Origin of the sequence: Crenobacter caeni (genome assembly GCF_010435965.1) — a bacterium.
Lineage (GTDB): Bacteria > Pseudomonadota > Gammaproteobacteria > Burkholderiales > Chromobacteriaceae > Craterilacuibacter > Craterilacuibacter caeni.
This window is the reverse complement of record NZ_JAAGAA010000010.1, coordinates 1-56453: the sequence shown is the minus strand read 5'-3', so window position 1 is coordinate 56453 and position 56453 is coordinate 1. Positions and strand designations below refer to the sequence as shown.

Sequence of the window (56453 nt, the reverse complement as noted above, 5' to 3'; positions counted from 1 at the left end):
CGATGCAGAAGTAGGGTCCTTCGAACAATTCCTGCAGCAGGATGACCTGCGCGCCGGCCGCGGCGGCCTCGCGCACCAGCGCCTCGGCGTTGGCCAGGTTGGTTTCCAGGTCGGGTGTGCACGCCATCTGGGTGGCGGCGACGGTCACGTTGCGCATGAAAGTCTCCTCTTGAAGTGGTCGGCATTGTAAGGCGTCTGGCGGGCTTTGAAAGCGCATGGGCGCATGCATGCAAATGCTATTTTATTTGACCTCGATCAATTCTATTTGCATCAAATATTGGATAATTTTCGCAATCACAGAGAGTGGGTCAATAGAAAAAATATATTGCGAAATTCTATCAACCTCATAGGAAACCACTATGAACTACCGCCGCGCTTCCCGCCTGTTATTGCCCGCAGGCCTCTTCGCCGCCCTGGCTTCTTCCTCCGCGATCGCCGCCCCTGCGACCGACGTGTCCATCCTGGCGACTGCGCGCGCGATCTTCGCGCCGCTGCCTGCGTCGGCACCCAACCCGGACAACCCGGTGACGCCGGACAAGGTGGTGCTTGGCAAGCAGCTGTTCTTCGACGCCCGTCTCTCCAAGGGGGGAACGGTCAGCTGTAACAGCTGCCACAACCTGGCGACCTACGGCGTCGACAACCTGTCGTTCTCGATGGGGCACAAGGGGCAGTTTGGCGGCCGCAACTCGCCGTCGGTGCTCAACGCTGCACTGCTCAAGCCGCATTTCTGGGACGGCCGCGCCAAGGACGCCGAGGAGCAGGCGAAGGGCCCGATCATGAACCCTGTCGAGATGGCGATCCCGCACGAGGCGTACGCAGTCGAGCGCATCGCGTCTATCCCCGAGTACCGCACGCAGTTCGCCCGGGTCTTCCCCGGCGACAAGCAGCCGGTCAGCTACGACAATATCGCCAAGGCGATCGCCGCCTTCGAGCGCACCTTGCTGACGCCGGCGCCGTTTGACGCGTGGCTCAAGGGCGACGCCAAGGCGCTGAGCGCGCAGCAGGTCCGCGGCGCCAAGACCTTCATCGACAAGGGCTGCGTCGCCTGCCACGCCGGCGCGACGCTGGGCGGCGACAACCTGTTCAAGTTCGGCCTGGTGCAGGGGCCGTACAGCAAGTTCACCGGCGTGCCGAACAAGGATGCGGGCGTTTACGATATCAGCAAGAAGGAGGCGGACCGCGACGTGTTCCGCACCCCGTCGCTGCGCAACGTCGCTCGCACTTACCCGTACTTCCACGACGGCAGCGTGTGGCAGCTGGACCAGGCGATCCGCGTGATGAGCCAGACCCAGCTTGGCCTGAAGCTCACCGACAACGAGGTGGCCGACGTCCAGGCCTTCCTCGAATCGCTGACCGGCACCATCCCGGCGTCTGCGCTGCAGTTGCCGGTGCTGCCGGCGTCGACCGCAGCGACCAGCAAGCCCGACAACAGCTAAGGGAAAGCGCACATGAAAACGGACGCCATCAAGGCGTCCGTTTTTTTTGCTCAGGCGGCGAGCTTCTTCGCGACCTCGGCGAGCCGCTTGCCCTGTGCGATCGCCAGCCGGCGCTCGGCCTCGCTGATCGGGTGCTCGTTCTTCAGCCCGGAGACGTGGCTCGCGCCGTACGGGGTGCCGCCGCCTAGGGTCGCGGCGAGGTCGGGTTCGCTGTACGGTAGGCCGACGATCAGCATGCCGTGGTGCAAAAGCGGCGTCATCATCGAGATCAGCGTGGTCTCCTGGCCGCCGTGCATCGACGCGGTGCTGGTGAACACGCAGGCGGGCTTGCCGGCGAGGGTGCCGGCGAGCCACTCGGCGCTGGTGCCGTCGATGAAGTACTTCATCGGCGCGGCCATATTGCCGAAGCGGGTCGGGCTGCCCAGCGCGAGGCCGGCGCATTCGGCAAGATCGGCGCGCTCGACGTAGGGCGCGCCCTCGTCGGGGATGGCCGGCGCAGTCGCCTCGCACACGGTCGACACCTTGGGCACGGTCCTGAGGCGGGCGCGGCAGCCCTCGATCGAGTCGACGCCGCGTGCGATCAGGCGCGCCAGTTCGCGCGTCGCGCCGTGCTGGCTGTAATAAAGGACCAGGATCTCCTGCATGCTTGCTCCGTAGGCGTTACCATTTATGGCAACATCTTACCATCGAGCCGCCATGCCCCTGTCCCTCCTGCCGCGTCTCGCAGGCTTCGCCCGCTTCGTCCTCGCGCGCATGATCCGCCTTCGGCTGATCCAGGTCGCCGGCAGCCTCACCTACACCACCTTGCTGTCGCTGGTGCCGCTGCTCACCATCGCGCTGACGGTGTTCGCCGCGTTCCCGGCCTTTTCCGAGTACAGCAACCGCTTCAAGGTGCTGCTGCTGACCACGCTGGTGCCGGAGTTCGCCGGCAAGGTGATCACCGTCTACATGCGCGAATTCACCGAGAACGCCGCCGGGCTCACGCTGTTCGGCGTGCTGTTCCTCGCGCTGACCTCGGTGATGCTGATGGCGACCATCGAGCGCACCTTCAACGCGATCTGGAGCGTGAACAAGCCGCGCCCCTTGCTGCACCAGGCGCTGGTGTACTGGCTGGTGCTGTCGCTGGGGCCAGTGGTGCTCGGCGGCGGCCTGCTCGCGTGGCGCTGGCTGTTCAAGGTCACCGCCTTCGAGCGGATCTCGCCGCTGTTGGACACTGCGGTGCAAAGCGCGGGATCGGTGTTGCTGACCACGCTGGTGCTCGCGTTTTTCCTGCGCATCGTCCCCAACCGTTTCGTTCCGCTGCGCGACGCGCTGGTCGGCGGCGCGCTGACCGCCGTGCTGCTCGAGGCGGTGCGCGCGTTGTTCGGCGTGTATATCGGGCAGATGGGGTCGTACCAGACCATCTACGGCGCCTTCGCCAGCATCCCGATCTTCCTGCTGTGGGTGTTCCTGCTGTGGATGGTGGTGCTGGGCGGCGCAAGCTTCACCGCCTCGCTCGCGTACTGGGAGGGTGATGCCTGGCGCCGCCGCAACGAACCCAGACGGCGTTTCCTCGACGCGATCGAGGTGCTGCTGTTGCTCGACGCGGCGCAGGAGACGGGCGGCGCCCTGAGCGCCCGCGCGCTGCGCGCCGAGGTGGCGGTCGGCTTCGACGAGCTGGGCTGGGTGCTCGACCGCCTGTCGGCAAACGGGCTGGTCGAGCGTACGCAATCGGGCGACTGGGTGCTGGCGCGCCGCCTGTCGACGGTGACGCTGGCCGAATTGTTCGAGCGCTTCGTCTACCGGGGCGGACAGGCCGACGACGCGGTCGCGCGCGAAGTCGAAGACGTGTTCGCGCCGTTCTCTACGACGCTTTCCAGCATCACGCTGGCCGACTTCGCGCGCCGCGTGCGGCAGAAATAAGCCGTATCGTCGTAGTAGGCGGCGTCCCGGTTGGCGTCGTCCCAGCCGGGGATGCCCAATAGCGGCAGCGGCGCAAGCTCGCGCGGCCGGGTCAGCCACGCGTCGTCGCAGAGCGCGGCGGCGAGCGCGGCGTCCAGCCGTGCGGTGCGCTGCGCGTCGGTCAGCGCGAAGTAGCCGGCGTCGACCGTCACCGGCAGCGCCTTCGCGCACCATAGCCGGTGAGGGGTCAGCCCTTGCTCGAACACCGCGTGGCCCAGTACGCGCACCTCGATCTCCTTCCCCCACGCCCCGCGCGCGTCGACGAACAGCGCGCGCCAGTCCATTTCGACCAGCGCGTCCAGCAGATCGGGGCGGTGGGTGACGACCAGCACGCCGCACTCGTCGAGCAGCGTCGCCGCGTCGCGCAGTGGGCCGCGCTGCACTTCGCCGCGCCCGATCGCCCGCACATGGCGCGCGTTGAGTTCGGCCTTGGCCCGCGGCCACGCAAGCCATGAGAGCGCGCCGAACCAGTCGTGCCAGTTGCGGCTGCGCGTCGGCACTTCGCCGGTGGCGCCGATATGGCTTTCGTAATAGGCGACGGGCTCAAGGTCGCTGACGAAGCGCAGCCCGTCGGGCAGGCGGATGCCCGCCGCGCACGCACGCGCGAGCAGCGCGTCGTAGCCTGCCTGGTCCGGCCACTCGGGTAGGCCGTCCAGCAAGGGCGCGAGCGGGCGCAGCGTATCGTAGAAGGGCTGCGCGGGCAGCACGCAGAAGGGGAAGAGGTCGGGGCTTGGTGCGCTCATGCCTGCATTGTCGCCGCAAACCCCGTTTGGGTCATCCGCCGCTCCATCGCGTGCCGGATGCCGGTTTTGACCCGCCGTCCGTTTAGTTAAGCGCCCATCGAGCCCGCTGCGTGCCGCCCTTGCGAGCCCCGCTCAGGGAATGATGGTCATGAACAGGTAGACGGCAAACAGGACCAGGTGGACCATCCCCTGCAAAATGGTGGTCCGCCCGGTGCCCAGCGACAGGGTGGCGACGATCAGCGACAGCATCAGCAGCACCATGGACTTGGCGTCTATGCCCATCGCCAGCGGCCAGCCGTTGGTGATGGAGACGATGGCGACCGCCGGGATGGTCAGCCCGATGCTGGCGAGCGCCGAGCCCAGCGCCAGGTTGAGGCTGGTCTGCAAACGGTTGGCGCGTGCGGCGCGGACGGCGGCCAGCCCTTCGGGCAACAGCACGATGGCGGCGATGATGACGCCGACCAGCGCCTGCGGCGCCCCCAACTGCGCGACGCCTGTTTCGATCAGCGGAGAGATGGCCTTGGCCAGCAGGACGACGGCCGCCAGGCCGATCACCAGCAGCGATGCGCTGATGACGGCCACGCGCCGCGACGGCATTTGTGCATGGGCGGACGCCGCGTCCGTGTCATCGGCCTGCTCGCTCAGGAAGTAGCCGCGGTGGCGCACGGTCTGGACGAACACGAAGGTCGCGTACAGCACCAGCGACACCACGGCGATAAAGCCAAGCTGGCCTGGGCTGTAGAACGGGCCGGGTTCCGATGTCGTGTAGTTGGGCAGGATCAGCGTGAGCACGACAATCGCGGCGAGCGTGGACAGGGCCGCGTTGACGCCCAGCAGGCCGAAGCGCTGTTCCCCGAAGCGTTTGCCGCCGGTCAGCAGGCACAGGCCGACGATGCCGTTGAGGATGATCATCACGGTTGCAAAAACCGTATCGCGCGCGAGCGCTGACGTCGCTTCGCCGCCGCCGAGCATCAGGGTCACGATCAGGGCTACTTCGATCGCCGTGATCGCCCCGGCCAGCACCAGCGTGCCGAATGGCTCACCGATCCGGTGTGCGACCACTTCGGCGTGATGCACTGCCGCCAACACGCCGGCGAGCAGGCCGGCGGCCAGCAGCAGCGCGTAGACGCCGGCCTGCACGAACAGGCTGCCGGCCAGCAACAGCCAGCCGGCCAAAGGCGTGAGCAAGGTCCACAGGGGAAGCAGCGGCGGGTTTTTGTGCATCAGGTCCTTCCAGCGTCAGCTTGGGTACAGGTAAAGGCGCAGGCGGGCGGCACTGCCTGGCAGGCCGACCCATGCCCGATTGACCGCCACAAGTGTACCGAACCTGGTTTTCGCCGTGCGTAGCCGGTGGCGGGCAATTCCCTACATCGGGCTTTTCACGCCGGTTTTGACCAGCAGCCAGTTCATCGGGTATGCGGTGACAAAGCCGCACGCCATCGCCAGCTGCATCATCAGCCAGAACGCAGGCTCGGTCGGGTGCAGCGGGCCGAACACGCCGAAGATCGCGAAGCCCATCCAGCCGTACATGCCAACCTGCCACGCGGACAGCGAGAAGAAGTCGACCTTCAGCGCGCGCCATACCAGGGCGGCGCCGGTTTCCGGCACCATGCCGAGCAGCCCGCCGTACTGGAAGCCGACGCCGATCACGAGCGCGAGCAGGTAGGCCAGCGTCCATTCGCCGAATACCGGGCTTGCCAGCACCAGAAAGGGTGCGGCGGCGAACAGCCACGGCGTGACGAGGTCGGCCAGCGTGCAGCCGGCGCCGCAGTGCAGGGTGCCGGCGACGATGCTCTGCCAGAACGGGCGCTTGGGCATGCCGTGGTGCATGCCTGCCATGCCATGGTCTGCCATATTGGCCATGTCGTGATGCATGCCCGCCATGTCGTGGCCGGTCATGTTGGACATGTCGTGGTGCATGGCACCCATGTCGTGTCCTACCATCTTGCCCATGCCGTGGTGCATGTCGCCCATCCCGCCCGGGGCCTGCGCCGGCGCATCGGCAGAAATGCGCGGCTTGCCCCCGTTGCCGATCGCGCGGTACGCCCAGATCGCCAGCGGGCCGGCCCACAGCGCGTTGACCGGCCACACCCACAGCATGATCTTCATCATCGGCGGCGGGCGGTGGCGCTGGTCGAGCGCGATATACAGGCAGCAGATCACACCGATGGCGATGGTCAGCCAAGCGAGCGGGGCAAGGGATTCGACAGTCATGGGACTCTCCGCCATTCCAATCCCGTCGTTATAGCCGGCGCCGGTGTCGATTGCCCCCCGCTCACGCCCGTGCCAGCCGCCTTGCCTGGGGCAGCAACGCGGAGAGCGCCAGCGCGAGGGCGCTGGGCAGCAGCCAGCCCAGGCCTTGTGCGAACAGCGGCAAGCGGCTGCAGGCGGCCAGCAGCGCGCCGTCCAGGAGCCCCGCCGCGTTGAGCGCGTCGGCCAGTCCCAGCAGCGTCGCAACCGGCAGCGTCAGCGCGCTGGCGAAGGCGGGGGCGGGCAAGCGCCCTTTAAGTGCATGCAGCACGACCAGGGCGATGGCCGGCGGGTAGATCAGGAACAGCACCGGCACGGTGACGCGGATCAGCTGGTCGAGGCCGAAGTTGGCGACGACCACCGTCGCCAGCGAGCACACCACCAGCGCGCGCGGGTAGGCGAGCGTCGGGAAGGTGCGCGCGAAGTAGGCGGCGCTCGCGCTGGTGACGCCGACCAGCGTGGTCAGGCAGGCGAGCAGGATGATGCCCGCCATCAGCACGCTGCCGGCCGGGCCGAACAGCGCGTCCACGTAGCGGGCGAGGATCTGCCCGCCGTTGGCGGCGCCCTCGGCGGCCGCGCCGGCCGTCGCGCCCAGGTAGAACAGGCACAGGTAGAGCAGGGCGAGCAGCACGGCCGAGATCAGGCCGGCCCTGGCGGTGACGCGCGCGACGTCGCGGCTGCGGGTGACGCCCTTGAGCGCGAGCATCTGCGCGACCAGCGCGCCGAACGCCATCGCGCCTAACACGTCCATCGTCTGGTAGCCGCTGACCAGCCCGTCGGCGGCGGCGGTGAGTGCATCGGCGGTGCCGGTCGCCCCGACCGGCGAGACCGGCGCGACCAGCACGCCGGCGGCGACCGCGGCGAGCAACAGCAACAGCGCCGGCGTCATCACGCGGCCGATATGGTTGATCAGCGACCCCGGGCGCAGCATGAACCACAGCCCGCATGCCCCGAACGCGCAGGCGAACACGAGGCGGGTCGCGTCGTGCGTGGGCAGGCCCAGCGGCAGCGCGCCCAGTTCGTACGCGACGTTGACCACCCGCGGCATCGCGAAGGTCGGCCCGATCACCAGATAGAGCGCACACCAGAACAGGGTGGCGGCCCACGCCGGCAAGCCGCGCGACAGTGCCTCGCCGTTGCCGGCGGCGGCGACCACCAGCAGGGTCAGAAACGGCAGGCCGACGCCGGTGACGATGAAGCCGAGCGCGGCGGCCAGCCAGTGGCTGCCGGCCTGGTAGCCGGCCATCGGCGGGAAGATCACGTTGCCCGCGCCCAGAAACAGCGCGAAAACCATCATGCCGAGTACGGCGGTGTCCTTGTTGCCCAACATACAGTCTCCAGTAACTGTGATGCCGGCCTGCCTGGGTGGGGAGCGATGCGTTGCCGACCGGACCCCTGGGTCCAGGGGTCGGCGGTGTGAGGCCTTTATCCCTGGACGCCGTGCGCCAGGATAATAATGAGGCCGGAAAGGGACGCGCGCGCCACGGCGCGGCACGCGAGCGGCGTGTCGGCGGTGTGGGGCGGGAACTGGGTGTTCATGGCGCGTCCTTGCGGGTTGACCTGTCCATCAAACCGCAAGGAGGCCGGCCTGCGCAACGGGGCAGCGCCGCGATTAGCACGAAGTTTGCGCCAGATCAGCAGAGGACGCGGGCAGCTGCTTTTGCATGAACACGCTCAGGGGATCGTCGCGGTAGCTGCCGAACGGGCCTCGCCGCTGGTAGCCGCAAGCCGCGTACAGGCGCAGGGCTTCCGGCTGGAATGGGCCCGTTTCCAGCGTGAGCCAGCGCGTACCGCGCTCGGCCGTGCGCGTTTCGAGCAGGCGCAACAGGCGCCGGGCGACGCCCTGTCCGCGGTTTTGCGGGCGGACGTACATCCGCTTCAGTTCCCCGTAGTCCGGCGTGAGGATCACGGCGCCGCAGCCGATGGCGCTCCCCGCGCCGTCGCGCGCGACGGCGAACAGGACATTGGGCGACTTGAGCGCGGCCAGGTCCAGCGCGTGCCGGCTCTCCTGCGGATAGAGCGTGTCCTGATAGGCGTCCAGCGCCGCGATCAGGGCGATGACCTCGGCCTGGTCCGGCGATTCCAGCGTGATGTGCATGGCGCCCCTTCCTGTTGTCGCATGGCGGCTTGGTGTTGGGTGGGGCCAGCAGGAAAGGTGCCTGCAATGGGGCGTCGCCGCGGCCGGAAGGCCGACAAAAAACCCGCAGAGCCTTGTGCTGTGCGGGTTTCGTGGGCTTGTCCGAACTGTCGCGGACGTGTTGTTGGTGCCCCCGGGTGGAATCGAAGAGGGAATCTGCGATCTCTTCAAAATCAATCGGTTAGCTTCATGTCCACTTTGGCCGGTGTAACAGTTCAGGTGGTAGGGTTGGAATCTTCTGCGAGCAGTGTACAGCAAGTTGGGGCAGTGCTGCGCTGTGCCGATAGGCTTGCAGAATCGCACGCAGCGAGCCTCTGAGAGCTTCGGGTACCCAACCCCAGCCTGAATGCAGAAGAACGCAGCAGATAGCGATCATGTGGTATTTTCAGGCTGCTTAACGATATACAAAAAAATATAATAAGTAACAGACAAGGGAAGGGGGCAAAGCAGGGCGTCCCTGAAATGTGGCGAAAATTTACGAAGCCGTATTCATGCAGCGCATATCAGCCACTTCCCCCCGTACCCGCCTTACTGCCCCCAGCTGACTGATCCACAAAGAGCTAAGCGGGGCTTGCTCCTTGGCAGATCTCATGCACCGACACCCTCCGCGAACAGCAGAGAGAAGCCAATTTGATCCCAGTGGATACGATGCCCGCACACCCGGTAATCGTTGAACTGTTCAGGTGTAGCTGTAGCAAGGCAGGGGAGTAAAGCCGAGGGATAGCGGATAGCCGGGGCGTTTCCCTTGCTGATAGTCACGAAGTCATTTTCACGAACAACTGAGACAGTCTGAGCCATTGTCGCTTCCCCCATTGTATGTGTTTGCTACTCACTAATGAATTTAGCATATACAAACTTTGTTACAAGTGTGTGATGACACCTTTGTTACTGGGCATGAGTGGGAAAGAGTGCGGTGTCGGAAAGGATTACCTTTTGCACATCCCCTGCAATGTGCCATTTCTAAGTGTAGGAAAGTACGTTTACAAATTATGAACAGTGTCGGATAATTGCACCCAACTTATCGCCATAAACGACCAACGAATCGAGGGGGACAGCACCATGCCAGTAGTTGCCTACCTGCGGGTTTCCACTGACGACCAGACCATCGACAACCAACGTATGCAGATCGAGGCCAAGGGATACAAGGTCAGCAAGGCGTTTGCAGACGAAGCGGTCAGCGGTTCTACCAGTGCCAGCGAGCGCCCTCAGTTCAAGGCGATGCTGGAATATCTGCGGGAAGGTGACACGCTCGTAGTTGCTGCTATCGACCGACTTGGGCGGAACACCATTGACGTACTCTCGACCGTGGAGGCCCTGAAGAATAAGGGCGTCTCAGTTGTCAGCCTGCGTGAATCCTTCGACCTGACTACTTCAATCGGGCAGATGATGCTCACCATGCTCGCGGGTCTAGCCCAGATGGAAAAAGCCATCATTGCAGAGCGTAGGGAGGCCGGTGTGAAACGCGCACGGGCTGAAGGTAAGCACATGGGTAGGCCACGAAAGGTCAGCCCAGACGTGATCCTGAGCGCCCTAACGGTCAATGAAGGAAACGTCAGTAAAACGGCTAGGGAATTGGACGTTGCACGGGCTACGGTCATCAGGACTCGCGATATTGCAGCAGGAAAGAAGGTAGCGAAATGAGCAGCAAAGTGAAGAAGGGCGGCAAGCACAACATCAAGTCGGTGCGTATTGACGAGATTGACGCGCATATCAGCAACCAGATCCGAAATCCGGATGCGCTGAAGTGGAACGAGAAACATACCCGTCCTGCTGACGAGGAGCGCCACATCGAGGAACTGCTGAAGGAGCTGAAGACCAGCGACAAGGCAACCCGATTCAAGAAGCCGTTGCAGGTTGTCATCAATGACCAGAACCCGCAAAAGCCCTACGTCCTGACCGATGGGTTTCACCGCTATGAAGCGTACAAACGGCACACCAAGCGGTCGGACTACAAGGTGCCCGTTGTGGTCATCGAGGGCGGACTCGAAAAGGCGAGGCTGATAGCGCACCAGAATAACACCGAGCCGAAGCTAGGCATGACCAAGAGCGAGACCGTGCAGAGTGCCTGGGAGCGGATTGCGGAAGGTGCTGTTGATGGTCTGTCGCTGCGGGAGGCTGCACTGGAGTTGAGGATCAGCAAAAGCCAAGTCAGCAAGATGCGGGATGTCCTGAAACAGATCCGCGAAGGTGATCTATTGGGAGAACCCCAGCCAGACTACGGCAAAGATGGCGACCATCTGTTGTGGCGTAAGGAGGTCAAGAAGCTGCTACGCGGTGGGGAAGACTTCGAGTTGCCCGAGGAGAAGCACCCTGTTGCAGATGCACTGCTCAAAAAGTGGCGGGAGCAGATCATCGAGCATGCCCAGAATGGAGAGCCGGAATGGTTCCTCAAGCAGGCCGATCGGGCGCTGCATATGGCACTGGAAGAAATCCTTGAGGATGACGATATGCGGCTACGGACAGTCGTTGATGCGGTCATCGAAGAGTCAGACTTCTAAACAGGGCTACACGATTATGCGCATGCGCTAAGTCACGATTAGTTGCCACTATTTGAATCGGTTGGAATGCCTGAGAGTCAATGTAATCAATGGTTTCATGGTTTTCCTGCCGGTCTGCATGGCGTCCATTAATGGTATGTATGGACAGGGAATCCGTGGCTGGGTAATTGCATCGCATCGGATTGGTCGGTTCCATCAGTTTGCACACCTAGTCGAGAGCGGCTCATATTGGCCCGAAGCTGACAGTCGGCTCTTTGGAAAGTGGACGATTAATGTGTTGGGTAATCGGCCTCCGGAGCCGCGAAACGGCGGAGGGAACCTGCAAGTGCAGCTTGCAGTCAGTCCGTGTTGACCGAGAGGTTAGACACTCACCGCTTATGGGTCGAGTGACAAGAGATCACGTTCTAGGTCAGAGAATGTGCGCCAACCAAAGGTGACTACTGCGTCATATGCCAGATTGCGAAGCTTGTAGTCGCCAAATACGGGATTGACTTCGGTGGCAAGCTTATTGAAACAGTTTTCGACGGGCAGCGTAAAGGTGCCGTCCTCCCAATGAAGGGCCTGATTTCGAGCTTGCCAGATGACTTCGGCGAGCGATTGCGATCCGATATTGCGGCCAGCGGGGCAACCATGCTTTTGACGGCCATACTGCAGCGCGATCCCTTGTTTAGCGTACTGCAAGAGGCTTCCAGCAAGAGCACTCAACGAGATTTCTTTCGCGGCCAGCAAGTTTGTAAGCTGCTGTAGCTCTTGGTCTTTGTGGTAGCGATCCTTGTCGACACCGAAGTACGTATCCCAGTGAATTGCAGTCGCAAGCATTGGGTCGTCGTCCCATTCATCAGAAAACTTAGCAACAGCTTCCGCTTGTGCATAACCCGCGTGCGTTGCCTCGGTTAGGCGGGCCACACTCTCGCGTAGGTTTGCAACGTGGTCATGCTCGCTGTGTAGGTCGGCTATGACCGTCTCCACTGCGTGGTGGATTTGTGGAAGATAATCTCGAAGCCTCATTGCCTGCTTTCCTTCATAGTGGGCAGTCGTTGCGATGCTGAGGAGTGAATGCCTAACGTTTGAGCCCAGGGCCGTTGCGCATGTAGCAAATTGTTATGCCTAGTTCACTCGTACGCTTGCGTGAACACCAAGCTCCGAAAGCAACTCCCTTTGTCTTTCGGCCGAAACGATAGGGGCGTTGCAAGTGTTGTGAATCTCGCTGATAGAGTCAGACTTCTTCTCCATAGCTTTCTGGAGATTCTCAAGACATCCTTTCAGAAGCTGCGCTGGGTCCGCTACACGTTGCTTTGAAAACTCGACCAAGTACCACGCTTGGTCAGTGATTTCGAAGAATTCGCCGACCAATACACAACCGGACTGTTCTTTGTCGATGTGCATGTGGAGCTTTCGTCCCTGCTCCGTTTTGATCTGGATGTCCTGAAGCAGTTCTTGCCAAAGGTTAATGATGATTTCCACCACGGCCTCCTATTAGGCATAACGTAAAATAGACGGCATTACTGCCGCATAAAACTGGCCGAGTGCCATATATCCTGGATAGCACGTCAGCCATGAAGCCTTGCCGGTGCAGGCGAGCAGAAGATTCCAGGCAATATCTACGAGAATAGATGACCGTCATACGTGGCAAAGCCAAATGACGTAGGTATTATGCCAGCCGCACTCTTGGCTGTCATCCTGTGAGCTTCTCTTGCCTACGGTTGCTTTGGCGCAATGTCCCCGACGTCCGCTTCTGGCCGATTGCTGCCTATTGGCCTCACTTAGATCGCCAAGTGAAGTCGAGTTGTAGGTCGGGATATTCCAGCTTTGCCATCCACGTAGCCAGCGATTGCAGTGAGAGGCCATTGCCGTAAGTCGATCCTACATCCCCCGCGCTATGTCCCGTAAACGCATCATGGACATCCTTAGGTATGCCTGAGTTGCGAGCAGCGTCTTTGAACGTGTGCCGGAAGGAATGGAACACCTTGGTTGAAGGCATGTTCAACGGAGACTTGCGAGCGAAGCGCCCATACCACTTCGACCACATCACCGTGTACGTGCCATGTTTACTTGCATCAAGCAAATGGAATAGTCGCTGGTGTCCTTGCTCGCGTTGGTCAGCAACATAGTCCAAGAAGCCCAGTCGCAGCAGTTCCGGGTGTAGGGGAATGAGACGGCGAGACGAGTTGGTTTTGACGCTCTGACCCTCTTCGGCATCCGAAATGGCGATGTAATGAATCTGATCGCGTTCGCGGACATCATTGCAAAGTAGTTGACCCAATTCTTCCAAGCGGGCACCCGTGAACAGCCCTAGCAGTGGCAACCAGAAGGCAGCTTCACCGCGTCCAGCTTTCGGCCTTTCTCCCTTGCGGAAGATGGTGGTGCTGAAGATGGCGTTCAGGTCTTCGAGCGAATACGGTTGTCTGCTTGGGGCGCTGTTGGCGGCCTTTGCAAGGCGTACACCAGTGGCCGGGTTGCGTGCAATGATGTCGTTATCCAGTGCCCAGCCGAGCAGGCTCCTGATCGCGGTCAGATGTTTTTCAACCGTGGCCGGGGAGTATTCCTTGGCAACCAGCCAGTCTTTGAAGGCAACCACGTGGCGCTTCTCGGTTTGCTCGATGGAGATGCCCGGGTTCAAGTCAGCGAAGCGGTCAACGTACAACTTCCATTCCGCCAAGGTTTTGCTGCGCGGTGCCCGCTCGTTAGCCCAGCGTTCAAGCAGGTCAGGCCACGAAGTCCCATTCTTGGAAGATGCTGCTGGATTGACGTTAAGCGCGGTATGTTCCGGGCGGGGAGGGATGGGTACCACATCGCCAGCATGTGCAGCTTTAGCCTGCTGGATGGTGTGGCTCATCGCTTTTGATACGTTCAGCAAAACCTCACGGTACGCAGGCGTTTCCCGATCAGGAAGGGCGATGTGTAGTACGCCTGCCCATTCTTCCAATACAGCCGCCACTGCCCGAAAGTTGCCACGGGTGAACTGCTTGCGCGATGCGCTATCAACGGCAGCTAGCAGTGCCTCGAACTCGTCGTACTCTGCATCGCTGATCCCTTGGACTTTTCGCGATTCCATGAACGAAAGCACGGCATGGCTGAACGTCTGTTGTATTTGCTCGTAATGAGCGAGGGTCAGCTCCGAAGCCGGTATGGCTGGAGTGGTGACGGACTGCTGAATGGATGCCCACTCACGGTCAATCTCTACGGCTTTTTCGCGGGCAAGACGTTCCGCCTCCTTGGGATCTTTCGTTCCAAGCGAGAAGCACACTTCTTTACGCCCGATGGCTGCTTGGAGTGCGAGGGGGACTTTCCTGCGGAAGTAGTAAACGCCAGAGCGGCGGGTCAGGTAGTTGGTCTTTGGCACTGCAATCATCCCGCGAGTGTAACACCCACGTGTAACACCAGCGAGATGTAAGGGGTTGATTTGTATGGAAATTCATGCAAATCAACCACTTGGCAGTGGAGTGGTGCCCCCGGGTGGAATCGAACCACCAACTGCCCCTTAGGAGGGGGCCGTTATATCCATTTAACTACGGAGACGGGCAAAGCGGTCAGGCCTGACGGTCGACGGCCTGGTGCGCGAGGTCGACCAGCGCACGCTTGGCGTCGGAGTCCGGCAGCGCGGCGATCGCGGTGATCGCCGCGTCGGCGGCCTTTTCGGCCTCGCTGCGTGCGTAATCGAGCGCGCCGCAGGATTGTACCGCAGCGAGCACTTCCGGGAAAAGCGCGCGGTCGGCGTTTTCGATCGCCCTGCGTACCAGCGCGGCGGCGTCTGTCCCGCCCTGGCGCATGGTGTAGATCAGCGGCAGGGTGGGCTTGCCTTCGGCCAGGTCGTCGCCGAGGCTCTTGCCGATGGTCTCGGCGTCGCCCGAGTAGTCGAGCACGTCGTCGATGATCTGGAAGGCGGTACCCAGGTGCATGCCGAAGGCGGCCAGCGCGTCGGCGTGTGCGGCCGGGGCGCCGGAAATCAGCGCGCCGACGCGGGCAGCGGCTTCGAACAGCTTGGCGGTCTTGTAGCGGATCACCGTCAGGTACGCGTCTTCCGAGACGTCGGTCTCGCCGATGTTCAAGAGCTGCAGCACCTCGCCCTCGGCGATGATGTTGGTGGCCTCGGCCATCACCTCGAGCACCTGCATGCTGCCGCTTTGCACCATCATCTGGAACGCGCGGGTGTACAGGAAGTCGCCGACCAGGACGCTCGCGGCGTTGCCGAACAGCGCGTTGGCGGTCTGCCGGCCGCGGCGCATGCCGGACTCGTCGACGACGTCGTCGTGCAAGAGCGTTGAGGTGTGGATGAACTCGATCATCGCCGCCAGCCGGTACAGGTGTTCGCTCTGGCAGCCGCAGGCGCGGCCGGCGAGCAGCACCAGCGCCGGGCGCATGCGTTTGCCGCCGGCGCCGATGATGTATTCGGCCATCTGGCGGATCAGGGCGACGTCGGAGTGCAGGCTTTCGCGGATGACTTGGTCGACCGCCTGCATGTCTTCGGCGATCAGGGTACGGTAGAGATGCTGGGTCACGGTACTGGCTTCGGGGTGACGGTTGGCCGGTCGGTTCAGGCCGATGATGTTAACAGAAAGGCCCTACCCCCGCCATGCTCCCCGCATTAGCTGGGCGCGGGGCGGAAAAATTGACAGGATTCAGTCACTTGCGTATAGTCTCGTGCTCTCTCCGCACTGCTTCGGTGCGGGAGCCAGAATCAGGAGCTTATCGAATGTATGCGGTCGTAAAAACCGGTGGCAAGCAGTACAAGGTTGCTGTCGGCGAAAAACTCAAAGTAGAACAGATACCTGCAGACATCGACAGCCAAATCGTACTTGAAGAAGTGCTGATGGTCGCTGACGGTGAACAGGTTGTTGTCGGTACCCCGCGCGTGGCTGGTGCCACCGTACAGGCCACCGTCGTTGCCCATGGTCGTGGCGAGAAGGTCCGCATCTTCAAGATGCGTCGCCGTAAGCACTACCAGAAGCATCAGGGTCACCGTCAGAACTACACCGAAATCCGCATCGACGCGATTTCGAAGTAAGGAGCATAAGTCATGGCACACAAGAAAGCTGGCGGTAGTTCCCGCAACGGTCGTGACTCCGAAGCCAAACGCCTGGGCGTGAAGGTTTACGGTAGCGAGCTGATCCCGGCAGGTTCGATCATCGTTCGTCAGCGTGGCACCCGCTTCCACGCCGGCGAAAACGTCGGCCAGGGCAAGGACCACACCCTGTTCGCCAAGGTTGACGGCTACGTGCAGTTCACCACCAAGGGTGCACTGAAGCGCAAGACCGTTTGCGTTGTTCCGTACACCGGTGTAGACGCCGAGTAATCCCGGCCTCTGTCCGAGAAGCCCTATCCTGCGATAGGGCTTTTCTTTTTTGTTCAAGGCGCAAGGCGCGAGTCGCTGCCCATGCGGCGCTTCACCCCTGACGCCTTAAGCGCGAGGAGTACACATGAAATTCATCGACGAAGCCCGCATCGAAGTCATCGCGGGCAAGGGCGGCAACGGCGCCGCCAGCTTCCGCCGCGAGAAATACGTGCCGTTCGGCGGCCCGGACGGCGGCGACGGCGGCAAGGGCGGCAGCGTCTACGCCGTGGCCGACGAGAACGTCAACACGCTGGTCGAGTACCGCTTCGTCAAGAAGTACCTCGCGCAGCACGGCGAGCGCGGCCGAGGTGCCGACTGCTACGGCAAGGGCGGCGACGACATCGAGCTGCGCATGCCGGTCGGCACGGTGATCACCGACGCCGACACCGGCGAGCTGGTCGCCGACCTGACCCACCACGGCCAGCGCGTGATGATCGCGCGCGGCGGCAAGGGCGGCCTCGGCAACATCCATTTCAAGAGCTCGACCAACCGCGCGCCGCGCCAGTGCACGCCGGGCGAAGAGGGCGAGGCGCGCATGCTCAAGCTCGAATTGAAGGTGCTCGCCGACGTCGGCCTGCTGGGCATGCCCAACGCCGGCAAGTCGACCTTCATCCGCTCGGTGTCGGCCGCCAAGCCGAAGGTGGCGGACTACCCGTTCACCACGCTGCACCCGAACCTGGGGGTGGTGCGCATGCCGGACACCAAGAGCTTCGTGATCGCCGACATCCCGGGGCTGATCGAGGGCGCGGCCGACGGTGCCGGCCTCGGCCACCGCTTCCTCAAGCACCTGCAGCGCACCGGTCTCTTGCTGCACATCGTCGACGTCGCACCGTTCGACCCGGACGTCGACCCGGTGCGCGAGGCGCGCGCCATCCTCGAGGAGCTCAGGAAGTACGACGAGGAACTGTACGCGAAGCCGCGCTGGCTGGTGCTCAACAAGCTGGACATGCTGCCGGAAGACGAGCGCGAGCTGACGGTGTCGGCCTTCCTCGAGGCGTACGGCTGGAAGGCGGGCGAACCGGACGACCGTTTCGGTTTCGACGCCGATACGCCGCGCGTGTTCGCGATCTCGGCGCTGACCGGCGAGGGCACCCGCGAGCTGACCCGCGCGATCATGGACTACCTGAACGTGCGCCGCGAGCGCGAGCGCGCCGAGCGCGAGGCCGAGGAGCGTGCTGCCGCCGAGGCCAAGGCGGCCGCCAAGGCGGCGCGCGCCGGCATCCTCAAGCCGTCGGCCGAATAAGCCGGTTTCAGGTAGGACAAAGCCCCCGCAGGTTTACACCTGTGGGGGCTTTTGTATGGGCGCGTGCCGTTTACCAGCCGCGGTAGTACTCGCGGCGGATCTCGCGGCGCGCCTCGCGCTTTTCCTTCTGCACGTCGAAGTAGGCGCGGGTCTTGGCCTGGCGCACTTCGCGGATGCCTTCGCGGATGGCCTGGCGCTTCTCCCACGGCGTGTCGGCTTCGTAGTAGTCGCGGGCCGCCTCGCGCTTCTCGGCGATCACCTCGCGCGCACCGTCGCGCTTGGCGCGTTCCACCTCGTAATAGCCTTCGCGCATCTCGTGGCGCACCCCGCCCCAGTTGGCAGCCAGCGCACCGCCGGCACAGGTGGCGAACAGCAGGGTGATCAGCAGTTTCTTCATGTTGGCGTTCCGCGTTTGTTTTCGATGAACGCATATTGGTAGTAATCGATCTTCAAGTGAACGGGTTGTGAACAACTTCACAGCTAAGCCCCTCATCCTCCTATGGAAAATAGTTGGCAGCTATCGAACCATAGGCGCATAATGCGAATCATTGTTATTTGCCTATTGGGATGAATCATGCAGCAGACGCATCTGGGGAATCTGGCACCGGGACAAAAGGCGGTGGTGCGTGCGTTGACGCAGGCCGCAGCGCCGTTCAGGCGCAAGTTGCTGGCGATGGGGCTCACCCCCGGCTGCGCGCTCGAGGTGGTGCGCGTCGCGCCGCTGGGCGACCCGCTCGAACTGTCGCTGCGCGGTTTCTCCTTGTGCCTGCGCCGCGCAGAAGCGGCCGCTATCGAAGTCGAGGTGCGCGCATGAACAGCGTCTGCCTGATCGGCAACCCCAACTGCGGCAAGACCACGCTGTTCAACGCGCTGACCGGCTCCCGCCAGAAGGTCGGCAACTGGCCGGGCGTCACCGTCGAGCGCAAGAGTGGCCGCCTCAAGGGCTGCAATGTCGAGGTGGTCGATCTGCCCGGCACCTACTCGATCGAGGCGGGCGAGGTCGGCGTGTCCGAGGACGAGCGCATCGCGCGCGACTACCTGCTTGCCGGCAATGACGCGCTGATCGTCAACGTGGTCGACGCAGCCAACCTGCAGCGCAACCTGTTCCTGACTTTCCAGTTGCTCGACCTCGGCCGGCCGATGCTGGTCGTGCTCAACATGATCGACGCGCTGGAAGAGGGCGGCCACACGGTCGACCTGGAAGCCTTGCAAGCGGCGCTCGGCTGTCCGGTGCTGGCGGTGTCCGCCAGCCGCGGCCGCGGCGTCGACGCGGTGGCCGAGTCGATCGAAGCGGGCGCCGCCGCACCTCAGCTGCCCGACCCACAGCCGACGCTCGCAGGCAGTCTGGAACACTGGGTCGCCGCCCGCCAGGCGGCCGAGCCCGGCGTCAGCCGTGCCGAACTGTGCGCGCGCGTCCTGGACGGACGTGCGCCGGACGCGCCGCTGCCGGCGGGCGAAGACGCCGACATCGTGCTGGCCAGCAGCCGCTACGACGCGATCGACGCGCTGTGCGCGCGGGTGCTTGAGCGCGCGCATGTGGCGAGCAAGACGCTGACCGCGAAGATCGACCGCTGGGCGCTCGGCCGCGTCAGCGGCGTGCCGCTGTTCCTCGGCGCGATGTATCTGATGTTCCTGTTCGCGATCAACCTGGGCGCGGTGTTCATCGACTTCTTCGACATCGCGACCGGCACCTTGCTGGTCGACGGCAGCGCGCACCTGCTCGAGGGGGCCGGCGCGCCGGCGTGGCTGACCGCGCTGGTGTCGAACGGCATCGGCGGCGGCATCCAGACGGTGTCGACCTTCATCCCGGTAGTCGCCGCGATGTTCCTGTGTCTTTCGTTCATGGAAGACTCGGGCTACCTTGCGCGCGCGGCGGTGGTGGTCGACCGCGCGATGCGCGCGATCGGCTTGCCGGGCAAGGCCTTCGTGCCGATGCTGGTCGGCTTCGGCTGCAACGTGCCGGCGATCATGGGCACCCGCACGCTCGACTCGTCGCGCGACCGGCTGACCGCGATCATGATGATGCCGTTCATGTCGTGCGGCGCGCGCTTGCCGGTGTACGTGATGTTCGCCGCGGTGTTCTTCCCGCAGGACGGGCAGAACGTGGTGTTCGCGCTCTACCTGCTCGGCATCGCGGTCGCGGTGCTGACCGGTTTCGCGATGAAGCACAGCGTGCTTGCCGGCGAGGCGTCCCCCTTCGTGATGGAGTTGCCGCCTTACCGGCTGCCGACTCTGCGCGGCATGCTCACGCACAGCTGGCACCGCCTGCACGGCTTTATCGTGCGCGCCGGTAAGACCATCGTGCTGGTGGTGATGGTGCTGTCGCTGTTCAACTCGCTGGGCACCGACGGCAGCTTCGGCAACGAAGACAGCGAGGCGTCGGTGCTCTCCGCGACCGGCCGCGCGCTGACGCCGGCGTTCTCGCCGATGGGGGTGAATGCAGAGAACTGGCCGGCGACGGTCGGCCTGTTTACCGGCATTTTCGCCAAGGAGGCAGTAGTCGGCACGCTCGACTCGCTGTACGGCAGCCTCGCCCGTGCCCATGCGGGTGACGAGCCGCAGGACGCCGGCTACGACCCGCTGTCCGGTCTCTCCGACGCAGTGGCGAGCGTGCGCGACAATTTCCTGGGTCTCGCGTCGGCGGTGACCGACCCGCTCGGCCTGTCGGTCGGCGACCTGAGCGACCGCGAGGCGGTGGCCGAGGAGCAGGGGGTCGACGCGACCACCTTCGGCCAGATGCAGGCGCGCTTCGGCAGTGCTTCGGCCGCCCTCGCCTATATGGTGTTCATCCTGCTTTATACGCCGTGCGTGGCCGCGCTGGGCGCGGTGGTGCGCGAGGCGGGCGGGCGCTGGGCGCTGGCGGTCGGCGTGTGGTGCTTTGCAATCGCGTGGAGCGCGGCGACCATCACCTACCAGGCGTCGCGCCTCAGCAGCGCGCCGGCCGCAGCGGCAGGGTGGATCGGCGGGGTGCTTGCGCTGCTCGCGCTGGGTTTCTGGCTGCTGCGCCGCTTCGGCGAGCGCGGGGCGCCGGCCGCTGTGCCGGTTGCCGAGGGCAGTTGTTGCTCGAAGGGCTGCTCGTGCTGACCCGGCTGCGCGACCTCCTGCGCGCGCGGCCGGCGCTGACGCTCGCCGAGGCGGCCGCGTTGATGGGGCTGCCTGCGTCGGCTGTCGAGCCGATGCTTCAGACTTGGGTGCGCAAGGGCAAGGTGGCAGTCAGCGGCGCATCGTGCGGCGGTGGCTGCAGCGGTTGCGCCAGCGACGACTGCCGCGTCTACCGCTGGCAGGAGACGCCCGTACGAGCGGTCATCCCCTTGCGCGTGGTGTAGGGCCGCTCAGTATTCGTAACTGAAACGGCCGCCGACCACCTGGCGGCCATCGACGACGACCCGCCAGCGGTAATGGCCGGGCGCCGCGTATTCGGCGCCCTGGCCGAAGTCGCGCGGGAAGGTCAGGTAGCCGAATTCCCCGGCCTTCACGCGCAGGTCCCTGGCCAGTTTCAGGCCGTTCGGACCGCTCACCTCGAAGCGGGCGGTGTAGTCGCCCAATTCGCCGTACTTGTCGCGTACCCCCAGTTCGATCACCGGCGTGCTCATCGACGATTGCCAGCTCGGCGCAGCCTGCGCGACAAGGGGCAGCGCGAGGGCCAGCACACAGCAGATGCGTTTCATGGAAGGCTCCTGGGCGGAAAAACGCTCAGCCTGCGACCGCCGCGTCCGTCCCGTCAAGCGAGACGACCCGGTTGCGCCCGCCCGTCTTCGCGCGGTACAGGCGTTCGTCCGCCTGCGCAAGCTTGCCGCCGATGCCGTCTGCACGGGCATCCGACACGCCGACGCTGACGGTGACCCGCAGCGGGCGTCCCCGCACGTTCAGCACCTGGCTGGCCAGCGCCGTGCGGAACGCGTCCAGCCGTGCGTGGACAGCCCGGATGTCTGCCGACGCGAAGATCACGGCAAACTCCTCGCCGCCCAGCCGGGCGCAGGTCTCGTCCGGGAAGTGCTCGCACAACTGGTCGGCCAGCAGCGTCAGCGCGCGGTCGCCGCCGTCGTGGCCGTAGCGGTCGTTGACCGACTTGAAGTGGTCGACGTCGAGCATGGCGACGCAATAGGGCTGGCCGACCTGTTCGCTGGCCGCGAAGAAGGCGCGCCGGTTGGGCAGCCCGGTCAGCGGGTCGTGGTTCGCCGCGCGCACCAGCGCCTCCATGTTCTCCAGGAACTCGATGTTGTGGGTGATCCGGCAGTGGAACTCTTCGGCGTTGAACGGCTTTTTCAGGAAGTCGTCGGCGCCGGCCTTGATGAAGCGTGCGGTCGTCGTGCTGTCGGAAGCGCCGGAGATGCCGATGATCGCCAGGCGGTCGCGTCCGTACGCGCGGCGGATGCGGTGGGTCAGCGCGATGCCGTCCATGCCCGGCATGTCCTGGTCGACCAGCACCAGGCGGATCGCCGGTTCGGCGGCGAGCGCGCGGATCGCCTCGTCGGCGTCGCCGGCGAGCAGCACGCGGAACTGGTAGCGCTCCAGCAACTGCTTCAGGTGCTGGCGCACGGTGCGCGAGTCGTCGACCACCAGCGCGAAGAGCGCGCGGTTGCGGTCCAGGCGGCGCAGCAGCATCGCCACGTATTCGAGCGCGCCGGGCATGTCCTTGGGGACGTAGTCGACCACCGGTTGCGCCATCACCCGCTCGCGGGTCGCCGCGTCGTTGCGCGCGGTCAGCACCAGCGTCGGGATGCCGGCGGCGATCAGGTCGGCGAGCGCCTCGCCTTCCGGCGCGTCGGGCAGGCAGTAGTCGAGCACGGCGGCCAGCGGGCGCAGGCCGGCGGCCAGCCTCGCCTGCAGCGCCGCCCGGCTCTCTGCGGTATGCGCGCGGTAGCCGCCTTGTTCGACCACGCGCGTCAGCGGGCGCAGCACGCTCGGGCTGTCTTCGATCAGCAGGATGTCGGCGGCGGGCATCGCGATGGTCTCCGGAGCAAAAGGCTCACAGCATAACCCTCCGGTCATGAAAACGCATGAAAAGCCGGTGGGTGTCGCACGAATGCCTGCAGTGGCTGCCGTGTCGCGTTGACGCTGCCACCCGCCGCCTTGGACAATGGCGGCTTTGCCCGCGACCCGGATGCCCGCCTTGCTTGCGCTCTCTGAATTTTTCCGCGAAGACGTCGACCCCGCCGCGTTGCCGCTGGTGTCCCGGCTGACCGGCGCGTGGCCGATGCTGTCGGTGTTCGTCACCCTGTTCCGCGGCGGCGACGAGGAGGTGCTGGTGCGCCTGCTGGTACTGCGCGAACTGGGCGCGCGCGCCGACGCGCCGCGCTGGAGCCCGCAGGAGATCGCGCAGCGCTTCGCCTACCTGAACGACACCAAACTCTCCACCGTGCTCGCCCGCCTGAAGGACGGCGGCCTGCTGCAGTGGGACGGCGACGCCGGCCTGTGGCAGCTGTCCGAGGGGGCGCGCGTCGCGCTGTCGGCCTTGTCGACCATGGTCGACTTCGCCGGCGACGACGTCGAACTGGGCTACCTCACCAGCCAGGTCGCCGCCGGGCAGGCGGTCGGCCAGTTGTCGGACGACGCGCTCGCCCACCTGCTCGCCCGCCTGAACGAGCTGACCTGCGAGTTCGAGGACGCGCTCGAGTCGCAATCCGAGTTCCGCATCCGCGCGGCGCAGCACCGGCTGGAGGCCGTGTGGCGCTGGGTCGCCAAGAGCACCGAGGTGGTGCGCGGCCTGACCGCCGACGAGACGCTGACGCTCGCGCAACTGGCGCAGGCGCAGGCGGTCGCGCTCGCGCAAAGCCGCATGCTCGCGCTGGCCGGCACCTTCGAGCGGCGCCTCGCGCAACTGGCCGCGCAGCGCGTGCACCTGGGAATCTCCGGGCTCACCTCGACCGATATCGCCGACTGGCTGCGCCACCGCCAGCAGGGCCAGCTTTGCAAGCTGGCAGCCGGCGCGCTCGCCTTCGCGCCGGAGCCGGCCTTCCTGTCGACGCCGGAGCTGGCGGACGTCGCCGAGTACGAACTGATCGCGCGCGAACGCGCGCGTGCCGGCGACGCGGTGCTGCCAGGCAGTACCAGCGCGCCGGTGAGCGGCGCACCCGAGATCGAGCGCCTGCTGGAAGCCGAGGCGATGTACGACGTGCTGGCGACGCTCGGCATGGCCGGCGAGACCGACCTCCCGATCGACCGCGCGGTGCTCGCCGGCAGCTACGACGAGACCGCGTACCGCTTGTCGCTGTTGTCGCTATTGGGCGACCCCGACATGCGCGGCGACGACAGCATCGTCGCCCAGCTCGCCCGCCTGCCGCTGATGCTTACCGGCGGCCTGGGCGTGACCGAGCCCGAACACCCCGAGGTGGCCCGCCTCTCCGACGCCACCCTTAGCCGGATCCCCCAAGATGGACACTGAACTGAAAACCCTGTGCGCGCGCCTCTTGGCCCAGCGCGTGCTGCCGCGCGCAGACCCGCTGGTGCGCCGCGCGCTGATGGACGAGGCGTTCCGCGCCGAGCTGGACGAGCGTCTGGCCGGCACCGGCCTGCGCCTCGTCGAAAACCCTTATGCCGAGCATGTCGCGCTCGCGCTCGCGCCCGAGATGGGCGAGCCGGTGTTCGGCGCCGGCGAGACCTGGCAGAACAATACGCTGGGCCTGCCGCGCGACGGCGTCGCATTGTTGGTCGTACTGTGGGCGCTGATCATCCTGCCCAAGCGCGAGCGGCAGATCGCCCGCGTCGAGGCCGGCCGCGAGGGGCAGTCAGACATGTTCGGCGCGCTGAAGCCGCTCGCCACCGGCGAGGCGGTATCGTGCGGCGTGTCCGAGGACGCGCTGTACGCCGACTTCGGCCGCCAGCTGGGCGGACGCACCCGTTTTTCCGCCAACCTGGGCCGGCTGGCCAACCTCGGCTTCGTCACCCGCCGCAATAAGTGGATCGAAGAGGGGCCGCTGCTCGACGTGCTGATCGACTACAGCCAGATGGCGCCGCGCATCATCGAGGGTGCGCTGGCCGACCTGCTCTCGCAGCGGCGCGGCCAGCCGGCGGACGCCGCTGCGGCCGAGCCTGAACCCACGCCCGCCGGGCAAACGGAGGACGCCTGATGTTCCAGATGAAATCGGTCGAGATGGTGCACTGGGACTACTGGCAGCGGCTGACGGTGCCGCTGGACGCGCAGATCGTCACCATCATCGGCCCCAACGGTTCGGGCAAGACCACCTTGCTCGACGCCCTGCGCACGCTCTTGGCGATCAAGTGCTCGGGCAAGCGCGACTACAAGCGCTACGTGCGCAACAACCGCGAGCCGTTCGCCTACCTGCGCGGCGTGGTCGACAACCCGCGCCGGCTGGACGGCGGCCTGTACCCGACGCCGTTCTTCCCGCTGACCGCGCCGGAAGTCACGCTGGTGTGCCGCATCAAGAAGCAGGGCGGCGACTGGGTACGCCACTACGCGGTGCTCGAGGGCGACGCGCCGCTCGAGGCGCTGGAAGCGTCCGCGCAGTGGCTGGGCGTGCACGAGTACCGGCGGCGCCTGGAGGCGGCCGGGCTGACCGCGGCGGTCGGCGAGGTGCTGGCGCTCGAACAGGGCGACACCGACAAGCTGACCGAATACTCGCCGCGCCAGCTGCTGGACCTGGTGTTCCAGGTGTTCGGCGACAAGGACGTGCTGGTCAACTACCAGCGTGCACGCGAGGAGCAGAAGGCGACCGAGGCCGAACTCACGGCGCTGTCCGCCCAGCTTGAGCAGCAGTCGGTGCGCGTCGAGGCGATGCGCTTGCGCGCCGACCGCCACCTCGAATGGCGGCGGCTGCAGGATTCGATCCGCGTGCTGCAGGACGAGGCGCTGCCGGTGCTGTCGTGGCTGGACACCCGCAGCGAGCTCGCCGAGCGCTGGCAGGGCTACCGCGTGTCGCTCTCGGCGCTTGGCAAGGCGCGCGACGAGCAGCGCGGCACGCTCGCGCTGATGGCGACGCTGAATGCGGCCGAACAGAGCGCGCAGGCGGCGCGCGACAGCGCCGAGGCGCGCCGCGGCGCCGTGCAGCAGGCCTTCATGGCCGCACGCGACGCGGTGAAGGAAGTGGAAGGGCGGCTGAAGGAACGCGACCGCCTGCAGGCGCTCTCCGACAGCGCGTACGGCGACGACGCCGCGGCGCTCTCGGGCAAGCTCGCCGCCTTGCGCGCCGAAGCCGCGCAGTTGCGCGACGCGCTGCGCGACAAGCAACAGACACGGCGCGCGCTGGGCGAACGGCTGTCGGCGCTGGAGGCCGGCCGCGCGCGCGCGCCGGAAGACGTGCGCGCGATGCGTGCCGCGCTGGACGAAGCGGGCATCCGCCACGCGATGCTGTCGGACCTCGTCGAGGTGACCGACCCGGCGTGGCAGGGTGCGGTCGAGGCGCTGCTGCGCCCTTCGCGCCACGTGGTGTTGCTGGGCAACCCGGCCGACCGCCGCGAGGCGTGGGCGATCGGCGAGAAGCTGCGTTACCGCCACTTCATTGCGCCCGACTGCGAGGACGCGCCGCGTGCGCGCGCGGGCAGCCTCGCCGAGGTGGTGCGTTTGGCAGGGCCAGTGCCCTCGTGGCTCTCCCAGCAGCTGAACCGGGTGGCCCGCGTCGAGGACGCGCGCGAGGGCGCCAGCGTCGACGGCGACTGGATCACCCGCGACGGCTACTACCGCGAGCGGCGCGGCGCGCGCCATATCGGCGTGCCGGCGCACGACTACGCGTTCGGCGAGGCGGCGCGCCAGGCAAGCCAGGCCGCGCTGTCGCAGCAGTTGACTGCCCTCAACCGCGAGATTCTGGACGCCGAGGCGCGCCATGCCGAGTTGCAGCGCGAGGCAGCGGCGCTCGCAGAGTACCTGGGCGGGATGGACGCGATCCGCATGCTCGATGCGCGTGCCGAGGAGTTCGCCGCGCTCGACGCGCAACTGGCGGGCCTGCGCGAAGAGGCCGCGCGCCAGGGCGCTAAGCTTGCCGAAGCTGCTGCCGACAAGGACGCCGCCGAGGCGCGCTTCGCCGACGCGCGCCTCGCGCACGACCGCGTCTGCCAGCGCGAGCACGAGAGCCTCGCGCGCATCGAGCAGCGGGGCGCCGAAGTGGCGCTCGCGCGCCGGCAGATCCGCCGCCTGACCGCCGACGCGCGGCAGTGGCAGGGCAAGCTGCCCGCGGGCGTGTGCGCGCCGGAGTGTGTGGCCGCGCTCGAGGAGCGTTTCGAGTCGGCCGCCGAGGTGCGCCACGAGATTGCCTACCTGGAAGAGCGGCTTGCCGCCGGCGACTGGGAGACCGACCCGACGGTGCTCGAGCTCAGGAACAAGCTCGCCGACGACATGGCGCAGCTGGAGGGCGAGCGCATCCGGCGCGAGGGGGAACTGGCGCGCGCGGCCACGCTGACCGACGATGCGCGCGGCGCGTATATCAACAAGCTCAAGGCGACGGTGCGCGCTTACGGCAAGAACGTGAAGCGGCTGGGCGAGCTCGCCGGCATCGGCGTCGAGGTCGAGCTGCCGCAGCTCTCCAACGACGACACCGTGCTCGCGCAGGCCGGGCTGGTGTTGCGCTTCGACTTCGACCACAAGGGCATGACGGGCATGAACGACGGCGAGGGTTCTGGCGGCCAGCAGGTGATGAAGTCGCTGATCCTGCTGATCGGCCTGATGATGGACGAGGCGAACCCGTCGGGCTTCGTGTTCATCGACGAGCCGTTCGCCCACCTCGACATCTTCAACATCGACCGCGTCGCGGGCTTCTTGAAGGCGACCGAGGCGCAGTACCTGATCACCACGCCGAACACCCACAACATCAACATCTTCGCGCCGTCCGATTTGACGCTGGCGACGCGCAAGAAACGCCCGGGCGAGATCTGGGCGCCGCCCATCCTGCAGGCGCGCCGCAGGCTGGACGCGTAAGGGGGCGTACATGACAGGCTGGCTTACCCGCATCGACAAGCGGCGCGTCGCGCAGAGCCCCTTGGGTGTGCGCGGACGCAACCTCGCGCTCGACCCCCTGCTCGCGCCACAGCCCTTGGCGCTGTCGGACGCCGAGCGCGGCTTGCTCGCGCGCTGGCTTGAGGCGCGCGGCAGCCGGGTGCGCTGGCAGGCGCTGTGTGGCGGTGCGGCGGGCGAAGCCTTGCTCGCACGCCTCTTGGAGGCGGGCTGGTGCCGGGTCGAGCTGCAGTTGTCGGCGGAGGGCGGCCACGCTGGCGGCTTCGAGCCGTGTTGGGTCGAGTGGCTGGACAGCTACGGCCTGCGCGCGCTGTGCGGCATCGCGGCCGAGCCCGGTGCCGACGAGGAGGTGGTCGAGCTGTGGCGCGGCTGGCAGCCGCGCGCGGCAGCGCTTGCACCGCTGGCGGCGACGCTGCTGCAAGGCTTGCCGGCGGCTACACTCGAGCGACGGCTCGCGATTGCCCGCACGCTCGACGACTGGCTCGCGGCCGGACGCTGGGGCAGCGAGCGCGACTTCTCGCGCCACGCGCTCGGGCGCAGCCGCGCCTTCGGCGACGCCGACCGCGCGTGGCTGGCCGAGGCCGGCGTCGAACTGGCCGCGTGCGGGGTCGGCCCGCATGGCCCGCACCTGTTTGTCGCCGGGCCCGTCTCCTTGTGGGACGGCGCGGAATGCCTGGCGTCGCGGCGGCTGCTCGCACCCGGCGCGGCGCTCGCGCCGGACCTGCTCGCGGCCGTCACCCGCGCCGACGGGCGCGTCGAGGCGATCCGCGTGGTCCAGCAGCTTGCGGTGTTCGGGCGGCTGGGCATGGAGGGCGACGCGGCGCTGACGCTGTGCGTGCCGGCGGCGCCGCCGCCTGCCTGGCGCCGCGCGCTCGCCGCGCTGTTCGGCGCCTTGCGGGTGCCGGTTCAGGTCGCCTGCGACCTGTCGCCCGCCGGCATGGCGCTCGCGTTGGACATCGGCGCGCTCGCCGGCGCGGCGGGTTGCCCGTGGCAGCCGTGGCAGATGGCCGCGCCGACCGTCGTGCTGCAGCAGGCCGGGCAGCCGCTGGACGAAGCCTCCCGTGCCGCGCTCGCGCGCCTCGCCGCGCGGTCCCTGCCGGCGGCGCTGGCGACGCTTGCCGCGCAACTGGACGAGACCGGCTACTGGCTCGGCCAGGAGGTGCTGTTCGAGGCGGGGTGATCACCTGAATTGCCATTTGCATATCCGGTGGCGGTGCCGATAATGGGGTCTTTGTCCTGATTGCGAAGGAACTCCGATGAAGCTGATCGCCCTGACCGGCAACTCGCAGCGCCTCGACGGCGGCGCGATGTTCGGCAACGCCCCGCGCGCGCTGTGGTCGCGCTACCTGATACCCGACGACGCGCACCGGGTACCGCTCGCCTGCCGCTGCCTGCTCGCCGAAACCGCTGACGGCCGCCGCATCCTGCTGGAGACCGGCATCGGCGCGTTCTTCCCGCCCGAGCTGCGCGAGCGCTTCGGCGTGGTCGAGGCGGAGCATGTGCTGCTGGGTGCGCTCGCCGCGCAAGGCCTGACCGACGCCGACATCGACGTGGTGGTGATCTCGCACCTGCATTTCGACCACGCCGGCGGCCTGCTCGCCGCGTGGGACGGCGGCCCGGCCCGCCTGCTGTTCCCGAACGCCAAGGTGGTGGTCTCGCGCGAGGCGTGGGCGCGGGCGAACGCGCCGCACCCGCGCGACCGCGCGTCGTTCATCCCCGAACTGAACGCGCTGCTCGCGGCGAGTAGCCGCCTGGTGCTGACCGACGGCGAGACGCCGGACTGCCTGCCAGAGGACTGGCGCTTCCATGTCTCGCACGGCCACACGCCGGGCATGCTGCTGGCCGAGTTGCCGTCCGCCAGTGGGCCGCTGGTGTTCGCCGCCGACCTGATCCCCGGCGTGCCGTGGGTGCACGTGCCGATCACCATGGGCTACGACCGCTACCCGGAGCAACTGATCGACGAGAAGCAGGCCTTGCTGGACGGCCTGCTCGCACGCGAAGGCGCGCTCTTCTTCACGCACGACCCCGAAGTGGCCGCCGGCCGCGTGTTCCGCGACGGCAAGGGGCGTTACGGCGTCGAGGCGGCTAAGCTGTAGCTTGGGCGCGGGCAGTGTTGTATTTGTTTAACATATTTGACGAGTGTTAAACATTTGCATATTTAGGCCGTTTGCGTGCGCAAACCTTGTCAGACAAGGCGCAGGCGGCGGCCCGTCGACCCGCGCAGGTGGCTGATCCGGCGCCGGACCGATTTTTTTTTGCCTTGCCGCTTTGGCCTGCCCCCCGTATGGCGGATAATCGGCCGCCTTACAAAAAACGGGTGGAGACCCCGCGCCATGCTGATCGGCTTCGTCGTACTCTATCTTCTGCTGACCATGGGTGTGGGCGTGTACGCGTCCACTCGGGTCAAGAACTCCAAAGACTTTGCCACCGCCGGTTCGAGCATGCCGTTGCCGGTGGTGACCGCGATGGTGTTCGCCACCTGGTTCGGCTCCGAGGCCATCCTCGGCATCCCGTCGACCTTCCTCGCGGAGGGCTTCGGCGGCATCGTCGAAGACCCGTTCGGCTCGTTCGCCTGCCTGATGCTGGTCGGCGTGTTCTTCGCGCGCCGCCTGTACCGGATGAACTTGCTGACCATCGGCGACTTCTTCCGCAAGCGCTACGGTCCGCTGGTCGAGGCGCTGACCAGCATCGTCATCATCCTGTCCTACCTCGGCTGGATCGCCGCGCAGATGACCGCGCTGGGCGTGGTGTTCAACGTGCTCTCCGACGGTGCGATCAGCACCACTCAGGGCACGCTGATCGGCGCGGGCATCGTGCTGGTGTATACGCTGATGGGCGGCATGCTGTCGGTCGCGTTCACCGATTTTTTGCAGATGTCGATCATCGTGATCGGCCTCTTGTACCTGGTGTGGCTGATCGGCGGCATGGCCGGCGGCCCCGTCGCGGTGGTCTCGCACGCGGCAAGCGCGGGCAAGCTGACCTTCCTGCACGACACCGAACCCAGGACCGTCGTCGCCTTCATCGGCGCCGCGATCACCATGATGCTGGGGTCGATTCCGCAGCAGGACATCTACCAGCGCGTGATGTCGGCCAAGAGCGAGCAGGTCGCCCAGCGCGGCACCATCCTGGGCGCGATGTTCTACCTGTGCTTTTGCATGCTGCCGATCTTCCTCACCTACGCCGCCTCGCTGATCGAACCCGAGATGGTCGCGCGGGTGGGCGAGGTCGACCCGCAGATGATCCTGCCGACGCTGATCCTCGACAAGACGCCGCTGTTCGCGCAGGCGCTGTTCTTCGGCGCGCTGCTCTCGGCGATCATGTCGACCGCGTCGGGCACGCTGATGGCGCCTTCGGTCACCTTCACCGAGAACGTGCTCAAGCACCTGATGCCGCGGATGACCGACCGCCAGTTCATGCGCGCGATGCGGATCTCCATCGTGGTCGCCGCGATCTCGACCACGGCGTTCGCGTTGCTGTCGGACGCCAGCATCTACGAGATGGTCGGCAACGCGTACAAGGTAACCCTGGTCGCCGCGTCGGTGCCACTGATCGCCGGCGTGTTCTGGCGCCGTGCGACTACCCAGGGCGCGCTGTGCGCGATCGCGCTGGGGGTGATCTCGTGGGTGTCGCTCGAACTCACCTACACCGACGACGCGTTCTGGCCGCCGCAACTGGTCGGCTTCCTGATGAGCCTCTTTGGCATGATCGTCGGCTCGCTCGCACCGCAACGCGTCGCCAACCGCGCGGCCGACCACGCCGCCGTGCACTGAGCCTGCCCGTGGTTTCCCCTGACTTGCCTCCATTTAAATGGCATGGCAAGGTCGGGGGATGACGACCCCGCGCCCTGCCCAGACTTCCGCCTACCTGCTGCTGATCCTGACCACGCTGTTCTGGTCGGGCAACTTCGTGCTCGCCCGCGCGACGCACGCCAGCATCCCGCCCTTGACCCTGTCCTTCGCCCGCTGGGCGATCGCGCTCTTGGTGCTGCTGCCCTTCGGTGCAGGCCCCGCTTGGCGCGAGCGCGCGCTGTGGCTGCCGCACTGGCGGCGCCTGGTGCTGCTGGGTGTACTCGGCATCGCCGGCTTCAATTCGCTGGTTTATCTGGGCGTGCAGTCGACCACCGCGACCAACGCGGTGCTGATGAATTCCTTCATTCCCATCCTGATCGTGCTTCTGGGCGCGCTGTTCTTCGGCATGAAGGCCGGTGCGCGGCAGCTGGCGGCGATCGCGCTGTCGTTCGTCGGCGTGCTCGCGATCGTCGCGCATGGCGACCCGCTGCGGCTGATGCGGCTGGAGATCAACCACGGCGACCTGATCGTGTTCGGCGCGATGGTCGCGTGGGCGCTGTATACGCTGTTGCTGCGCGGCCTGCCGGCCACGCTCAACCGGCTGGGCCTGCTCACCGTGCTGGTGGCGATCGGCCTGTGCGCGATCGCGCCTTTTTTCCTGTTTGAGTTCGCGTCCGGCGCGCGCGCGCCGCTGAACGCGACCACCCTCGTCACCTTCGCCTACGTCGGCACCCTGCCGTCGGTCGCCGCCTACTACTTTTACAACCTCGGGGTCGCCCGCGTCGGCGCCGCGCGCGCCGGCAGCTTCATCCACCTGATGCCGATGTTCGGCGCGCTGCTGTCGGTGGTGTTCCTGGGCGAGGCCTTCCGCGCCTACCACGCCATGGGCTTCGCGCTGATCCTGACCGGCGTGTGGCTGGCCGCGCGGGCGAACCGTTGAACCATAGGGAGAACAACATGAGCGAACAGGACAAGCAGGCGGGCCTTGAGATGCGCACGCGGGTGATGGGGGAGGCGTTTGTCGCGCGCGCGATGGGCGGCGCCGACGCCTTCTCGCAGCCCCTGCAGGACTGGGTGAACGAGCACGCGTGGGGCAGCACCTGGCAGCGCGGCGGCATCGACCTCAAGACGCGCAGCCTGCTGACCTGCGCGATGCTCGCCGTGCTCGGGCGCAGCACCGAACTCAAGGGGCACCTGCGCGGCGCGCTGAACAACGGCGCCAGCCTCACCGAGATCCGCGAGGTGCTGCTGCACGCCGGCGTCTACGGCGGTGCGCCGGCGGCGGTCGAGGGCTTTCGCGTCGCCCGCGAGCTGATGGCGGAGATGGGGCTGGAGATGGTGGAGTAGGGGGGCGTAAGGTCGTGCGAGGTGGCGTGAGTAGATGTCGGATAGCCGGTGGGTTACGGCCTGCGGCCTAACCCACCCTACAGTGCGTGTGGTTGAATCTCCATGGCATGTAGCGCACGATGGTGCGTCCATCCACAAGGAGCAGAGCCCATGCCTACCATCACCCTGCGCGGCAACCCGGTCGAAGTGGCCGGCCAGTTGCCGGCCGTCGGCGCGAGCGCGCCGGCGTTGACGCTGACCGGTGCCGACCTCTCCGAGGTCACGCTCGCAAGCTTCGCCGGCAAGAAGATCCTCAACATCTTCCCGAGCGTCGACACGCCGACCTGCGCGCTGTCGGTGCGCAAGTTCAACGAGCAGGCCGCCGGGCGCGACGGCGTGACCGTGCTGTGCATCTCGGCCGATTTGCCGTTCGCGCAGAAGCGTTTCTGCGGCGCCGAGGGCATCGACGGCGTCGTCAACCTGTCGACCTTCCGCCACCCCGAGTTCCGCAAGGATTGGGGCGTCGAGTTCGCCAGCGGCCCGCTGGTCGGCCTGTGCGCGCGCGCGGTGGTGGTGCTCGGCGAAGACGACCGGGTGCTGTACAGCCAGTTGGTCGGCGAAGTGGGCGACGAGCCCGACTACGCTGCGGCGCTGGCGGTGCTGTAAACGGGGCGGCTGGCCGCGTCCGCCTGCCCGGGCGGCGCGTCCAGCCTGAACCAGCCAAGTTCGGCCAGCAGCGCGCCGGACGCGCGGTCGAGCTGTTCGAGCAGCGGGGCGATGCGGGCAAGATGGCCGGCGATGTCGCCGGCCTGCAGGGCGAGGTGCTCGCTGCGCTCGACGATCTGTCGGCCGCTCGCCTCCTGCTCTTCGGCCGCCTCGCCGATGTAGGCGACCTTGGCGGTGGCTTCGGCCAGCGCGGCGTCCACCGCGGCCAGGGTGTCGGCCTGCGCCTGCTGCGCTTGCCGGCTGTCGGCGCCGGTCGCAGCGGCGGCGCCCAGCGTGCCGCCAAGTGCCGCGGAGACCGTCTCGATTTCTTCCAGCGCACCCGCGATGCCGCAAGTGGCGTCGCGGGTGCGCTCGGCCAGTTTCCTCACCTCGTCGGCGACCACCGCGAAGCCGCGGCCGGCCTCGCCGGCGCGCGCCGCCTCGATCGCGGCGTTCAGCGCGAGCAGGTTGGTCTGGTCGGCGATGTCGCGGATCAGCGTGCTGACGCTGCGGATCTCGCCGCTGGCGCGGCCTAGCTCTGCCATATTGGCGCTCGCGCTGTCGACGCGGCCGAGCAGCTCGCTCATCTTGCGCGCACCGTCTTCGCAGGCGGCGCGCGCGCTGGCGCTGCGGCGGGCGACGTCGGCGGTGCCGGCCTCGATCACTTGCAGGTGGCGCGCGATGCCGGTGGCCGCAGTGTCGACGCGGCCGGCGGCTTCGCGCGACCCCTCGGCCGCCTCGGCCTGCGCCTCGCTGATGGCGATCGCCTGACGCGCCAGTTCACCGACGCGCGCGCTCTCCTCGGCGCCCTGTTCGGCCTGGCGGCGCACCCGTTCGAGCAGGGTGGCAAGCTTGTCGAGGAAGCGGTTGACGCCCTGCGCGGTGTGACTCAGTTCGTCGCGGCCGGTTTCGGGCAGGCGGGCCGACAGCCAGCCGTCGGCGAGCGCGGCAGCGGCGCGGTCGATCGCGGCGAGCCGGGCTTTCAGCCAGCGCGCCAACAGGCCCTGTGCGAGGAGGATCGCGCAGCCGGCGAGCGCGAGCGGGCCGAGCACCAGATACTGCATGCGTTCGAGCAAGGCGGTGACGCGTTCGCCTTCGCTGCGCTGTTGCTGCTGGCGGCGGGCGGTTTCGGCGTCGAGCGCGGCGACCAGCGGCACGAGGAAGCTGTCGTACGCGGCCTGTGGGATCGCCAGCGCGTCTTCCGGGGCGTCGGCGGCGATGCGGATCGCCGAGGCAAGCTGGGCTTGGTAGGCCTGCCAGTTCTTGTGGACGGCTTGCGTGAACGCGGGCCGGCTCTCGGCCGGCAGCGCCGCCTCGACCAGCGGCAGCGTCTGCCTGAACGCCATGTCGGCGCGCTCGAGGCGGCGTGCAGTGTCGTCGAGCAGGGGGTCGGCGCGCGCGAGCGACAGCGCCTCGCCCTTGAGTGCGTAAAGCGCGGTGACCGCGTCCTGATGCCGGCGCTGGGATTTCAGGTCGTCGACCGACGCGCCAAGCAGCGACGCGCTGACGGCGACGACCGCGAGCAGGCACAGCAGGGTGAACACGACGGACGCCCACAGGCGCTGGCTGATGGTCATGGACGGCTACCGTTCGGGAAACTGGACGGCAGCAGCTTAAACGGCGTCTGTTGCCGTTTTATGTCATGTCATCTTCGGCCAGGCTCACGCGGTGTTTGCCCATCAGCCGCACGTAGTGCTCGGCCGAGTACGCGAAGTAGGCGATCTCCTCGGCGCTTAACGGCCGCACCTTCTTCACCGGGTTGCCCAGATACAGGTGGCCGGACTCCAGCCGCTTGCCCGGCGGCACCAGCGAGCCGGCGCCGACCAGCACGTGCTTCTCGATATGCGCGCGGTCGAGCACGATGGTGCCGATGCCGATCAGGCATTCGTCCTCGATGGTGCAGCCGTGCAGCGTCACGTGGTGGCCAATGGTCACCCGGCGGCCGATGGTGAGCGGCGCGCCTTCTGGGTCGTCCGCCTTCTTGTGGCTGACGTGCAGCATCGCGAAGTCCTGCACATTGCTCGCCTCGCCGATGGTGATGCGGTTGACGTCGCCGCGCACCACCGCGCACGGCCATACCGACGCGCGCGCGGCCAGCGCCACCTCGCCGATCACGACTGCGGCCGGGTCGACCCACGCGGTCGGGTCGACGACCGGGGAGACGCCGTCGAAGGCACGGATATTGTGATTCATGGTCTTGTCCTCATCTGTCGCTTATCCGCGCCTATGATACAGGCGAGCCCCGACCAAGGATGACAAAACGATGAAAGACAACCCGCTGCTCGACTTCACCGGCCTGCCGCGTTTCAACGAGATCCGTGCCGAGCATGTCGCTCCCGCCATCGACCAGCTGCTGGACGAGGCGCGTGCCGCCGTGGCCCGCGTCACCGCCAACCCGGAGGCGCCGAGCTGGGACAACGTCGAAGGCCCGCTGACCGACGCCACCGAGCGGCTGGGTATCGCCTGGAACGCCGTCTACCACCTCAACAGCGTGCTCAATATGGAAGGCATGCGCGACGCGTTCAACGCGGCCTTGCCCAAGGTCACGCTGTTCGGCACCGAGCTTGGGCAGAACCTCGAATTGTTCGCCAAGTACCAGGCGCTGGCCGCACTGCCGGACTTTGCCGCGTGGCCGCAGGCGCGGCGCACCGTCGTCGAGCACGGCCTGCGCGATTTTCGCCTGTCCGGCGCCGAGCTGCCGGATGAAAAGAAGGCGCGCTACGTCGAGGTGTCGACCCGGATGTCCGAGCTGTCGGCCAAGTTCAGCGAGAACGTGCAGGACGCGACCGACGCCTGGGTGAAAATCATTGCCGATGAAGCAGAGCTTGCCGGCGTGCCGGACGACGCGCGCGCGATGTTCGCCGCGATGGCCGCAGCCGACGGCAAGGAGGGCTTCAAACTGACGCTGCAGTTCCCGTGTTACTTCCCGGTGATGCAGTACGCCGACAGCCGCGCGCTGCGCGCCGAGGTGTACGAGGCGTACGCCAAGCGCGCGTCCGAATTCGGCCCGGCGGCGCAGGACAACACCCCCATCATGCGCGAGAAGCTGAAACTGGCGCGCGAAGAAGCGCAGCTGCTGGGGTTCGCCTCGTACGCCGAGCTGTCGCTGGCGACCAAGATGGCCGAATCGCCCGAGCAGGTGATCGCCTTCCTGCGCGACCTCGCCCGCCGTGCCAAGCCTTACGCGGTCGCCGACCGCCAGGCGCTGGAAGCGTTCGCGCGCGAGTCGCTGGGGCTTAACACGCTCGAGGCGTGGGACATCGCCTACGCCAGCGAGAAGCTGCGCCAGGCGCGCTACGCCTTCTCCGACGAGGAGCTGCGCCAGTACTTCCCGGAAGGGCGCGTGCTCGAAGGCCTGTTCGGCGTGGTGCGCACGCTGTACGGCGTCGATATCCGCAAGGCCGACGCACCGGTGTGGCACGACGATGTGCGCTACTTCGAGATCGTGAAGGATGGAGAGCTCATCGGCGGCTTCTACCTCGACCTCTACGCACGCGAAGGCAAGCGCCCCGGCGCGTGGATGGCCGACGTGTTCGGCCGCCGCGCCAAGGGCGGTACGGTGCAAAAGCCGGTGGCCTTCCTTACCTGCAACTTCACGCGCCCGGTCGGCGACAAGCCCGCGCTGTTCACCCACGACGAGGTGATCACGCTGTTCCACGAGTTCGGCCACGGCCTGCACCACCTGCTCACCCGCGTCGACGAGCTGGGCGTATCGGGGATTTCCGGCGTCGAATGGGACGCGGTCGAACTGCCCAGCCAGTTCATGGAGAACTTCTGCTGGGAGTGGGACGTGCTGCAGGGGATGACCGCGCATGTGGACAGCGGCGAGCCGCTGCCCAAGGCGCTGTACGACAAGATGATCGCCGCCAAGAACTTCCAGAACGGCATGATGACGGTGCGCCAGCTCGAGTTCTCGCTGTTTGACATGCTGATGTACCACCAGATGGACCCGGACGGCGACTGGATGGCGCTGCTGGAGGCAGTGCGCGACGAGGTGGCGGTCAATCGCCCGCCGGCGTACAACCGCTTCCCGAATACCTTCAGCCATATCTTCGGCGGCGGTTACGCGGCCGGCTACTACAGCTACAAGTGGGCCGAGGTGCTGTCCGCCGACGCGTACGCTGCGTTCGAGGAAGCCGGCGGCGCCAACCCGGAAACCGGCGCGCGCTTCTGGAACGAGATCCTGGCGGTGGGCGGCTCGCGCCCGGCGCTCGAGTCGTTCCGCGCCTTCCGCGGCCGCGACCCTGAGATCGACGCGCTGCTGCGCCACGGCGGCATGGTCGAGGCCGTGCATTAAGCCAGGCGCGCTGCGCGCCAAGGCCGCCCGTTGCAACGGGCGGCCTTTTTTGTGCGCGCGCCTTATGCAGGCGAAGCACAAAGACTGGCTCTATCTTGTAATGGTCATGAATTGCTACGGGGCAGGACCATGGATAGCCAGCACAGCGGGGAAACGCTGCACCGCAGCCTGGAGGCGCGTCACCTGACCATGATCGCGATCGGCGGCGCGATCGGCACCGGGCTGTTCGTCGCCTCCGGCGCGTCGGTCGCGCAGGCGGGCCCGGGCGGCGCGACGCTGGCCTACCTGGTCATCGGGATGATGGTGTTCTTCCTGATGACGGGGCTGGGCGAGATGGCGGCGTACATGCCCGAGTCCGGCTCGTTCACCCTCTACAGCGAACGCTTCGTCGATCCGGCGTTCGGCTTCGCGCAGGGCTGGAACTACTGGTTCAACTGGGCGGTGACCATCGCCGTCGAGCTGACCGCCGCGCAGATCGTGATGGCGTTCTGGTTTCCCGACGTGCCCGGTATCTGGTGGAGCGCGCTGTTTCTCGGCCTTTTCGTGCTGCTCAACGTGATCTCGGTGCGCGGCTTCGGCGAGGGCGAGTACTGGTTCGCGATGATCAAGGTGATCGCGGTGGTGGTGTTCCTGATCACCGGCACCGGCATGGTGTTCGGCGCGTGGGGCGACAACCCGCACCCGGGCTTCGGCAACCTGACGGTGGGCGACGCGCCCTTCGTCGGGGGCTTGGGTGCGATCATCGGCGTCGCCATGATCGCCGGCTTCTCCTTCCAGGGGACCGAGCTGGTCGGCGTGACCGCCGGCGAGGCGCAGAACCCCGAGAAGACCATCCCGCACGCGATCAAGCAGATCTTCTGGCGGATCCTGATCTTCTACGTGCTGTCGATCTTCCTGATCGGCGTGTTGCTGCCCTACAACGACCCGCGCCTGTTGCAGACCGGCGTGAAGGACATCGCGGTGTCGCCGTTCACGCTGGTGCTCGAGGAGACCGGCGTGAAGGCGGCCGCGTCGCTGATGAACGCGGTGATCCTGACCGCCATTCTGTCGGCCGGCAACTCGGGGATGTACGCGTCGACCCGTACCCTGTATTCGATGGCGCAGATGGGGCAGGCGCCCAAGATTTTCGGCCGGGTCAGCAAGGGCGGGGTACCGGTGGCGGCCTTGCTCCTGACCACCGCGGTTGGCGCACTGTGTTTCGTCTCCTCGCTGTTCGGCGACCAGACCGTCTACCTGTGGCTGGTCAACCTGTCCGGCCTGTGCGGCTTCATCGCGTGGCTGGGCATCGCCATCTCTCACTACCGCTTCCGCAAGGGCTTTGTCGCGCAGGGCCGCTCGCTGTCCGAACTGCCGTACCACGCGAGCTTCTTTCCGTTCGGCCCGCTGTTCGCTTTCGCGCTGTGCCTGGTCGTGATGCTCGGCCAGAACTACGAGGCGTTCTTCGCCCGGGACATCCCGTGGGCGAGCGTGGCGGCGACCTATATCGGCATCCCGGTGTTCCTGGCGATCTGGCTGGGTTACCGCTGGCGCCACAAGACCCGTTTCGTCCGCCTGGACGAGATGCAGTTTCCGTCCAGAAACGTGCAGGAAGGCGACAGTCGCACGAGCTGAAGCGGAATTTGGTTGCGAAAACGCAACCCTTCGTTTGCAGGAAGCCAACACGGCAACTAGAACGAAGCAACCAAGGTAGCGGACGTTCCTCTCCAATGACGACCGCTTTGCCGTTCATGCACACACCCGAGGAGTATTCAGATGGCCCGACAGATTACCAATTCGATCGCGATGGTCCGCCCGATTGCCTTCTACTTCAACGAAGAGACGGCGGCCAACGACTTCTTCCAGAAGAACCTCGGCGAAAAGCGCGACGTGGTGCAGGCGAAGGCGCTGATCGAATTCGACGGTTTCGTCGACAAGTTGCGCGAGAAGGGGATCACCGTCAACGTGATCCAGGACGACGACTCGGTGTTCTATACGCCTGACAGCATCTTCCCGAACAACTGGTTCGTGTCGCTGGAAGACAACAAGCTGGTGTTGTGCCCGATGTTCGCCAAGGACCGCCGCACCGAACGCACCAAGTTCCTCGGCAGCCTGATCGCCGCGATCGGCAAGGACACGCTCGAGATCCACGATTACACCAAGTACGAGGCCGAGGGACGCTTCCTCGAAGGCACCGGCGCGATGATCCTCGACCGCGTCAACAAGAAGGCGTACTGCTGCCTGTCCGAGCGCGCCGACGAGGGCCTGTTCCGCCAGTTCTGCGCGGACTTCGGCTTCAAGCCGGTGCCCTTCCACGGCTTCCAGACCTACCGCGAGCAGCGCGTGCCGATCTACCACACCAACGTGATGATGGCGCTGGGCGAGAAATTCGCCGTGGTCTGCCTGTCGGCGATCGACGACGAGAAGGAGCGCCAGGCGGTGGTCGACGAGCTGACCGAAAGCGGCAAGGAAATCCTCGACGTCTCCGAGGACGAGATCGATAACTTCGCGGGCAACGAGATCGAGCTGGAAGGCGCCGACGGCAAACGCTACACGGTGATGACGCACTCGACCTTCAACGTGCTGACCGACGAGCAAAAGGCGGTGATCCAGAAGTCGAGCGAAATCCTGATCGGCGACGTGCACACCATCGAGACCTACGGCGGCGGCTCGGTGCGCTGCATGATTTCCGAGCTGTATTGAACGGTATCGCCCCCGCCGCCCTGGTCAGGCGGCGGGGGCTGTGCATCGTTGCAAACCAGACGACCACCAGGAGAAGGCGATGAACAGGAAATGGCTGGCCTTGGCGATCGCGGCGCTGCCTGCCGCGGCGATGGCCGAAGTCGAGATCTACGGCAAGATGACCGGCGAGATCGCACGCAACAAGACGGCGACGGCGACTTACCCGGACTACCAGATCGGACAGGGGAAACTGGGCCCGTTCGGCGCGACGACGCAGGTTGACAGCGCGTCCGGCGTCAACTCGCATATCGGCTTTCGCGGCAGCGAGGCGCTGGGCAATGGCCTGAAGGCGATCTGGCAGGTCGAGCAGGGCATCGACTTCACCAACGGCGGCGAGGGCAATACCTTCGCGACCCGCGACAGCTTCGTCGGTCTCGCGTCCGACGACTGGGGTTCGGTCAAGCTTGGCCGCATCAGCACCTTCCAGAACTCGAACATGGAGTACGTCGACCCGTGGACGTACAACGCCGACACCCACGTCAACGGCAGCAGCATCTTCACCCGCACCGACGGCCGGGTCGACAGCGCGATCCGCTACGACAGCCCGACGCTGCTGGGCGGCCTCAACTTCGCGCTCCTGTACGGCTTCAACGAGCCGGGTGATGGCCAGCCCAAGCAGAACACCTTCAACTTCGGCGTGTCGTACAACTGGGGTCCGTTCACCGCGGCGTACAGCTACCTGAACTACCAGAACAACAACACGTTCACCAATGCGGCAGGGGATTCTGTTGGTGGAGGGGGCGACTCTCCTGCGCTGGGACAGCGCTTCGAAGCCATGTATAGCGAAGGGCCGTTGTATCTGGCTGCCGGTTATCAGGAAACGCATGGTTACGGCAGCAACTTGTGGCCGGGTGCCAATCCTTCCTTCGACAACCTGACGGTGGTCGGACAGACGCCGGATAGCCTGTTGGGCAAGAACTTCAAGACCAAGGAAGCCGAGCTGACCGCGTCGTACAGCCTCGGCAATTTCACGCCGCGCATCACCTACGCTTACGGCTGGGACGTCAAGGCCAACGGCACCAAGCTGGCCGATACCGGCTATTCGCAGTGGGTGGTCGGCACCGACTACCAGATCTCCAAGCGCACCATGAGCTACGTGTCGTACGGCCGCGTCAAGTACGACCAGAACGTGCCGTTTGACAGCGGCAGCGGTAACGACAACGAGTACACCTTCGGCGTCGGCCTGTCGCATTCGTTCTGAGCGTTTTTGCAGCCAGGCAGGGCCGCCCGCGGGCGGCCTTTTTCATGCCGGCGCGCGCTCTTCGATGGTACGATGCCCGCCGTCCGCTCCAACAAGGAAATCCCGATGCAACTGGCGACGTGGAACGTCAACTCGCTCAAAGTGCGGCTGCCGCAGGTGCTCTCCTGGCTCGCCGAAAACCCGGTCGACGTGCTGTGCCTGCAGGAACTCAAGCTCGAACAGGACAAGTTCCCGCTCGCCGAGATCGAGGCCGCCGGCTACCGCGCGGCTTGGCTCGGGCAGAAGACGTATAACGGCGTCGCCATCCTGGTGAAAGCGGGGCGCTCGCTCGATGACGTGGTGACCGGCATGCCCGGCTTTGATGACGTGCAAAGCCGGGTGATCGCGGCGACGGTCGACGGCGTACGCGTGGTGTGCGCGTACTTCGTCAACGGCGAGGCGGTCGACTCGCCCAAGTACGCGTACAAGCTTGAGTGGCTCGCCGCGCTCGAGGCTTATGTAGGCAATGAAATGGCACGCTACGCTGCGTTCGCGCTGCTGGGCGACTACAACATCGCGCCCGAGGACATCGACGTGTACGACGCCGACGCCTGGCGGGACAAGGTGCTGTGCTCGGCGCCCGAGCGCGCGGCGTTCGGCCGCCTGCTGGCGCTGGGGCTCTCCGACGCGTTCCGCCTGTTCAACCGGGAAGAGAAGCAGTACAGCTGGTGGGACTACCGCGCGATGATGTTCCGCCGCAATCTCGGCCTGCGCATCGACCATATCCTGGTCAGCGACGCCCTGCGTGCGTGCGCGACGGCGTGCGTGATCGACAAGGTACCGCGCAAGTGGGAGCGCCCGTCGGACCATACGCCGGTGGTGCTGACCTTGTCGGCGGCCGCGTTTGCGCAGGATCAATAGTTTTTGCTACTTAACTTGGCCTCGGCGGATGACTGGGGGATGATACGCGGCGACTGAATCCTCCGGGGACGCCGTGGACTACGCTTTCGACAACCGCCTCGACTTCACGCTGTTCGACAAGCTGCAGGACCAGCAGCACAGCGACCCGCATTTCCATCCGTATTCACAACTGGTGTTTCCGCGCACCGAGGGGGTGACTGTCGCCATCGGCAGCGCGCCTCCGTTCGAGTTGCCCGCCGACGGCGTGCTGCTGCTCTCTCCCTTCGTGCGCCACCAGGTCGACGTCAACCGGCCGGACGCGCGTTGGGACTCGCTGTCGGTCAACCACCAGCGGCTCGGCCACGAGTTCTTCGACTCGCACTACCTGACGCCGATCCGCGAGCTGCTGCGCGAGGGGCAGGCCGGCCTGCTGTTTACCGGCGGTACCGCGATGCACGCGCGGCGCGAGTTCTTCATCATCCGCAACCGTTACCGGATGGAGTACCTGATCGCGATCCTGCAGATCCTGCACGTGCTCTCGTGCGCGAAGGAGTGGACGCCGCTGGCGGCCGAGCAGGAGCACCCGGTCGACAAGCGGGACATCCAGCTGTGCCTGACCATCAGCGAGCATATCCGCAACAAGCTCTCCGAGCCGCACGACATCGCCAGCGCCGCGTCGCTCGTCTACATGTCGGAGTCGAGCTTCTCGCGCTTTTTCAAGCGCTTCTTCGGCAAACCCTACCACGCCTACCTGATCGACAAGAAGCTCGAGGCGGCGTGCCACCTCTTGTACACCACGCGGCTGCCGATCCAGGAGATCGCCGACCGGCTGGCCTTCCATTCGGCGTCGCACTTCGCGATGACCTTCAAGCGGCACAAGGGCATGACGCCCGGCGAGTTCCGCAACCAGCAGCTCGACAACTGATACGGAAAAGCCCTCCGGCAGGAGGGCTTGTCGGTGCTTGTCAGGGAGGGCTTAGTACCACTCGATACCGGGCTTCTCGGTCGAGATCACGGTACCGGCTTCGCCGGCGACGATCTTGGCGATGTCTTCCAGCGCGCCGATCACGGCCTTCTTGCCGGTCAGGCGGGCGAATTCGCACGCGGCTTCCACTTTCGGGCCCATCGAGCCGGCGGCAAAGCCGAGCTTTTCGATTTCGTCCGGGTGGGCATGTTTGATGGCCTTGGCTTCCGGCGTGCCCCAGCCGACGAACACGGTCGGCACGTCGGTGGCGATCACGAAGTAGTCGGCGTCGACTTCACGCGCGAGCAGGCAGGACGCCAGGTCCTTGTCGATCACCGCTTCCACGCCGACCAGCTGGTCGCCGTCGTACATGGTCGGGATGCCGCCGCCGCCGGCCGCGATCACCACCGCGCCTTTTTCGATCAGCCACTTGATCGGGCGCATTTCGAAGATGCGCTTCGGTTTCGGGCTCGGCACCACGCGGCGGAAGTACTGGCCGTCGGCCTTCACCGTCCAGCCCTTGTCGGCGGCCAGCTTTTCGGCTTCTTCCTTGGTGTACACCGGGCCGACGAACTTGGTCGGGTTGGCGAATGCCGGGTCGGCCGGGTCGACTTCGGTCTGGGTCAGGATGGTCGCGAACGGCACTTCGAACGGCAGCTCGTTGCCCATTTCCTGTTCGATCATGTAGCCGATCATGCCTTCGGTCTGCGCGCCGAGCACGTCCAGCGGGTAGGGCGTGACCTTGCCGTCGACGTGGCGGGCGTAGGCGTCGTTCTGCAGGCCCAACAGGCCAACCTGCGGACCGTTGCCGTGGCACATCACCAGGTTGTGGCCGAGCTTGGTCACTTCGGACAGCTGCTTGGCGGCGACCTTGACGTTGTTGCGCTGGTTCTCGGCGGTCATCGGCTCGCCGCGCTTTTGCAGGGCGTTGCCGCCCAGGGCTACTACTACTCGCATGGAACTTCCTTGGAAAAATGAAGGCGCCGCAATGCGGCGCACGGGACTCGAAAGGGGTGCAGGCAGTCTAGAGGCAATCGGCGCGCCGGCTGTGTCGGCAAACGCCAATCGATTGTCCCTGCGTGCCAGGGCCGGCCAGGCCGGCCCCGTGCCTTGCCTTACTGGTCGCCCAGCGTGGCGACCATCACGGCCTTGATGGTGTGCATGCGGTTCTCGGCCTGTTCGAAGGCGACGTTGGCGCCGCTTTCGAACACGTCCTCGGTCACTTCGATACCGTTGGCGAATTGCGGGTACTGCTTGGCGATATCGGCGCCGACGGTGGTCTGGCTGTTGTGGAAGGCCGGCAGGCAGTGCATGAACTTGGCCTGTTCACCTGCGACCGCCATCAGTTCCTTGTTGACCTGGAACGGCGAGAGCAGGGCGATGCGCTCGTCCCACACTTCCTTGGGTTCGCCCATCGACACCCACACGTCGGTGTGGATGAAGTCGGCGCCCTTGACCGCTTCTTCGGGCACGTCGGTCAGCGTCAGGCGCGCGCCGGTCTGGGCGGCGATCTGGCGGCATTCCTCGATCAGCGCGGCTTCCGGCCACAGCTGGGTCGGCGCGCCGATGCGCACGTCCATGCCCAGCTTGCAGCCGACCACCATCAGCGAGCGCGCCATGTTGAAGCGGGCGTCGCCGACGTAGGCGTAGGCGATCTGGCTCAAGGGCTTGTCGCTCTCTTCGATCATGGTCAGCACGTCGGCCAGCATCTGGGTCGGGTGCCATTCGTCGGTCAGGCCGTTGTACACCGGCACGCCGGCGTAGTCGGCCAGTTCCTGCACCACGTCCTGCTTGAAGCCGCGGTATTCGATCGCGTCGTACATGCGGCCGAGCACGCGGGCGGTGTCTTTCATCGATTCCTTGTGACCGATCTGCGAGCCGGACGGGCCGAGGTAGGTCACGTGGGCGCCCTGGTCGTAGGCAGCCACTTCGAACGCGCAGCGGGTGCGGGTCGAGGTCTTCTCGAAGATCAGCGCGATGTTCTTGCCCTTCAGGTGCTGCTCTTCGCAACCGGCGTACTTGGCACGCTTCAGGTCACGCGACAGGTCGAGCAGGTAGCGGATTTCACGCGGGGCGAAGTCGAGCAGTTTCAGGTAGCTGCGGTTTTTCAGGTTGAAGGCCATTTTGCTTTTCTCTTTGATCTTGGATGGGCGAGCGGGCGCCGGGAATAAAAAACGGTACCGGCAACGGCAGGTGGCTTGATCACAGGAGGAGAACGTTTCTTGCTGCCTGTCCTGCACGTCTGGTTGCGCCGGTACCGGGTTAAGCGGGGCGGCCCCTCGGGGCCGCCTGTCAGGGTTTACACGCGGGTGACGTCGTCGAAGTCCTGCACCGGGAAGTAGTCTTCACAGGTGCCTTCGCGGTAGACGTCGGCGGTCGAGCAGTGCAGGCCGCCACCGAAGGCGTACGCGTCGCGGAAGTGGATCGGGATCACGTTCATGCCCAGCTTGTCCATCTGCTCGAGCTGGTTGGTCTCGGACGCTTCGACGATGACGGTCTTGTGGTCGAGGACCAGGCAGTTCATCGACAGCCACACCGAGCTGTAGCACAGCGGCGGCGGTTCCTTGTGGGCGGGCATCGCCGCGTCGACGATCTGCCAGTCGTTCTTCTCGAAGATCTTGCGCTGGGCTTCAGGCAGCTTGCGGTGCGGGTTGTTGATGATCAGGCCCGGACGCAGCGGCACGAAGGTCGCGTCGATGTGGATCGGGTACGGGTCGCCCGGGAAGTTGACGGCGTGGATGCGGAAGTCGGGGTACTTGCGCTTGAACCACTCCATCGCCTTGCGGTTGGTGGTCAGGCCGTGCTGGATGAAGAGGTCCTTGCCCAGACGCAGCACGTCGGCGGCGTCGAACAGGATTTCTTCTTCGGTGGTCACGAAGTCCTTGTTGGCGGTGCGCACCAGACGCTCTTCGAGGGAGATCCGCTCGTCGTAGTAGTTGTGCTTGTACGACTTGTCGGACAGGCGCGGACGCGGAGCCTGGCTCCACAGGAATTCCGGGTCTTCGTTGAAGTACTGGGAGAGCAGCGGGCGGAAGGCCAGGTATTCCCAGTAGCGGCAGCGGAAGGACATGGCCGCTTCGATGATCTCGTTACCGATGGTGAGCAGGGTGTCGCGCGGCGGCATGCAGGTCATCATCGAGCCGGTGCGGAAGTCCGGGGTGATGACGGGCTGGTTCCACTGCAGCGGGCTCGGACGGTCGACCTTGACGCCGCGCTCTTCCAGCACGCGGGCCAAGTTGTCGAGCTGGGCGTTGGCCTTCTCGACGGTTTCCAGCGGACGGGGGCCCCACATGCCGCGCATCGGGCTGTCGATCGGTACCTTTTCGGAAGTTGCCGGTTCTTCCGGCGGCACGCAGCTGTGGTCGGCGCGGCCGACGATCACGTGCTTGAGCGGGTCGAAGTCGTTCCAGGAGTTGACGATCTTGGTCATGGTGAATGCCCTCGTTTTGGTAATTCGGTGTGGATTGCTTGGACGTATTTGTACGCCTGTGAGGGGGCTTGGGCATTCCAAAAAAACATTGCGTGCTATCAAAAAACAGTCATCCCCGTGTGCATGAAATTCGTTTTTCATACCGCGGTCGCGGCTAGACAAAAACATGTCAACGGCTATCAAAATCCGGTCGGCGTGGCGCGTGTCTTTCGGTTTGTCTGGTCGGGGCCGGGCGGCAGGCGCAGCCGCTGCGCATGCTTGCGGCCTCGTGTGTCGTGCACCGTGCCGGTCGGGCCGCGTTTTCCGGGGGGCGGAGGCAAGAAAAACCCGGCCACGCGGGCCGGGTTGGAGGGATGGGCGGGCGGCTGCGCTATTCGTCGGCCAGCGCCTCGTGCGCGGTCTCGTGGATCATCAGCATCGCGCACAGCGCGACGACGGCCGCACCCACCAGATACCACGCCGGTGCGGTCTTGCTGCCGGTGACGCTGATCAGCCAGGTCGCGATGAACGGCGCAGTGCCGCCGAACAGCGCGTTGGCCGAGTTGAAGCTGAACGCGAAGCCGCTGTAGCGCACCTTGGTCGGGAAGATCTCGGACAGGAAACACGCCAGCGTGCCGTCGTTCATGGTCAAGAGCGCGCCGAACGCGATCTGGATCAGCAGGATGGTCGCGAAGCTCGCGCCGTCGAGCAGGGCGAACAGCGGCACCGTCAGCACGATGAAGGCGAGCGACGCGGCGATCAGCATGGTCTTGCGGCCGAAGCGGTCGGACAGCGTGCCCATCAGGAAGATGAAGAAGATGTAGGTGGCAAGCGATACGGTCGACGCGAGGAAGGAGTCGGTCTCGTTCATGCCGAGCTCGGCCGACAGGTAGGTCGGCATGTAGCTCAGGATCAGGTAGAACGCGACCGCGTTCAGGCAGGTCACGCCGAAGGCGATGACGACCTTCATCCGGTAGCGGCCCATCAGCTCGCGGATCGGCACCTTGTTGGCCGCTTCCTTCTTCTCCATGTTCTGCTCCATCTGGCGGAACTTGGGGGTGTCTTCCAGGTGCAGCCGGATATAGCGGCCGATCAGGCCGAACGGCGCGGCCAACAGGAAGGGCAGGCGCCAGCCCCAGCTGTGCAGCTCGTCATGCGACAGCGTCGCGTGCAGCAAGGCGACGAACAGCGCGCCGAACAGCAGCCCGGCGGCGGTGCTCGCCGGCACGATGCTGGTGTACAGGCCGCGTTTGCCGTCCGGTGCGTATTCGGCAAGGAAGGCCGCGGCACCGGCGTACTCGCCGGCGGCAGAGAAGCCCTGCACCAGGCGGATGATCAGCAGCAGGATGGGGGCGAGCATGCCGACCTGCGCGTAGGTCGGCAAGAAGGCGATGCAGAAGGTCGCGCCGGACATGATCAGGATCGACAGCGACAGCGCGGTGCGCCGGCCTATCCTGTCGCCCAGATGGCCCCAGATGATGCCGCCGAGCGGGCGCACGATGAAGGAGATGGCGAATACCGCGAAGGCGGCCATCAGGCCGCTGGTCTTGTCGGCCTCGGGGAAGAACACCACCGCGATGATCGCGGCGAGGTAGCCGTAGGCGGCGTAGTCGAACCACTCGACGAAGTTGCCGATAAAGCTGGCGATGGCGGCGCGCCGCAACGCATGGTCGTCGTGCGCACTGTCGACGGGGCCGGGAGAGGCAGGGTAATGCAGGGTCTTGCTACTCATGCTGTGCTCCTCAATGCAATGCTGAATAGGCAAGAGGCGCGCACCTTGGACGGGTTGCACCTCACGCAATGGCTCCGGGCAGAAGCGATTGCGTCAGGTGTCGGGGCTCGTCCGCATGAAAGCGAGTGAAGGCATTTTAAGCTGATTGGCTGACTATGCCAACATGCTGCCCCGAAAAAAAGCCCGGCCGCTTGGGCCGGGCTTGGGTGGTGCGGATCAGACGCGGGTGACGTCTTCGAAGTCCTGATTCGGGAAGTAGTCGAGGCAGGTGCCTTCGCGGTAGACGTCAGCGGTCGAGCAGTGCAGGCCACCGCCGAAGGCGTACGCGTCGCGGAAGTGGATCGGGATCACGTTCATGCCCAGTTTGTCCATCTGCTCGAGCTGGTTGGTCTCGGACGCTTCGACGATGACGGTCTTGTGGTCGAGGACCAGGCAGTTCATCGACAGCCACACCGAGCTGTAGCACAGCGGCGGCGGTTCCTTGTGGGCGGGCATCGCCGCGTCGACGATCTGCCAGTCGTTCTTCTCGAAGATCTTGCGCTGGGCTTCAGGCAGCTTGCGATGCGGGTTGTTGATGATCAGGCCCGGGCGCAGCGGCACGAAGGTCGCGTCGATGTGGATCGGGTACGGGTCGCCCGGGAAGTTCACCGCGTGGATGCGGAAGTCGGGGTACTTGCGCTTGAACCACTCCATCGCCTTGCGGTTGGTGGTCAGACCGTGCTGGATGAAGAGGTCCTTGCCCAGGCGCAGCACGTCGGCGGCGTCGAACAGGATTTCTTCTTCGGTGGTCACGAAGTCCTTGTTGGCGGTGCGCACCAGACGCTCTTCCAGCGAGATCCGCTCATCGTAGTAGTTGTGCTTGTACGACTTGTCGGACAGGCGCGGACGCGGAGCCTGGCTCCACAGGAATTCCGGGTCTTCGTTGAAGTACTGCGACAGCAGCGGGCGGAAGGCCAGGTATTCCCAGTAGCGGCAGCGGAAGGACATCGCCGCTTCGATGATTTCGTTACCGATGGTGAGCAGGGTGTCGCGCGGCGGCATGCAGGTCATCATCGAGCCGGTGCGGAAGTCCGGGGTGATGACGGGCTGGTTCCACTGCAGCGGGCTCGGACGGTCGACCTTGACGCCGCGCTCTTCCAGTACGCGGGCCAGGTTGTCGAGCTGGGCGTTGGCCTTCTCGACGGTTTCCAGCGGACGGGGGCCCCACATGCCGCGCATCGGGCTGTCGATCGGTACCTTTTCGGAAGTTGCCGGTTCTTCCGGCGGCACGCAGCTATGGTCGGCGCGGCCGACGATCACGTGCTTGAGCGGGTCGAAGTCGTTCCAGGAGTTGACGATCTTGGTCATGGTGAATGCCCTCGTTTTAGTAATTCGGGATGAATTGCTTGGACGTATTTGTACGCCCATTAGAGAGTTCGAACATTCCAAAAAAGAATCATGCGGTGTCAAAAAAATGGCAACTTCCTGACGAAGTGGTCGCGTTCCGCCTTATGGGCGTTGTGCCATGCAAATTGTGATCAAAACCTGTCAAAAAATAGCTATTCCTATGGGCGGCCGTCGGAAAAACACCCGACGAGCGCCGGGCACTTGTGTGACCCAGGCTCTTTCTTTCATGTTTGGTGGTCGGTCGGAAACGAAAAGGCGCAGCCCGCCTCAGGCGGCCTGTTCGCGGTACTGGCTGGGGGTCTGTTTGAAGTGGGCGCGGAAGGCGCGCGTGAAGTGCGAGGGAGAGGAAAAGCCCAGAGCGTCTGAAATGCCCTGGATGCTCTCGTCACTGTGGCGGAGCCGCATGCAAGCCATATTGATCCGCTTGCCGACCAGCCACTGGTGATAGGGCTGGTTGAAATGCTTCTTGAACAGGCGGTGGAAGGTCGAGCGCGACATATGGAAGCGTTCGGCCAGTTCCTCGATGCCCAAATTTAGCGCCGGGTCGGCTTCCACCATCTCATTGAGTTCGGCGCACAGGTCGAACTCACGGGTCCGCTTGCGTTTGAGCGTGTGGTTCTGGTCGCCGTCCGGCGTGCAGGCCGCGATCTTGCGGACGATGTGGATGATGCGGCTGAAGTTGTCGAGCGTGAATTCGTTGTCGACCGCGTTGCAGATGGTGCCGATATCGGCCGCGGCTTCCTTGAGCAGGATGCGTCCTTCACCTGCGCTACGGTAGAAGGCGTCAAGGTCGGCGCTGTAGGGCGTTTGCGCGAACATCATGTGCAGGCGCTGGATATTGACCTTTAGCGAAGTCCAGGTCGCTTGCGGCGCATCCGAATACAGGCGGTGGCGCACGCCGGAGGGAATCAGCAGGACTTCGCCGGGATAGGTGATGAAGCTGTCGTTCAGCTCAAGCCGGCCCTGGATCGGGTGTTCATGCGGAATGACCAACTCGGTGCACGAATGGAAATGTCCGTGCCCGGGGCGTTGCTGCGACTTGTAGAAAAACACGACCTCATTTTCGGGGTGGAATGCGTATTTCATTTCGAGCTCGATCCCCTGCGGGTGGTGGGTCTGTCCGCTTGTCCATCTTTGACTGCGCGCGCCGGTAACGGGTCCAGGCGGGAGACTGAATGGGTTATGCGGTTATTTTTATCAAAGATTGATAGCGTGCGCAATCTGCATATGTTTATTGTATGCAGCGCAAACCGTCAGACATGTCCGCCGCGTCTTTTAATCACGCGACAACCAGGCTAGTGCCTGACACGAATCGACCAGCAGAGGCGGAAAAGACCGATGCCTTGACATGTTTGTACCAGCGGATGCGCCAACTTTGAGAGTTTCTACAAGCTTTTGCGGATTAAATGGCGACACGCGACAAGGAAAGGCTGGGTGGTTCCCGGCCGGCACCGCAGCCTTCCCTCCGTCGTTTTCAGGGGACGAACATGAGTGAAAAATCGATCAAACTGAAGGGTTTCGCCTTCATGTTTCTTTCATCGAGCTTGATGGGCGGTATTGGCGCCTTTGCCCGCTACATCAATACCAGCGGGGACGTGATTTCCTTCTCGCGCAACTTTTCGGGCGTGGTGTGCATGATCCTGATCCTGCTGGTCACCCGCAGGTTCGGTGCGGTGCGCGACACCCGCTTCTCGGCCGGCATGCTGTTCTCCGGCATCTTCCTCGGCCTGTTGTCGATGCTGTACGTGATGTCGACACAGATGACGACGCTCTCCAACGCGGCCTTCCTGATCTATACCGGCCCGATCTACTCGACGCTGCTGGCGACCTGGCTACTCAAGGAGCCCTTTACCAAGGGCACCGCGCTGATGCTGACAGCCGTGTTCTTCGGCTGCCTGATGATCATCGGCATCATCAACTACACGCCCGAGACCGGGGTGGTGATCGGCCTCGACCTTGATCCCAAGTACACCGCAGGCAATCTGGTTGCGCTGCTCTCCGGCGTCGCCTACGGCCTGTTCCTGTTCGTCAGCCGCTACCGCTCCGACGTATCCGGCGATGTGCGCGCCTTCTACAACTTCATCTTCGCTTCGCTGACAATCGGCGTGTTCATCATGATGTGGCAGCCCGACATGTCGCGCATGGACGCCAGTTCGTGGATGTGGCTGGTCAGCGCGGCCGTGATCACCGGCTTTGGCGCCTTCTTCCTGCTGACTGTCGCCGCCAAGTACCTGATGGCGAGCGAACTGGCCTGCATCTCCTACCAGGAAACCATCATGGCGACCCTGCTGGGCATCGCCTTCTTCAGCGAACCCTTATCGATGATGCAGGGCGTGGGCGGGGCGCTGATCGTCGCCGGCGGCGTAGGCCAGATCTTCTTCAGCACCCGCACCGTGAAGGTCGAGGAACTGCCGGAGAAAGCGCGCGGCCACCAGGTGCATATCGAAGAAGTCAAACCCTTGTAAAGCATCGCAAGCCAACACTGACGGAGACTGATCATGAAATCCAGCGTACACATGTATGAGCTCGACAGTTTCACCTACCGCAAGCTGGCCTGCGAGCGCAACAAGGTCCTGATGCTGCCGGTCGGCGCGGTCGAACAGCACGGCCCGCACATGTCGATGAATGTCGACGTGCTGTTGCCGACCAAGGTGGCCGAAGTGGTGGCCGCCAGGATCGGCGCGCTGGTCGCGCCACCAATGATGTTCGGCTACAAGTCGCAGCAGCGTTCGGGGGGCGGCAACCATATCTGCGGCACGACCAGCCTGGACGGACACACCCTGACCGACGTCGCCAAGACGCTGATCAAGGAGTATGTGCGCCACGGCTTCCGCCGCTTCGTGCTGGTCAACGGCCATTACGAGAACAACTACTTCCTGATCGAGGGCATCGACCTTGCGCTGCGCGAGCTGCGCTGGGAGGGCATCGACGACGCCAAGGTGATCCTGTTGTCGTACTGGGACTTCGTGAACCAGCAGACCATCGAGCGGCTGTACCCGGAGGGCTTCACCGGTTGGGACCTGGAGCACGGTGGCGTGCTCGAGACCTCGCTGATGCTGCACCTCTACCCGGAACTGGTCGACATGTCGCGTGTGCAAGACCTGGACCCGGCGGTGCTCCCCAATTACGACGTCTACCCGGTCAAGCCCGAGCTGACGCCGCCTTCCGGCTGCCTCTCATCCGCGGCCAAGGCCAGCAGGGAAAAGGGCAAGCTGCTGCTGGACGTGTGCGTGGAGGGGATCAGCCACGCGATCGACAAGGAGTTTGCCTTGGCGTAGCCAATGGAAGGGGCCGGAAACACCGGCCCCTTCCGCTTGATAGGGAGTACCGTGATGGAACTTGCCTCCAACCTGCCCCCCAGGCGGGCAATGCTCAACCAGAGTCTGTTCATACGCCTGCTGTGCTGCCTGGCCATCGCACTGGTCATCGGCGCCGCGTTGGTCGAACCGCAGGCCGCCGCCCGTGCCATCGATGCGGCGCGCACCTTCGTCACCCGCTATTTCACCTGGTACTACGCCCTGCTGGCGACCCTGGCGCTGGCCACCTGCCTGTGGCTGGCTGGCGGGCGTTACGGACGGATCGTCATCGGCGGGGCCGGCGCCCGGCCGGCCTACGGGCGTTTTGCGTGGTATTCGATGCTGTTTGCCTGCGGCCAGGGCGTCGGCCTGATCTTCTGGAGTGTTGCCGAGCCGGTGATGCTGCTGTCCGGCTCGCCGCTGGCACAGGCCGACCTCGGCACAAGGCTTGGCATGGCGATGTCGTGGTCGTATTTCCACTGGTCTATCCATGCGTGGGCAATCTACTGCGTGGTCGCGGTCGCGCTGGCCTATTTCGGCTACAACCTCGGGCGGCCGGCGACGTTCCGCGACGCCTGCCGGGAGTGCCTGCCGCGCGCATTCGCTTCGTCCGCTGCCGTGCTGGTCGAGAGCCTTGCCATTCTGGCGACTGTACTTGGCCTGTCGACCTCGTTCGGCTTTGCGGCGATCCAGTTCATTTCCGGCCTCGATACCCTGCTGGGCGCCGGCAATACGCCGCTGCTGCGCGCTGTGGTCGTGCTGGCGCTGACCCTGCTGACGGCCGCCTCGGTGTTTGTCGGCGTCAACAAGGGCATGAAGCTGATCAGCGAGTTCAATACCATGCTCAGTCTCGTCCTGATGGGTGCGGTATTCGTCATGGGGCCGACCGTCTTCATCTTGTCGCTGCTGCTCGACAGCCTGGGCCACTACCTGCCCAATCTGCTACGCATGGGGCTGTGGAGCGAAACCGCCACCCAACTGGGTGAGGTGGGGGACTGGCGCGAGAGCTGGAGCGGCTGGTGGACGGTCTTCATCTGGAGCTGGACGCTGTCCTTTTCGCCTTTTGTCGGCGCCTTTATCGCGCGCATCTCACACGGGCGAACGCTGCGCGAATTCGTGTTGGGCGTGGTGCTGGTACCGTCACTGATCGTCATCGTGTGGATCTCCATCATGGGCGGGGCGGCGCTCCATCAGGAGCTGACCCAGGGCGGTGCCATCGGACAGGCGGTTTCCAGCGATGTCTCGCAGGGCTTGTTCGCGCTGATCGACGGCCTGGGCCTGGCCGGCTTCGGCAAGTTGCTGTTGTCGGTGGCGACCTTGCTGGTTGCGACCTACTTCGTGACCTCGCTGGACTCGGGGGTGCATGCCTTGTCGGGCTTCGCCTCGGATAGCAGTAAACCCTCCACCGCCTTCCGCGTGCTGCTCACGCTCGCGATCGGCACGGTCACCCTGGTGCTGCTGACGCTGGGCGGGGAGGATGCCCTGTCGACGGTGCAGACGGCCGCCATCTTGGGGGCGCTACCGTTCTCGTTGATCTGCCTGATGCTGGTCGTCAATTTCGTACGGCAGCTGGGTAGGGAGCCTCGGCCATGAGGATGCCCGCACAATCGCTGTCGCCGCTGCTGGGCGAGACCGGCTGCGGGTATCCCTACACCGCGGAACAGGAACGGGCGCTTGCGCTGGGCGTCTTGCGTTTGGCGCTGGCCCGGGTATGCGCGGACTTGCCTGCCCTTGGCGCTCAGTGGGAGGCAGAGGTTTTGCAGGTGAAAAAAGACTGGCGCAGGGTGTGGCACCCGCTGCCGCGCCGCCGGGCGCTGTGCCGGGTGCGCCTGTCTCCGCGTGTGCCGCTGGCCGAACTGACCCTCTGTTACGCCTACCCGGAGGGCTGCTCGGTGGAGGAGGCGGTGACCGGAGCGCGGGTGCGCGAGGGGGCTGAGACGCTGGCCGGGCTGCTTGCCAGAGCGCGGGTGACGGCGGATGCGTAAGCGGGGCAGGGCGCTGAGCGCAACACGGAAAAAAGGCGGCCGGATGGCCGCCTGCGGGCAGGGAGGTGCAGGGGCTTACAGCGCGCCCATCGCGTCGGCCTGCTTGTCGGTCTTCTTCAGCGATTTGCCGAGCATGCTGATGACTACTTCGCTCATGCCGCCGATGATGATCAGTGCGCCGCCGATCATCTGGCCGCTGGAGAGCGGTTCGCCGTAGAACAGCAGGCCGACGAACAGAGCGGCGACCACGCACTCCCAGTAGGACACGCAGGCAAATTCGGCGGCCTTCAGGTGACGGGTGGCGATGGTGCAGGTGCCCAGCGCGCCGAAGCCGCACACGATGCCGATGCCGATCCACCACATCCAGTCGGTCGACGTCATCTGCGAGATGGTCGGCTTGGTGAAGATGAAGAGGATGGTGATGCCGGCCAGCGCGAACACGAAGTTCCAGAAGGCGCGCACGTCGCCCGGCACTTCGGTGCGATAGCGGCCGAGGAACAGGAACAGGCCGTAACCGACGCCGGAGTACAGACCCATCATGTCGCCGAAGAAGGTTTCCTGCGAGAACTCCATGCCGAAGCTCAGGCCGTTCGGGCCGACCGACATCAGGCCGGAAATCATCATCATGCCGATGAACACGGCGACCAGCGCGAACCAGGTGGCAGGCTTCATCTTCTCCTTGAGGAAGATCACGGCGAGCAGGGTCGAGATGATCGGGCCGATATAGATGAAGAACACCGCGTTGGCGATCGAGGTGTGCTGGGTGGCCGTGATGTACGCGGACAGGCAGTTACCCATGAAGAAGCCGGACAGGATCATGGGGATCGACAGTTTGTAGGCGAGCAGTTCCTTGATTCGACCCTTGTAGGCGAGGATGCCGAAGAACAGGATGGCACCGCACATCATGCGCGAGAAGGCGATGAAGTCGCCCTGCGCGTCGATGTGGCGGGCGAAGAAGCCGACGAAGCCCATCAGGGTGGCGGCGGTAAAGGCGTTGATGAAGCCTAGCTTCTTGTTGAACTCGGGGGCGGGAGTGGTCATGGTGAGACTCCTGGATGGGGTGATCCTTCAAAAAGGCCCGGCCGTTGCGGCCGGGCCTTGTTAGGGTCAGACGCGGGTGACGTCTTCGAAGCCCTGGTTCGGGAAGTAGTCGAGGCAGGTGCCTTCGCGGTAGACGTCGGCGGTCGAGCAGTGCAGGCCGCCACCGAAGGCGTACGCGTCGCGGAAGTGGATCGGGATCACGTTCATGCCCAGCTTGTCCATCTGCTCGAGCTGGTTGGTCT

General features: G+C 65.3%; 52 protein-coding genes, 1 tRNA gene and 1 pseudogene (1 of these 54 running past the window's edge). 29 read left to right on the top strand and 25 right to left on the bottom strand.

Translation table 11 applies throughout. The annotated features are described in order from the left end of the window. On the bottom strand, positions 1–157 hold the 5' end (the start) of the coding sequence (aguB, locus tag GZH52_RS11640; protein WP_163316633.1) for an N-carbamoylputrescine amidase. It extends 713 nt beyond the left edge of the window; only the first 157 of its 870 coding nucleotides appear in the window; it begins with the start codon at positions 155–157; its stop codon lies off the left edge, out of view. A 202-nt stretch (positions 158–359) separates the two neighbouring features. Between aguB and GZH52_RS11635 the strand changes: the two genes are divergently transcribed. Next, positions 360–1436, top strand: a complete 1077-nt coding sequence (locus tag GZH52_RS11635; RefSeq protein WP_163316632.1) for a cytochrome-c peroxidase — start codon at positions 360–362, stop codon at positions 1434–1436. 50 nt (positions 1437–1486) lie between these two features. Here the strand turns inward: GZH52_RS11635 and wrbA are convergent, their stop codons facing one another. Continuing rightward, the gene (gene wrbA, locus GZH52_RS11630) at positions 1487–2080 is read right to left on the bottom strand and encodes an NAD(P)H:quinone oxidoreductase (RefSeq protein WP_163316631.1); all 594 of its coding nucleotides are present in this window, start codon (positions 2078–2080) and stop codon (positions 1487–1489) included. 52 nt (positions 2081–2132) lie between these two features. Between wrbA and GZH52_RS11625 the strand changes: the two genes are divergently transcribed. Further along, on the top strand, positions 2133–3338 hold the full coding sequence (locus tag GZH52_RS11625) for a YihY family inner membrane protein (RefSeq protein ID WP_163316630.1): 1206 nt from the start codon (positions 2133–2135) through the stop codon (positions 3336–3338). 41 nt (positions 3339–3379) lie between these two features. Here the strand turns inward: GZH52_RS11625 and GZH52_RS11620 are convergent. From GZH52_RS11620 to GZH52_RS11595, 6 genes and pseudogenes are all read right to left on the bottom strand, one after another. Next, positions 3380–4120 (bottom strand): annotated as a pseudogene (locus GZH52_RS11620) (DUF3025 domain-containing protein); the annotation flags it as partial. A gap of 132 nt (positions 4121–4252) precedes the next feature. Next, positions 4253–5344: a calcium:cation antiporter gene (locus tag GZH52_RS11615; protein WP_163316629.1), complete on the bottom strand. Its 1092-nt coding sequence runs from the start codon at positions 5342–5344 to the stop codon at positions 4253–4255. Positions 5345–5485: 141 nt separating this feature from the next. Beyond that, the gene (locus GZH52_RS11610; protein ID WP_203525733.1) at positions 5486–6334 is read right to left on the bottom strand and encodes a DUF4396 domain-containing protein; all 849 of its coding nucleotides are present in this window, start codon (positions 6332–6334) and stop codon (positions 5486–5488) included. 61 nt (positions 6335–6395) lie between these two features. Further along, entirely contained in the window at positions 6396–7700 is a 1305-nt protein-coding gene (gene brnQ / locus GZH52_RS11605) for a branched-chain amino acid transport system II carrier protein (protein ID WP_163316628.1), read from the bottom strand. Positions 7701–7982: 282 nt separating this feature from the next. Continuing rightward, the gene (locus GZH52_RS11600; protein WP_163316627.1) at positions 7983–8468 is read right to left on the bottom strand and encodes a GNAT family N-acetyltransferase; all 486 of its coding nucleotides are present in this window, start codon (positions 8466–8468) and stop codon (positions 7983–7985) included. A gap of 627 nt (positions 8469–9095) precedes the next feature. Further along, positions 9096–9305 carry a DUF2442 domain-containing protein gene (locus GZH52_RS11595; protein WP_163316626.1) on the bottom strand — a complete coding sequence of 70 codons (210 nt, stop codon included), beginning with the start codon at positions 9303–9305 and terminating at the stop codon, positions 9096–9098. A 261-nt stretch (positions 9306–9566) separates the two neighbouring features. Between GZH52_RS11595 and GZH52_RS11590 the strand changes: the two genes are divergently transcribed. Both GZH52_RS11590 and GZH52_RS11585 read left to right on the top strand, forming a co-directional pair. Then, positions 9567–10148, top strand: coding sequence for a recombinase family protein (locus GZH52_RS11590; RefSeq protein ID WP_163316625.1), 582 nt, complete (start codon positions 9567–9569; stop codon positions 10146–10148). After that, positions 10145–11005 carry a ParB N-terminal domain-containing protein gene (locus tag GZH52_RS11585; RefSeq protein WP_163316624.1) on the top strand — a complete coding sequence of 287 codons (861 nt, stop codon included), beginning with the start codon at positions 10145–10147 and terminating at the stop codon, positions 11003–11005. The genes GZH52_RS11590 and GZH52_RS11585 overlap by 4 nt, the downstream gene beginning before the upstream one ends. 375 nt (positions 11006–11380) lie before the next feature. Here GZH52_RS11585 and GZH52_RS11580 read toward each other — a convergent pair whose 3' ends face one another. From GZH52_RS11580 to ispB, 5 genes are all read right to left on the bottom strand, one after another. Then, positions 11381–12013, bottom strand: coding sequence for a hypothetical protein (locus tag GZH52_RS11580; RefSeq protein ID WP_163316623.1), 633 nt, complete (start codon positions 12011–12013; stop codon positions 11381–11383). A 99-nt stretch (positions 12014–12112) separates the two neighbouring features. After that, on the bottom strand, positions 12113–12469 hold the full coding sequence (locus GZH52_RS11575; protein ID WP_163316622.1) for a hypothetical protein: 357 nt from the start codon (positions 12467–12469) through the stop codon (positions 12113–12115). A 295-nt stretch (positions 12470–12764) separates the two neighbouring features. Beyond that, positions 12765–14348, bottom strand: a complete 1584-nt coding sequence (locus GZH52_RS11570) for a DUF6538 domain-containing protein (protein ID WP_163316621.1) — start codon at positions 14346–14348, stop codon at positions 12765–12767. Between the two features lie 101 nt (positions 14349–14449). Next, positions 14450–14524: transfer RNA gene (locus GZH52_RS11565), tRNA-Arg, on the bottom strand. A gap of 11 nt (positions 14525–14535) precedes the next feature. Continuing rightward, on the bottom strand, positions 14536–15504 hold the full coding sequence (gene ispB, locus GZH52_RS11560) for an octaprenyl diphosphate synthase (RefSeq protein WP_163316620.1): 969 nt from the start codon (positions 15502–15504) through the stop codon (positions 14536–14538). A 194-nt stretch (positions 15505–15698) separates the two neighbouring features. On the opposite strand from ispB, the gene rplU reads away from it, so the two are divergent. From rplU to obgE, 3 genes are all read left to right on the top strand, one after another. Next, positions 15699–16010, top strand: coding sequence for a 50S ribosomal protein L21 (rplU, locus tag GZH52_RS11555; protein ID WP_163316619.1), 312 nt, complete (start codon positions 15699–15701; stop codon positions 16008–16010). Between the two features lie 12 nt (positions 16011–16022). Next, positions 16023–16298, top strand: coding sequence for a 50S ribosomal protein L27 (gene rpmA, locus GZH52_RS11550; RefSeq protein WP_136552754.1), 276 nt, complete (start codon positions 16023–16025; stop codon positions 16296–16298). A 124-nt stretch (positions 16299–16422) separates the two neighbouring features. Further along, entirely contained in the window at positions 16423–17580 is a 1158-nt protein-coding gene (gene obgE, locus GZH52_RS11545; protein WP_163316618.1) for a GTPase ObgE, read from the top strand. Positions 17581–17650: 70 nt separating this feature from the next. Here obgE and GZH52_RS11540 read toward each other — a convergent pair whose 3' ends face one another. After that, positions 17651–17977: a hypothetical protein gene (locus GZH52_RS11540; RefSeq protein ID WP_163316617.1), complete on the bottom strand. Its 327-nt coding sequence runs from the start codon at positions 17975–17977 to the stop codon at positions 17651–17653. A 177-nt stretch (positions 17978–18154) separates the two neighbouring features. On the opposite strand from GZH52_RS11540, the gene GZH52_RS11535 reads away from it, so the two are divergent. From GZH52_RS11535 to GZH52_RS11525, 3 genes are read left to right on the top strand one after another with little or no spacing between them, the layout of a single operon-like run. Beyond that, positions 18155–18394 (top strand): FeoA family protein, encoded by a 240-nt coding sequence (locus tag GZH52_RS11535; RefSeq protein WP_136552761.1) that lies wholly within the window; start codon positions 18155–18157, stop codon positions 18392–18394. After that, on the top strand, positions 18391–20664 hold the full coding sequence (gene feoB, locus GZH52_RS11530; RefSeq protein ID WP_163316616.1) for a Fe(2+) transporter permease subunit FeoB: 2274 nt from the start codon (positions 18391–18393) through the stop codon (positions 20662–20664). The genes GZH52_RS11535 and feoB overlap by 4 nt, the downstream gene beginning before the upstream one ends. Continuing rightward, the gene (locus tag GZH52_RS11525; protein WP_163316615.1) at positions 20640–20906 is read left to right on the top strand and encodes a FeoC-like transcriptional regulator; all 267 of its coding nucleotides are present in this window, start codon (positions 20640–20642) and stop codon (positions 20904–20906) included. Before feoB ends, GZH52_RS11525 begins: the two co-directional genes overlap by 25 nt. A 6-nt stretch (positions 20907–20912) precedes the next feature. On the opposite strand, the gene GZH52_RS11520 is transcribed toward GZH52_RS11525, so the two are convergent. Both GZH52_RS11520 and GZH52_RS11515 read right to left on the bottom strand, forming a co-directional pair. Further along, entirely contained in the window at positions 20913–21248 is a 336-nt protein-coding gene (locus GZH52_RS11520) for a hypothetical protein (protein ID WP_163316614.1), read from the bottom strand. Positions 21249–21273: 25 nt separating this feature from the next. Then, complete coding sequence (locus tag GZH52_RS11515; protein ID WP_163316613.1) at positions 21274–22524, bottom strand: response regulator; 1251 nt, start codon at positions 22522–22524, stop codon at positions 21274–21276. A 160-nt stretch (positions 22525–22684) separates the two neighbouring features. On the opposite strand from GZH52_RS11515, the gene GZH52_RS11510 reads away from it, so the two are divergent. The 9 genes from GZH52_RS11510 (at position 22685) to tpx (ending at position 33264) form a co-directional block, all read left to right on the top strand. Then, positions 22685–23965 (top strand): hypothetical protein, encoded by a 1281-nt coding sequence (locus tag GZH52_RS11510; RefSeq protein ID WP_163316612.1) that lies wholly within the window; start codon positions 22685–22687, stop codon positions 23963–23965. After that, positions 23955–24650: a hypothetical protein gene (locus tag GZH52_RS11505; protein WP_239058109.1), complete on the top strand. Its 696-nt coding sequence runs from the start codon at positions 23955–23957 to the stop codon at positions 24648–24650. Before GZH52_RS11510 ends, GZH52_RS11505 begins: the two co-directional genes overlap by 11 nt. Further along, on the top strand, positions 24650–27448 hold the full coding sequence (locus tag GZH52_RS11500) for an AAA family ATPase (RefSeq protein ID WP_163316611.1): 2799 nt from the start codon (positions 24650–24652) through the stop codon (positions 27446–27448). Before GZH52_RS11505 ends, GZH52_RS11500 begins: the two co-directional genes overlap by 1 nt. Positions 27449–27458: 10 nt before the next feature. Next, a complete protein-coding gene (locus GZH52_RS11495; protein WP_163316610.1) occupies positions 27459–28664 on the top strand; it encodes a hypothetical protein in 1206 nt (401 codons plus the stop codon). A gap of 76 nt (positions 28665–28740) precedes the next feature. Beyond that, positions 28741–29580 carry an MBL fold metallo-hydrolase gene (locus GZH52_RS11490; protein WP_163316609.1) on the top strand — a complete coding sequence of 280 codons (840 nt, stop codon included), beginning with the start codon at positions 28741–28743 and terminating at the stop codon, positions 29578–29580. A 237-nt stretch (positions 29581–29817) separates the two neighbouring features. Beyond that, positions 29818–31254: a high affinity choline transporter 1 gene (locus GZH52_RS11485; RefSeq protein WP_163316608.1), complete on the top strand. Its 1437-nt coding sequence runs from the start codon at positions 29818–29820 to the stop codon at positions 31252–31254. Positions 31255–31312: 58 nt separating this feature from the next. Continuing rightward, complete coding sequence (locus GZH52_RS11480) at positions 31313–32212, top strand: DMT family transporter (protein ID WP_163316607.1); 900 nt, start codon at positions 31313–31315, stop codon at positions 32210–32212. Positions 32213–32229: 17 nt separating this feature from the next. Then, positions 32230–32619: a carboxymuconolactone decarboxylase family protein gene (locus GZH52_RS11475; protein WP_163316606.1), complete on the top strand. Its 390-nt coding sequence runs from the start codon at positions 32230–32232 to the stop codon at positions 32617–32619. Positions 32620–32769: 150 nt separating this feature from the next. After that, the gene (gene tpx, locus GZH52_RS11470; protein ID WP_163316605.1) at positions 32770–33264 is read left to right on the top strand and encodes a thiol peroxidase; all 495 of its coding nucleotides are present in this window, start codon (positions 32770–32772) and stop codon (positions 33262–33264) included. On the opposite strand, the gene GZH52_RS11465 is transcribed toward tpx, so the two are convergent. Together GZH52_RS11465 and GZH52_RS11460 are read right to left on the bottom strand one after the other, a co-directional pair. Further along, positions 33237–34880, bottom strand: a complete 1644-nt coding sequence (locus tag GZH52_RS11465; protein WP_163316604.1) for a methyl-accepting chemotaxis protein — start codon at positions 34878–34880, stop codon at positions 33237–33239. The two genes, tpx and GZH52_RS11465, sit on opposite strands and share 28 nt — an antisense overlap. A gap of 58 nt (positions 34881–34938) precedes the next feature. Further along, positions 34939–35496, bottom strand: coding sequence for a gamma carbonic anhydrase family protein (locus GZH52_RS11460; protein ID WP_163316603.1), 558 nt, complete (start codon positions 35494–35496; stop codon positions 34939–34941). Between the two features lie 70 nt (positions 35497–35566). Here GZH52_RS11460 and GZH52_RS11455 point away from each other — a divergent pair, with 70 nt between their 5' ends. The 6 genes from GZH52_RS11455 (at position 35567) to GZH52_RS17050 (ending at position 43323) form a co-directional block, all read left to right on the top strand. Next, on the top strand, positions 35567–37600 hold the full coding sequence (locus tag GZH52_RS11455; protein WP_163316602.1) for a M3 family metallopeptidase: 2034 nt from the start codon (positions 35567–35569) through the stop codon (positions 37598–37600). Positions 37601–37729: 129 nt separating this feature from the next. Next, the gene (locus GZH52_RS11450; protein WP_163316601.1) at positions 37730–39211 is read left to right on the top strand and encodes an amino acid permease; all 1482 of its coding nucleotides are present in this window, start codon (positions 37730–37732) and stop codon (positions 39209–39211) included. A 141-nt stretch (positions 39212–39352) separates the two neighbouring features. After that, on the top strand, positions 39353–40279 hold the full coding sequence (gene ctlX, locus GZH52_RS11445; protein ID WP_163316600.1) for a citrulline utilization hydrolase CtlX: 927 nt from the start codon (positions 39353–39355) through the stop codon (positions 40277–40279). A 79-nt stretch (positions 40280–40358) separates the two neighbouring features. Beyond that, on the top strand, positions 40359–41519 hold the full coding sequence (locus GZH52_RS11440) for a porin (protein ID WP_163316599.1): 1161 nt from the start codon (positions 40359–40361) through the stop codon (positions 41517–41519). 105 nt (positions 41520–41624) lie between these two features. Next, entirely contained in the window at positions 41625–42419 is a 795-nt protein-coding gene (xth, locus tag GZH52_RS11435; RefSeq protein WP_163316598.1) for an exodeoxyribonuclease III, read from the top strand. Between the two features lie 73 nt (positions 42420–42492). Then, positions 42493–43323 carry a helix-turn-helix domain-containing protein gene (locus tag GZH52_RS17050; RefSeq protein ID WP_163316597.1) on the top strand — a complete coding sequence of 277 codons (831 nt, stop codon included), beginning with the start codon at positions 42493–42495 and terminating at the stop codon, positions 43321–43323. Positions 43324–43374: 51 nt separating this feature from the next. Here GZH52_RS17050 and arcC read toward each other — a convergent pair whose 3' ends face one another. From arcC to GZH52_RS11400, 6 genes are all read right to left on the bottom strand, one after another. Then, on the bottom strand, positions 43375–44319 hold the full coding sequence (gene arcC / locus GZH52_RS11425) for a carbamate kinase (RefSeq protein WP_163316596.1): 945 nt from the start codon (positions 44317–44319) through the stop codon (positions 43375–43377). A 158-nt stretch (positions 44320–44477) separates the two neighbouring features. Continuing rightward, positions 44478–45485: an ornithine carbamoyltransferase gene (locus GZH52_RS11420; RefSeq protein WP_163316595.1), complete on the bottom strand. Its 1008-nt coding sequence runs from the start codon at positions 45483–45485 to the stop codon at positions 44478–44480. 176 nt (positions 45486–45661) lie between these two features. Continuing rightward, positions 45662–46792: a serine/threonine protein kinase gene (locus GZH52_RS11415; RefSeq protein ID WP_163316594.1), complete on the bottom strand. Its 1131-nt coding sequence runs from the start codon at positions 46790–46792 to the stop codon at positions 45662–45664. Positions 46793–47162: 370 nt separating this feature from the next. Beyond that, positions 47163–48503 carry an MFS transporter gene (locus tag GZH52_RS11410; RefSeq protein ID WP_163316593.1) on the bottom strand — a complete coding sequence of 447 codons (1341 nt, stop codon included), beginning with the start codon at positions 48501–48503 and terminating at the stop codon, positions 47163–47165. Between the two features lie 216 nt (positions 48504–48719). After that, on the bottom strand, positions 48720–49850 hold the full coding sequence (locus GZH52_RS11405) for a serine/threonine protein kinase (protein ID WP_163316592.1): 1131 nt from the start codon (positions 49848–49850) through the stop codon (positions 48720–48722). Between the two features lie 306 nt (positions 49851–50156). After that, a complete protein-coding gene (locus GZH52_RS11400; protein WP_163316591.1) occupies positions 50157–50975 on the bottom strand; it encodes an AraC family transcriptional regulator in 819 nt (272 codons plus the stop codon). 401 nt (positions 50976–51376) lie between these two features. Between GZH52_RS11400 and GZH52_RS11395 the strand changes: the two genes are divergently transcribed. The 4 genes from GZH52_RS11395 (at position 51377) to GZH52_RS11380 (ending at position 55170) form a co-directional block, all read left to right on the top strand. Further along, positions 51377–52354, top strand: coding sequence for a DMT family transporter (locus tag GZH52_RS11395; protein ID WP_203525732.1), 978 nt, complete (start codon positions 51377–51379; stop codon positions 52352–52354). Between the two features lie 33 nt (positions 52355–52387). Then, positions 52388–53167: a creatininase gene (locus GZH52_RS11390; protein WP_163316590.1), complete on the top strand. Its 780-nt coding sequence runs from the start codon at positions 52388–52390 to the stop codon at positions 53165–53167. A 54-nt stretch (positions 53168–53221) separates the two neighbouring features. After that, on the top strand, positions 53222–54778 hold the full coding sequence (locus tag GZH52_RS11385) for a BCCT family transporter (RefSeq protein ID WP_163316589.1): 1557 nt from the start codon (positions 53222–53224) through the stop codon (positions 54776–54778). Positions 54779–54948: 170 nt separating this feature from the next. Then, the gene (locus GZH52_RS11380; RefSeq protein ID WP_163316588.1) at positions 54949–55170 is read left to right on the top strand and encodes a hypothetical protein; all 222 of its coding nucleotides are present in this window, start codon (positions 54949–54951) and stop codon (positions 55168–55170) included. Between the two features lie 75 nt (positions 55171–55245). On the opposite strand, the gene GZH52_RS11375 is transcribed toward GZH52_RS11380, so the two are convergent. Next, complete coding sequence (locus tag GZH52_RS11375; protein WP_163316587.1) at positions 55246–56211, bottom strand: DMT family transporter; 966 nt, start codon at positions 56209–56211, stop codon at positions 55246–55248. Positions 56212–56453 lie beyond the last annotated feature (242 nt).

Coding starts and splice junctions, on each gene's coding strand:
- GZH52_RS11635 (WP_163316632.1), top strand. CDS start 360: ATGAACTACCGCCGCGCTTCCCGCCTGTTATTGCCCGCAGGCCTCTTC.
- wrbA (WP_163316631.1), bottom strand. CDS start 2,080: ATGCAGGAGATCCTGGTCCTTTATTACAGCCAGCACGGCGCGACGCGC.
- GZH52_RS11625 (WP_163316630.1), top strand. CDS start 2,133: ATGCCCCTGTCCCTCCTGCCGCGTCTCGCAGGCTTCGCCCGCTTCGTC.
- GZH52_RS11615 (WP_163316629.1), bottom strand. CDS start 5,344: ATGCACAAAAACCCGCCGCTGCTTCCCCTGTGGACCTTGCTCACGCCT.
- GZH52_RS11610 (WP_203525733.1), bottom strand. CDS start 6,334: ATGACTGTCGAATCCCTTGCCCCGCTCGCTTGGCTGACCATCGCCATC.
- brnQ (WP_163316628.1), bottom strand. CDS start 7,700: ATGTTGGGCAACAAGGACACCGCCGTACTCGGCATGATGGTTTTCGCG.
- GZH52_RS11600 (WP_163316627.1), bottom strand. CDS start 8,468: ATGCACATCACGCTGGAATCGCCGGACCAGGCCGAGGTCATCGCCCTG.
- GZH52_RS11595 (WP_163316626.1), bottom strand. CDS start 9,305: ATGGCTCAGACTGTCTCAGTTGTTCGTGAAAATGACTTCGTGACTATC.
- GZH52_RS11590 (WP_163316625.1), top strand. CDS start 9,567: ATGCCAGTAGTTGCCTACCTGCGGGTTTCCACTGACGACCAGACCATC.
- GZH52_RS11585 (WP_163316624.1), top strand. CDS start 10,145: ATGAGCAGCAAAGTGAAGAAGGGCGGCAAGCACAACATCAAGTCGGTG.
- GZH52_RS11580 (WP_163316623.1), bottom strand. CDS start 12,013: ATGAGGCTTCGAGATTATCTTCCACAAATCCACCACGCAGTGGAGACG.
- rplU (WP_163316619.1), top strand. CDS start 15,699: ATGTATGCGGTCGTAAAAACCGGTGGCAAGCAGTACAAGGTTGCTGTC.
- rpmA (WP_136552754.1), top strand. CDS start 16,023: ATGGCACACAAGAAAGCTGGCGGTAGTTCCCGCAACGGTCGTGACTCC.
- obgE (WP_163316618.1), top strand. CDS start 16,423: ATGAAATTCATCGACGAAGCCCGCATCGAAGTCATCGCGGGCAAGGGC.
- GZH52_RS11540 (WP_163316617.1), bottom strand. CDS start 17,977: ATGAAGAAACTGCTGATCACCCTGCTGTTCGCCACCTGTGCCGGCGGT.
- GZH52_RS11535 (WP_136552761.1), top strand. CDS start 18,155: ATGCAGCAGACGCATCTGGGGAATCTGGCACCGGGACAAAAGGCGGTG.
- feoB (WP_163316616.1), top strand. CDS start 18,391: ATGAACAGCGTCTGCCTGATCGGCAACCCCAACTGCGGCAAGACCACG.
- GZH52_RS11520 (WP_163316614.1), bottom strand. CDS start 21,248: ATGAAACGCATCTGCTGTGTGCTGGCCCTCGCGCTGCCCCTTGTCGCG.
- GZH52_RS11515 (WP_163316613.1), bottom strand. CDS start 22,524: ATGCCCGCCGCCGACATCCTGCTGATCGAAGACAGCCCGAGCGTGCTG.
- GZH52_RS11510 (WP_163316612.1), top strand. CDS start 22,685: ATGCCCGCCTTGCTTGCGCTCTCTGAATTTTTCCGCGAAGACGTCGAC.
- GZH52_RS11505 (WP_239058109.1), top strand. CDS start 23,955: ATGGACACTGAACTGAAAACCCTGTGCGCGCGCCTCTTGGCCCAGCGC.
- GZH52_RS11500 (WP_163316611.1), top strand. CDS start 24,650: ATGTTCCAGATGAAATCGGTCGAGATGGTGCACTGGGACTACTGGCAG.
- GZH52_RS11495 (WP_163316610.1), top strand. CDS start 27,459: ATGACAGGCTGGCTTACCCGCATCGACAAGCGGCGCGTCGCGCAGAGC.
- GZH52_RS11490 (WP_163316609.1), top strand. CDS start 28,741: ATGAAGCTGATCGCCCTGACCGGCAACTCGCAGCGCCTCGACGGCGGC.
- GZH52_RS11485 (WP_163316608.1), top strand. CDS start 29,818: ATGCTGATCGGCTTCGTCGTACTCTATCTTCTGCTGACCATGGGTGTG.
- GZH52_RS11480 (WP_163316607.1), top strand. CDS start 31,313: ATGACGACCCCGCGCCCTGCCCAGACTTCCGCCTACCTGCTGCTGATC.
- GZH52_RS11475 (WP_163316606.1), top strand. CDS start 32,230: ATGAGCGAACAGGACAAGCAGGCGGGCCTTGAGATGCGCACGCGGGTG.
- tpx (WP_163316605.1), top strand. CDS start 32,770: ATGCCTACCATCACCCTGCGCGGCAACCCGGTCGAAGTGGCCGGCCAG.
- GZH52_RS11465 (WP_163316604.1), bottom strand. CDS start 34,880: ATGACCATCAGCCAGCGCCTGTGGGCGTCCGTCGTGTTCACCCTGCTG.
- GZH52_RS11460 (WP_163316603.1), bottom strand. CDS start 35,496: ATGAATCACAATATCCGTGCCTTCGACGGCGTCTCCCCGGTCGTCGAC.
- GZH52_RS11455 (WP_163316602.1), top strand. CDS start 35,567: ATGAAAGACAACCCGCTGCTCGACTTCACCGGCCTGCCGCGTTTCAAC.
- GZH52_RS11450 (WP_163316601.1), top strand. CDS start 37,730: ATGGATAGCCAGCACAGCGGGGAAACGCTGCACCGCAGCCTGGAGGCG.
- ctlX (WP_163316600.1), top strand. CDS start 39,353: ATGGCCCGACAGATTACCAATTCGATCGCGATGGTCCGCCCGATTGCC.
- GZH52_RS11440 (WP_163316599.1), top strand. CDS start 40,359: ATGAACAGGAAATGGCTGGCCTTGGCGATCGCGGCGCTGCCTGCCGCG.
- xth (WP_163316598.1), top strand. CDS start 41,625: ATGCAACTGGCGACGTGGAACGTCAACTCGCTCAAAGTGCGGCTGCCG.
- arcC (WP_163316596.1), bottom strand. CDS start 44,319: ATGCGAGTAGTAGTAGCCCTGGGCGGCAACGCCCTGCAAAAGCGCGGC.
- GZH52_RS11420 (WP_163316595.1), bottom strand. CDS start 45,485: ATGGCCTTCAACCTGAAAAACCGCAGCTACCTGAAACTGCTCGACTTC.
- GZH52_RS11415 (WP_163316594.1), bottom strand. CDS start 46,792: ATGACCAAGATCGTCAACTCCTGGAACGACTTCGACCCGCTCAAGCAC.
- GZH52_RS11410 (WP_163316593.1), bottom strand. CDS start 48,503: ATGAGTAGCAAGACCCTGCATTACCCTGCCTCTCCCGGCCCCGTCGAC.
- GZH52_RS11405 (WP_163316592.1), bottom strand. CDS start 49,850: ATGACCAAGATCGTCAACTCCTGGAACGACTTCGACCCGCTCAAGCAC.
- GZH52_RS11400 (WP_163316591.1), bottom strand. CDS start 50,975: ATGAAATACGCATTCCACCCCGAAAATGAGGTCGTGTTTTTCTACAAG.
- GZH52_RS11395 (WP_203525732.1), top strand. CDS start 51,377: ATGAGTGAAAAATCGATCAAACTGAAGGGTTTCGCCTTCATGTTTCTT.
- GZH52_RS11390 (WP_163316590.1), top strand. CDS start 52,388: ATGAAATCCAGCGTACACATGTATGAGCTCGACAGTTTCACCTACCGC.
- GZH52_RS11385 (WP_163316589.1), top strand. CDS start 53,222: ATGGAACTTGCCTCCAACCTGCCCCCCAGGCGGGCAATGCTCAACCAG.
- GZH52_RS11375 (WP_163316587.1), bottom strand. CDS start 56,211: ATGACCACTCCCGCCCCCGAGTTCAACAAGAAGCTAGGCTTCATCAAC.